The sequence below is a fragment of the Corallococcus sp. AB030 genome (assembly GCF_003668965.1).
Classification (GTDB): Bacteria; Myxococcota; Myxococcia; order Myxococcales; family Myxococcaceae; genus Corallococcus; species Corallococcus exiguus.
This window is the reverse complement of the sequence record NZ_RAWQ01000036.1, coordinates 1-56467: the sequence shown is the minus strand read 5'-3', so window position 1 is coordinate 56467 and position 56467 is coordinate 1. Positions and strand designations below refer to the sequence as shown.

Genomic DNA, 56467 nt, shown 5'->3' with positions numbered 1-56467 from the left:
CTCCCGCCCCGGCCGGTGAACAGGACCCCATTCCGTCGTTGCCGGAGCCTTTCAGCGTGGCGACACTGCCCAGGTTCCGTTCCCTCGCCTGGAGAGTCCGCATGCTCGACGCCCCATCCCGCCCCTCCGCCCGGGAGCTGCTGTCCCTGTCCAGCCTCGCCCCGCTGGTCCCCATGCTGTACGTCGCCTGGACGGACGGCGAGCTGACGGGCGACGAACTCCGCGCCCTGGGCTCCGCCGCCCGCGCCCAGCCCTGGTTGGACCTCAAGTCCAGCTCCGTCCTGGCCCTGTGGGTGGATCCGCTGCGTCCGCCCCCGCCCCGCGAGCTGGCCCTCGTGCGCGAACACATCCGCGCCACCGCGGAGAAGCTGGCCACCAGCCAGCAGCAGAACCTGGCGGAGCTGGGCGTGCAGCTGGCCCAGGCGCTCGCGGGTGAAGCGCCCCTGAGCATCCCGCCCGCGGAGCTGGCCAAGGCCCTGGCCTCCATCGAGGCCACCCTGGGCGTGGACGGCAAGGAGGCGGTGCGCTCGCTGGTGCCCAGGGCGTCGCGCGTCCCGCACGCGGAGCCCCGCTCGCACACGTCGTCCTTCGACCCGGCGGCGATGACGGCCGTGCTGGACCGCACCTACGCGAACGTGCGCCAGCAGGTGCGCGGTTGGCTGGAGGACGCGGACTTCCGCTACAAGGAAGGGCTCGGCACCACCGCCTACCGCGACCAGGTCTTCGACTGGCTCAAGCACCTGGCCAATGACGGCCTGGGACAGCTCGCCTTCCCCAAGGGCCGCGAGGGCGGCGGCGACCTGGGCGCGTTCATCGCCGCGTTCGAGACGATGGCCTTCTTCGACCTGAGCCTCGTCATCAAGGCGGGTGTGCACTTCGGCCTGTTCGGCTCCAGCATCCTGTTCCTGGGCACCAAGCGGCACCATCAGCAGTACCTGCCCCGGGTCGCCTCGCTGGAGCTGCCCGGCTGCTTCGCGATGAGCGAACTGGGCCACGGCTCCAACGTGCGCGACTGCGAGACGGTGGCCCGCTACGACGCGGCCACGAGCGAGTTCGTCATCCACACGCCGTCGGAGACCGCGCGCAAGGAATGGATTGGCAACGCCGCCCGCCACGCGCGCATCGCCACCGTGTTCGCGCAGCTGGAGGTGGATGGCGAGCGGCTGGGCGTGCACGCGCTGCTCGTCCCGCTGCGCGATGAGCACGGCAAGGTGCTGCCGAACATCCGCATCGAGGACTGCGGCGAGAAGATGGGCCTCAACGGCGTGGACAACGGCCGGCTGTGGTTCGACCACGTGCGCGTGCCGCGAGACAACCTGCTCGACCGCTACGGACAGGTGACCGAGGCCGGCGAGTACACCTCCTCCATCACCGGCGACTCCAAGCGCTTCTTCACCATGCTGGGCGCGCTGGTGGCGGGCCGCGTGAGCGTGGCGTGCGCGTCCCTGTCCGCGGCCAAGAGCGCGCTGACCATCGCCGTGCGCTACGGCGACCTGCGCCGCCAGTTCGGCCCCCAGGGCGCTCCTGAAGTCCGCCTGCTGGACCACCAGGTGCACCAGCTGCGGCTGCTGCCGCTCGTCGCCAAGGCGTACGCGGTGGACTTCGCGCTGGAGTACCTGGTGGACCGCTACGTCCACCGCACGGAGGACGACGCGCGCGAAATCGAGGCGCTCGCCGCGGGCCTCAAGGCCTACGCGTCGTGGAACGCCACCGCCACCATCCAGGAGTGCCGCGAGGCATGCGGTGGCCAGGGCTACCTCACCGCGAACCGGTTCGCGTCACTCAAGGCGGACACGGACGTGTTCACGACCTTCGAGGGCGACAACACCGTGCTCATGCAGCTGGTCGCCAAGGGCCTGCTCACGGGCTACCGCCAGCGCTTCGAGGACGACCGCGTCTTCGCGGTGCTGCGCCTCATCGTGGACCAGGCCGCCACGGTGTTCACGGACCGCAACCCCATCGCCGGCCGGCGCACGGACACGGACCACCTGCGCGACAGCGACTTCCAGCTGCGCGCCCTGCGCTTCCGCGAGGAGGCCCTGCTCGCGTCGGTGTCCAAGCGCATCCGCAAGCGCCTCACCGCGGGCGTGGAGGCCTTCGAGGCCTTCAACCAGGTGCAGGCGCACCTGCTGGCCCTGGCGCACGCGAGCGTGGAGCGCATCGTGCTGGAGCAGTTCCTGCGCGGCGTGGCGGACGTGAAGGACGAAGCGCTCAAGCCGGTGCTGGGGCGCATGGCGGACCTCTTCGGCCTGTCCTGCCTGGAGTCCGCCAGCGGCTGGTTCCTGGAGCACGGCTGGCTCACGGCCCCCAAGGCCCAGGCCATCCGCAAGGAGCGCGTGAAGCTGTGCGAGGAGCTGCGGCCGGATGCCGTGGGGCTGGTGGACGCATTCGGGATTCCGGACACCTGCCTGGCGGCGCCCATCGGCCTGGGGCGGCTGGCGCCCGGCGGTGAACGGTTCGACGACACGGCGGCTGACAGCGCCCGTGCGGGCCCGGCAGATTCCCGCGCGTCATGAGGACCTGTGCGTCGTGGGTGGTGTTGGGGCTCGTGGGGCTCACCGGTTGCGCGACGGTGTCCCCGGCGGAACGGGCCCGTCAGATGGGCGAATCCAACAAGGACCGCGCCCGCCTGTTCACCGAGGAGATCTACAACCAGAAGCGCCTGGAGCGCCTCCCGGAGTACATCGCGGCCGACTACGTGGACCGCTCCGAGGGCGCCCCCCAGGACCTCCGCGGCCCGGAGGTGGTGCGCACCCAGGCGGAAGCCGGGTTCACCCTCTTCCCGGACCTGAGGTTCGAACTGCTCCACGTGATGGCGGAGGACGACTGGGTGATGGTGCGCTGGCGCGCGACGGGCACGGACACCCAGGGCCCGCCCACCGCGGACGGCAAGTCCCGCCCGCTCACGTTCCACGGGGACTCGCTGTACCGGCTGCGTGAGGGCCGGCTGGTGGAGTCGTGGGACCTCACGGACCGGCTGGATCCGCTGCTCCAGCGCGGGTTCAAGGTCGTGCCGCCCGAATCCTGAAGCGTCCCGACCCGGGACACGCCAAACGGCCACGGGTCGGGCTCGACGCCGCTGGAGTCAGGAAAAACCGGGGCGTAGCGGGATGTCTCCCCATTGACACCTACGCACCGGACCCATCAGGGTCCGGGGATGAGGATGAACGCGGGACCCATGCGGGCCGCGGACAAGGCCCGACAGAAGGCCTTCCGCACGGCCTTTCCCTCCCACGGCCAGCGGCCGTCCTGGGGCGGCAGGTTGTTGCGCCTGTTCGGATGGGGCCTGCTCCTGCTGGGTGCGTTCCTGCTGGTCGTCGTCATCGACGGCTGGCGTTCGTTCGGCGAGGTGCCGGAAGGAGCGCGGCTGGAGCGGATGAAGCGCTCGCCGCAGTGGCTGGACGGAAGCTTCGAGAACCCGCAGCCCATCCTGAACAACTGGGAGCGGACGCTGTCGGACCTGTTCCACTCGAGCCCGGATAGCTCGCCCCGGATGCCGGTGGTGGTGGACCGCATCGACCCGAAGCGCTTCGCCACGCCGCCCGAGGACGGACTGCGCGTCACCTGGCTGGGGCACTCGTCCACGCTGGTGGAGGTGGACGGGCACCGCGTGCTCACCGACCCCGTGTGGGGCGAGCGCACGTCACCGCTGGGGTGGATTGGCCCGAAGCGCTGGTTCCCCGCGCCCATCGCGCTGAACGAACTGCCGCCCATCGACGCGGTGGTCATCTCCCACGACCACTATGATCACCTGGACTTCGCCACCATCGACGCGATGAAGGACTGGGACACCACGTTCGTGGTGCCGCTGGGCGTGGGCGCGCACCTGGAATACTGGGGCGTGCCGGCCAACCGCATCGTGGAGCTGGACTGGTGGGAGCGCACGAAGGTGAAGGGGCTGGACATCGTGTGCACGCCCGCGCGGCATGCGTCGGGCCGGTTCCTCCAGCAGAACAAGACGCTGTGGGCGGGCTGGGCGCTGGTGGGCTCCAAGCACCGCGTCTACTACTCCGGCGACACGGGCCTGTTCCCCGCCATGGAGGAGATTGGCGCGAAGCTGGGGCCGTTCGATTTGACGATGATTGAAACGGGCCAGTACGGCGCGGGCTGGCCGGACTGGCACCTGGGGCCGGAGCAGGCGGTGCTGGCCCACCGGCTGGTGCAGGGCCGGTTGATGCTGCCGGTGCACTGGGGGCTGGTGACGCTGGCGTACCACGGCTGGACGGAGCCGGTGGAGCGCTCGCTCGCGGCCGCGAAGCACGACGGCGTGGGCATCACCACGCCCCGGCCCGGGCAGGACTTCCTCGCGCTGACGCCGCCGCCCGTGGAGCGCTGGTGGCCCGACCGTCCGTGGAAGACGGCGGAGGAGGCCCCCATCGTGGCCAGCCAGATTCCGCCCAAGCTGCGGGAAGGACACCCGGCGCTGCCGTTGCTCCCGGTGCCCGCGGCCGTGAGTCCGCAAGCCGCGAAGCAGGCGACCCCGAAGACACCAGCAGCGCCGAGCGTGAATCCTCCCGCGCCGCCCGCGGCTCCGCAGGGCGCGAGTCCGACCGCCGCGACTCCGCCAGCCGCTCCGCCGAGCGCGGCTCCACCGTCGCCGGCTCCGCAAGGCGCGGGGACGCAGCCCGCAGTCCCAGCGACGGTGGTCACTCCTGTCCCCAGTCCACAGGGCACGGGAGCCGCGGTCGCGATTCCGCATGAGTGATGTACGGCGGGCCGCGCTGCACGGGGCCTTCAAGGCCACGGGCTACGTCGTGCGCCCGCATCCGCTCGTCGGAGACCGCAAGCACGTGCTGCGCGTGGATGCCTTGCATCCGGAGCTCGACGCCGCGCTCACCGCGCACCGCTTCACCACCTGGGCCTTCCTCACCGCGTGGAACCCGCGCGCGCACGCGCGTCCGCTCCGCACCAACGCGCGCCTCCAGCAACGGCTGCTCGCACTGCTCGAAGCCCGGGGCCACCCGAGCGTGTCCGCCGTGGGCGTGGCGGAGGACCGCCGCTGGTTCGAGGAGAGCCTCTTCGTCCCCGGCCTGTCCCGCGACGAAGCCCTGCGCTTCGGCCGCCTGTTCGACCAGGAGGCCGTGCTCTGGGGCGCGGTGGGCGGCGCCGCGGAGTTGGTGATGTGCCGGGAGCCCGCGCACTCCTGAGCCCGCGACAGGTGTCGGGCAGGTCACATCCGACGGGACGACACGCATTCGGGACCCGTCCCTCACCTCCACGCCACGAGACGATGCCAGGGTCCCCGCGCCTCGCCGGGCCCACCGCCTCCCTGTCCCAGGAGCCGTCTCGATATGCAGCCTTCTGTCCCCCGCACGCGTGATGTCGCGCGTCCCAGCGTCTTCCTCCTCGCCGGCGCTTTCGTCACCGGCCTGCTGCTCGCCTTCCACGGCGGCTGCGGCAACAACGAGTGCACCAACGCCTTCGACTGCCAGGAGCAGAACCCCGCGCCGGAAGGCCAGGGCTGGACCTGCGTGGACCACGTCTGCCAGGCCGTCACCTTCCCGCCCCCGGCCAACAACACCGACGCGGGCACCGGCGACACCGACGCGGGCACCGACGACGGCGGCACCACCGTCGCCGTGAAGATCATCGCCTTCAACGACTTCCACGGGCAGCTGGAGCCCGCGGCCGGCACCGGCGGACAGATTCACCAGGCCCTGCTGGCGGATGGCGGCGTGGACACCACCACCCGAGTGAACGCGGGCGGCGCCGTGTACCTCGGCCGCTACATCGCGGACCTGCGCACGAAGAACCCGAACTCCATCGTGGTGTCCGCGGGTGACCTCATCGGCGCCACGCCGCTGCTCTCCGCGCTCTTCCACGACGAGCCCACCATCGAGGCCATGAACGACATCGGCCTGGACATCAGCGCTGTGGGCAACCACGAGTTCGACGAGGGCGGCACGGAGCTCTTGCGCATGCAGTCCGGCGGCTGCCACCCGGTGGACGGCTGCCAGGACGGCACCGGCTTCACCGGCGCGAAGTTCAAGATCCTCGCGGCCAACGTCGCCACCGGCCCCACCAGCACGCTCCTCCCGCGCTACGACGTGCGCACCTTCGAGGGCGTGAAGGTGGCCTTCATCGGCATGACCCTGGAGGGCACGCCGAACATCGTCACCCCCACGGGCATCCGCGGCCTGGAGTTCAAGGACGAGGTGGAGACGGTCAACGCGCTCGTCCCGGAGCTCAAGGCGCAGGGCGTGAACGCCATGGTCGTCATCGTGCACGAGGGCGGCACGCCCGGCGTCGACTCGCTCTACAACGAGTGCAAGGGCATCACCGGCCCCATCGTGGAGATCGCGTCGAAGCTGGACCCGGCCGTGAGCGTCATCGTCAGCGGCCACACCCACCAGGCCTACAACTGCACGCTGAGCGGCAAGCTCGTCACCAGCGCCGCGTCGGTGGGCCGGCTCGTCACGGACATCGACCTGACGCTGGACGCGGCCACGGGCCAGGTCGTGAAGGCCCAGGCCCAGAACGTCATCGTCACCCGCACGGTGACGCCCGACCCGGAGGTCGCGGAGCTCATCACCCGCTACAAGGGCCTCACCACGCCGCTGGAGAACCGCGTCATCGGCTACATCGACCAGACGCTCATTCGCGGCAACATCCAGCTGGACCCCACCGGTCAGTCCACCATGGGCTTCGTCATCGCGGACGCGCAGCTGGAGGCCACCCAGGGCGCGACCGTGGGCGGCGCCCAGATTGCCTTCATGAACCCGGGTGGCGTGCGCGCGGACCTGCTGCGCGACCCGGCCGACCCCAACGACAAGGGCGCCGTCACCTACGGCGAGGCCTTCACCGTGCAGCCCTTCGGCAACAGCCTGGTCACCCTGACGCTGACCGGCGCGCAGATTGAGCGCCTGATGGAGCAGCAGTTCCAGCTCGCCAGCCCCCGCATCCTCCACCCCTCCGCGGGCTTCACGTATGCGTTCAGCGCGTCCGCGCCCGCGGGCGCCAAAATCGACCCCGCCAGCATCCAGCTCAACGGCGTGGCCATCGACCCGGCCGCCAGCTACCGCGTCACCGTGAACAGCTTCCTCGCCCCCGGCGGCGACGGCTTCACCGTCCTCACGGAGGGCACGAACCCGCTGGGCGGCGCGGTGGACTCGGACGCGCTGGAGGCCTACCTCACCGCGAAGAGCTCGGAGGCCGCGCCGCTCCCGGCCCCGGCGCTCGACCGCGTCACGCGGCTGCCGTAGCCATCACTGGGGGCCCGAGCCGCCCGTCGCGGGGCTCGATTCGCTGGGCAGGGAGGTCCTGGGGAGGGGCAGCAAGGAGGGGTTGATGTCGATGAGCCTCGACCCCGTCACGCGCTGCGCCAGCTCGTCGAAGTCCACCTCCAGGAACTTCCCGGAGCCCTCCTCCGGGAGCGCGAAGCGGACCCGCCAGTAGTTGGGGCGGATCCGCACCGCCTCGCCCGCTTCCGCCAGCACCATGCCGCTCTGCCGGGCGTACTCCGCGCCCGCGTCGACGACATTGCGCTCCCCCAACTCCTCCTGGACCGGCTGGGAGCTGGGGGGCACGGGAAGGCGGCCCGTGGGACCGGTGGCACAACCCACACCCGCCAGGAAGGCAGGCAGCAGAGCAGCGGCAAGGAGGCGGGGCAGCATGCCCCAACATTGGGCACCCCCCCGTCAAGCTGCACCGAGGGACGGCTTGCGAAGCCGCCACCCATCGAATGCCTGCCCGGAGCAGCGGCACGGGGCCTGCTCCTCCGGTCCCGCTGGAATGGAAGCTACTTGGGCGCCGGCACGCCCGAGGCGCGCTCCACGACCTCGTCGATGAGGCCGTACTGCCGGGCCTCCTCGGCGCTCATGAAGTAGTCGCGCTCGGTGTCCTTCTCGATGCGCTCGATGGTGTGGCCCGTGTGCTTCACGAACAGGCCATTGAGGTACGTGCGCAGACGGAGGATCTCCTTCGCCTGGATGTCGATGTCCGTCGCCTGACCCTGCGCGCCACCCAGCGGCTGGTGGATCATGATGCGGCTGTTGGGCAGGGCGTAGCGCTTGCCCTTGGAGCCCGCCAGCAGGAGCAGCGCGCCCGCGGAGGCCGCCTGGCCCACGCAGATGGTGGACACGGGGCACTTGACGTACTGCATCGTGTCATACATCGCGAGCGCCGCCGTGACGGAGCCACCGGGCGAGTTGATGTAGAGGTTGATGCCCTTGTCCGGGTCCTCGGACTCCAGGAACAGCAGCTGGGCGACGATGAGGTTGGCCACATCGTCGTTGATGGGCGTGCCCAGGAGGATGATGCGGTCCTTGAGCAGACGGCTGTAGAGGTCGTACGCCCGCTCGCCGCGGTGCGTGGTCTCAATGACGAAGGGGACGTTCATGGCCCCCGTACCCTAATCGTCCCCCTTCCCGCGCGCTCCCCCCTTCTTGCGGGAGCGTGCGCTGTCCCACGCTTTGACCCGAAGTGAAGCGGCCGCCCTTGTTGCCGGCGGGCAGCGCCCCAACACATCCCTCGCCGACACGCACCCACCGTCCGTGCGTCCGGCGTCTCTGTTGGGGGATGTCATGCGTTGGAAGCAGTCGTTGAGCACGTTGGCCGTCTTTCTCTTCTCACTGGGCACGAGCACGGGTTGCGGGTCTCCGGCTCCCGCGTCCGGAGCCGAGCCGCTCCCCGCCGAGGAGGGCCCGAACGAGCCCCTCCCGCAGCCCGGCGATCCGCCGGTGAAGGAGGAGCCCGGCCCGGTGGTGCAGCAGCCGCCGCCGGTGAAGGAGGAGCCCGGCCCCGTCGAAGAGGAGCCCGGCCCCGTCGAAGAGGAGCCCGAGCCCGTCGAGGAGGTCATCGCCTCGCCGTTCCTGGTGAAGGACGTCACGCCCGGGCTCCTGGCCGCGCTCCCCGCCGCGCGGACGGAAGGGTACGTCCCGCTGGGGAACCGCTGGTTCTTCAGCGTGGACGACGGCGTCCACGGCAAGGAGCTCTGGAGCACGGACGGGACGCGGGAGGGCACGGCGATGGTGACCGACCTGCTGCCCGGCGCCGAAGGCTCCAACCCCGAGTCCCTCGTGCGCATGGGAGACCGGCTCTACTTCACCGCCCGGATGCTGCCGGGCCTGTACGCGCTGTGGAGCTCGGACGGCACCGCCGCGGGCACCCGGCGGGTGACCCTGCTGGGCAGCCACGCACAGAACGTCGCCGTGGGCGATGGCGTCTTCATCTTCAAGGCGAAGGCCGAGGCCGGCTCCTCGTGGTGGAGCAACTCGTACAGCCTGTGGCGCTCGGACGGCACGCCCCGGGGGACCTGGCAGCTGGGGGAGTACGGCTTCTCGGACCGGGTCACCGCGATTGCCCCGGTCTGGGAGGGCGGCACGCTCGACTTCATCGTCCGGCTGTTCGACGGGGGCGCCCAGCTGTGGCGGACGGATGGCACGGCCCAGGGCACGCACCAGGTGATGGGCATGAGCGCCCCCTGGGAGCCCACGCTCATGACGCGGGTGGGCAGCCGCTACGTCTTCTGGGCACGCGGCAGTGAGACGGGCCCCTTCACCCTGTGGAGCACGGACGGGACGCAGGAGGGGACGGTCTCCCTGAAGTCCGTGCGCTGGAGCAGCTCCACGGAGGAGCAGCCGATGGAGCCCCTCACCGTCATCGGGGACACGGTCTACTTCCGGGGCTGGGACGCCGAAGCGGGCCAGGAGCCGTGGAAGACGGACGGCACCCCCGAGGGCACCGTCCGCATCGCGGACCTGCGGCCCGGCGCCGCCGACAGCCACCCCGTCTTCACCGCCACGTTCGCGGGCAGCGCCTGGTTCACCGCGCTCGAGGGGACGGACACCGTGCTCTTCAAGACGGACGGCACTCCGGAGGGCACCGTGCGCGTGACGCCCCCGGGCGCGCGGCTGGACGCCGAGGCGAAGCCCCAGGCCACGCCCTCGGGTGTCTTCTTCTCCGCCTTCAGCACCGCCGGGGGAAACCAGGTGTGGCGCACGGATGGCACCGCCGGTGGCACGCTCCCAGTGAGCGCCGCGGATCCGCGGGGCCTGCCCTGGCTGGCCGGCTGGGGCGGGGACCGGATGTTCTTCACGTCCGCGGAGGGCGTGCTCCACGCGACGCGGGGGACGCCCGGCACGACGGACACCCTGGCGCAGCTGACCGCCAGCCAGGCGGGCTCCTTCGACGCGAGCTCCGAGGTCGTGGACGTGGACGGCACGCTCTTCTTCACCGTGCCCGTCCCCCAGGGCGCCGGTCCGTCCGGACGGGCGCTGTGGCGCTCGGACGGGACGGCCGGGGGAACGCAGCGGGTGGAGCACACCTCCGAGCACGAGCCCACGCACCTGACGCCGCTCAACGGCGGCCTGCTGTTCCTCGACGGGCGCGACCACACCTCGCTCTGGTGGTTGGACCGCGCGGGCAGTGAGTCGCGGCGGGTGGGAGACCTGGGGGGCAACGGCCCCCGGCTCGTCTCCACGGGGAAGCACGTCTGGTTCGTGCGTGGGCAGCACCCGGACCTGCAGGAGCTGTGGCGCACGGACGGCACGGTGGAAGGCACCCTGCGCGTGGTGGACCGCATCGGACGGGGCATCTACAGCGACATCCCGCCCGTGCTCCGGGCGGTGGGGGACACGCTCTACTTCACGACGGTCCAGGACGTCTGGACGCCGATGAACGACACGCTGTGGAAGTCGGACGGGACGCGCGAGGGCACGGTGCGCGTCCACTCCTTCGTGAACACCATCGGCTGGGATTCCATCCGGAACATCTGGCCCGCGGGCTCGCGCGTCTACTTCCACCTGATGGGGGACCCCTGGACCCACCAGGTGTGGGTCACGGAGGGAACGCCGGAGACGACGCGCTTCGTGGCGGAGCTGCCCTTCAGCAGCGTCCCCGGCTCCGAATCCGCGGTGCTGGGCGACACGCTGTTCCTGTCGCTTGGCGCGAATGTCCCGAAGCTCTGGAAGACGGACGGGCAGAGCTCCGGGGTCGTGCGCGAGTTCAGCAAGGGTCCCACCACCGGGGGGCCCGCGTCCCTCATCGCCCAGAACGGCCAGCTGCTGTTCTGGGCGTCGGATGGCTCGAACGGCTATGCGCTGTGGAAGAGTGACGGCACGACGGCGGGCACGACGCCGGTGGAGAGCGCCCCACCGCCCGACGCCGCCGTTCGCGTCACGTCCCCCAGTCCCCTGGTGTCGCTGCGCCCGGGCGGACCGCTCCTCTTCACCGCGTCGGACAGCGACGCCGGCCTGGAGCTGTGGAGGACGGACGGCACGGCCCGGGGCACGAAGCGGCTGGTGGACAGGGGCCCCGGGACCCGGTCCTCGGCGCCCGCGCACCTGACGGTCGCGGGTGACCACCTCTTCTTCTCCGCGTGGACGCCCGAGTCCGGGCGCGAGCTGTGGGCCCTGCCGCGCCAGGCCCCCGAGGCTCCGGCTTCGCGATAGGCCCCGACCCCGGACGTGGAAGTGAAGCGAGGCCCCCGGCCCGGCGTGCCATCCGCGCCAGGCCGGGGGCCTCCTGCGTCGCGCACGAAGCCGCCACCGTGCGCTGCCTCACGTTTGCGCGAGCCCGGAGGAGTCGGAGAAAGCCTACCGATTCGCCGGAGTGTGTCTGTCAAACGCTCCGGCGGATTTGATAGGGATTGCCCCCGCCACGCTGGACCGGACACTCCAGGCCCAGCACAGAGGGGGATGCATGACGTTGAAGTCCGTGAAGCTGTTGCTGGCGGGAGTACTGGCCCTGGGGATGGCCTGCGGCGGGAAGAGCACGCCGGAAGGCCCGCGGGACGCGTACCCCGTCTGGGATGGACAGACGGGCGACCGTCCTGGAAAGAGGACGAGCGCGCCCCGCGACCTGATGGACCTGGGCACCACCCTCCTGTTCACCCAGGACGACGGCGTCCACGGCCGCGAGCTCTGGACGACGGACGGCTCCGCGCAGGGGACCGCGATGATGGTGGACCTGCTGCCCGGGCTCCCGGGCTCCGAGCCGGACACCTTCACGCGTGCGGACGACGGCAGCATCTACTTCGTGGCCCGGACGACCTACGCCTCCGACACCGTGATTCCCCGAGGCGCGGACACCTTCGCGCTGTTCCGCACCCGGGGAACCTCTGAGAGCACCACCCTGTTGCTGGCGCTGCCCCACCGCCCGGGCTTCCTCGTCACCGCGAGCGGCGGCGTCTACCTGTCCGCGCCGGACTTCACGGACTCCGGCGAGGACGCGGCGTCGCTCTGGTTCAGCGACGGCACGCCCGGGGGCAGCCGGAAGGTGGCGCTACCACCCGACGCCCGCCTCTCCCTGAAGGACTCGAGCGCCGCGACGTTGGGCAACGCGGTGCTGGTCACCGCCCGGACCTCCGTTGGGGGCTGGCAGCTGGTGAGGGCGGACGGAACGATGGAGGGGACGCGGCGGCTGGCGCTCCTGCCCCCCTATGGGAACGTAGAGACTCCCCGGCGGCTCACGACGCTGGGCGGCCAGGTGATCTTCTGGGCGCAGGCCCTGGGAGGCCTTGGCAGGAGGGTCCTCTGGCACTCGGACGGAACGGAGGAGGGCACCGTCCCGTTCGCGGACATCGCCCCGGACCGCGACCAGGACAGCTTCTTCGTGCGGGACGGCATGGCGTTCTTCAGCGGAGAGGATCCGCTGACCGGCAGCGAGCCCTGGCGGACGGATGGCACGACGCAGGGCACCGCCCTCATCGCCGACCTGATCCCCGGCACCGCGGGCTCCCACCCCACCACGTTCACGCGCCAGGGCTTCTACGTCTACTTCACCGCGCGCACGGAGGTCGGGACGCGCCTGTTCCGCACCCTCGGGGCCGAGGAGAACACGACGCGCGTGAACGTCTGGGACGACGGCGCACAGCAGACGCCGCAGCCCACCGGGGGACGGATGGTCGCCACCGTGGACGCCCTGTTCTTCCTCGCCACCACTCAGGCGGACACGTCGCTCCGGCTGTGGCGCGTGGGAGCGACCACCGCCGGGGCGACGGCCGTGTCGGGGCCGCTCTCCGTGCCCATGAGCCTGGAGATACCGGCGCGAGGCGTCCTCTATCTCAGCAGCCTGGAGGACGGGCTCTGGACGCACAATGGCATGACAGGCCCCGCGACCCAGGTCGTGCCGCCATCTCCCCTGCCCGCGGATTCCTGGGAGGGAGCCACGGAAGCGGTGGACCTGGGAGGCACGCTGTACTTCACCCAGCGCGACCCCACCCGGATGGACACCTGGCGGCTGTGGAAGAGCGATGGCACGGCGGCGGGAACGGTCCAGGCGAAGACTCCCGTCGCGGGCGAGTTCAACCACGTGCCGCTGTCACCGGAGATGCTCACCGTCGTGAACGGGCAACTCCTGTTCGCCGCCATGTCCCCGGAGCTCCAGGTGCCCTACTCCCTCTGGAGCTACGACCCGGCGTCCGGGAACGCCACGCGGCTCGTGACCTCGCTGGGCCGATGGGTCACGGCGACGGATCCGCTGCTGTTCACCTCCCACCCCGTCAAGGTGGGACGCCAGGCGTACTTCATGGTCGCCGGGAAGGACGGTGGCAGCCCGGACGAGCTGTGGAAGACGGACGGCACCGAGGCGGGCACCGTGCGGCTGAAGGCCGGCCTCGCGCCCTACTTCGCGACGAACTTCATGCCCGTGGGCTCGCGGCTCTTCTTCTCGGTGAGCACGAGCATGAGTCGCGCGGAACTGTGGACCAGCGACGGCACCGAAGCGGGCACCGTGCGGCTCACGGCCCCGGAGTTCACTTCGCTCATCTTCGGAGGTGCCGCCATGGGTGACCGCCTCTTCTTCTGGACCGGGCAGGGCAGCGAGACGCTAGTGCTCTGGAAGAGCGACGGCACGCCCGAGGGCACGGTGCCCGTGGGCGCCATGCCCGGCGCCCAGCCGACCCCGGCGGATCCCGGCGTGGCCCTGGGGGACGCGTTCTATTTCCCCTGCGGCTTCGGCCAGGGCGTGCCCCAGCTGTGCCGGACGGACGGACAGGTCATGAACGCGATGACGGGCACGTTCGGGCCGGAAGGCACGCCCCTGTGGCCCAACCACCTGACGGTGCAGGACGGCCACCTGCTCTTCTGGGCCGCGACCCCCACGAACGGCTACGCCCTGTGGCGCGCGGAGCCGGGAGGCGCCCCCACGCTGCTGATGCAGGCGCGGGCGGGGATGAGCGCGGTGGCCACGCCGGGCCCGCTCGTGCGGAGCAGGCCCGGAGGCCCCTTCCTCTTCGCCGCGTCGGACGGCACCTCCGGCCTGGAGCTTTGGAGGACGGACGGCACGCCCGGGGGCACGGTGCGCGCCGCGGACATCGCGCCGGGGCTCCAGTCCTCCGCACCCGGTTGGCCCATGGTGCCCTCCGGTGACCGCGTCTACTTCCCGGCCTGGACGCCCACCGAAGGCCGGGAGCTGTGGGCCCTGCCCATGCCGTAAGGCGAAGGGACTAGAGGTTCCCGGTCATCTTCTCCGGCCGGACCCACTGGTCGAACTGCTCGGCGGTGACGAGCCCCAGCTCCACCGCCACCTCCTTCAGCGTCTTGCCCTGCTTGTGGGCCGTCTTGGCGATCTTCGCCGCGTTGTCGTAGCCGATGTGCGGGTTGAGCGCGGTGACGAGCATCAGGCTGCGCTGGAGGTTCTCCTGGAGGCGCGGGAGGTTGGGCTCGATGCCCACCGCGCAGTTCAGACGGAAGCTGCGCATGCCGTCCGCGAGCAGGCGGCAGCTCTGCAGGAAGTTCTGGATGATGAGCGGCTTGAAGACGTTGAGCTCGAAGTTGCCGGACGCGCCGCCCAGGGAGATGGCCACGTCGTTGCCCATCACCTGGGCGGACAGCATGGTGAGCGCCTCGCTCTGCGTGGGGTTCACCTTGCCCGGCATGATGGAGCTGCCCGGCTCGTTCTCCGGGATGTTGATTTCACCAATGCCCGAGCGTGGCCCCGAAGACAGCCAGCGGATGTCATTGGCCACCTTGAACAGCACCGCCGCCAGGCCCTTGAGCGCGCCGTGTCCCTGCACCAGCGCGTCGTTGGCGGCCAGCGCCTCGAACTTGTTGGGCGCGGTGACGAAGGCGTGGCCGGTGAGCTTCGCGATTTCCGCCGCCACGCGCTCGGCGTAGCCCGGGGGCGCGTTGAGGCCGGTGCCCACGGCGGTGCCGCCCAGCGCCAGCTCCAGCATGTGCGGCAGCGCGGACTCGATGTGGCCCTTCGCGCGGTCCAGCTGCGCCACGTAGCCGCTGAACTCCTGGCCCAGGGTGAGCGGGGTCGCGTCCTGCAGGTGCGTGCGGCCAATCTTCACGATGGACTGGAACGCCTGGGACTTCTGGGCGAGCACGTCGCGCAGGGCGACCAACTCCGGCAGCACGTGCTTCACCACGGCCTCCACGGCGGCCACGTTCATCGCGGTGGGGAACACGTCGTTGGAGCTCTGGCCCTTGTTGACGTCGTCGTTGGCGTGGACCTTGCGGCCTTCGCCGCGCTCGCCGCCCAAGAGCTCCGAGGCGCGGTTGGCCAGCACCTCGTTGCAGTTCATGTTCGTCTGGGTGCCGCTGCCCGTCTGCCACACCAACAGGGGGAACTCCTCGTCGTGCTGGCCGGCGAGCACTTCATCCGCGGCCTTCACGATGGACTGGGCCTTCTCCTTGGAGAGGGAGCCGTTCTCCTGGTTCACGAGCGCGGCGGCCTTCTTCACCAGCACCAGCGCGTGCACGAGCGCCGTCGGCATGCGCTCGGAAGAGATGGCGAAGTTCTGGCGGCTGCGCTGGGTCTGCGCGCCCCAGAGCCGGTCGGCAGGGACTTCGATGGGACCAAAGGTGTCCTTCTCGATGCGAACATTCTTCGTGCTCACGGTGCGGCCTCCGCGCAAAAGGAACGATGTCCCGCGCGATTAACACCGCCGGACCGTCACGGCAGGGCAGAGTGACGACCCTGGCATGAGTGTCACTTCGTGAGCACCGCGGGCACCATCCGAGCCCTCTTCCTGGCCCAGGAGCGAGGCACGCCCATGCGCCGCGTCCCGGAGGCGCGGGCCGTGGAGCAGCACGGCTTCGAGGGCGACCGCCACCAGCGCAGGGCGGTGGGCCACAAGCGTCAGCTCCTGCTCCTGGACGAAGCGCAGCGCGCGGCGCTGGACGTGCCCGAAGGCGCGCTCAAGGAGAACGTGCTGGTGGAAGGGCTGCCCCTGGACGCGCTGCCCCCGGGACAGCGCCTGGCGCTGGGAGCAGATGTCGTGGTGGAGCTGACTGAACCCTGCGTGCCCTGCTGGAAGCTGGACGCCCTGCGCCCCGGATTGCTGAAGGACAGCTGGGGCCGCAGGGGTCAGCTCGCTCGAGTGCAGAAGGCAGGCACCGTGCATGAAGGCGACACCGTGCGCTTGCTGGACGTGAACCCGGACGCCCCGCGCATCATCCGGCCCAAGCTGCCCTGAGCCGTCACCGGCTCCAGAGTCGGCCCAGACTCAAGGGCACCGCGTCGAAGGGAACGGCATTCACGGTTCCACTGCCCAGATGCACCCCGTGCAGGCGCCACTGCCCGTCCTGGAGGCGGTGGATCTCCAACCCCATCGCCAGCGGGTCGATGAACCACAGCCACTCCACGCCCGCGCGTGCATAGACGCGCATCTTCGGACCCCGGTCCCACCGGTAGGTGGACGGTGACAACACCTCGCCAATCCAATCAGGAGCCAGGGAGAAGACAGGCGTGTTTGGAATGCGAGGCATCCGCTCGCGGCGCCATCCCGCGAGGTCTGGCACCAGCGCATCCCCCGTTCCCGCGAAGCGCAGCTCCGGTTCATACAGGATGACCCATCCACCGGGCCCATTGCTGCCCTCGTCGAACGGCCCATCCAGCCACCCTCCGAGCTTCGTCGCCGCCCTCGCGTGGGGAGACGCCGGCCTGGGACTGACGACCAGCTCGCCTTCGATGATCTCCCCCACCTTCGTCGGCGGCACGTCCTCCAGGACGGCGTACGACACCGACTTCCCCTTCCCACTCCCGTTTCCATCGCCCATGCGCGCAAGGATGCCCCCTACCCCTGACATCCTCAAGCCAGGGCCGACCCACACCCGAACGGGGAGGCAGGAAGACAGGCCCGTGCAGTGCTGCCTGCCCTGAACCCGATGAAAACAAGCTTAGTTTGAATTAAAAAATTCACACATACCCGGGGTGACGGCGCCATTGAGTCCGTGACACACTTTTCTCAATCGTTCTCACGGCTCCTGGGGATGCCTGCATGTCCATTCATTGGCTGGGTTTGGCGCTGGCGGCCTGGGGGCACCTGCCTCCGGACGGCGTCGCGCAGCTCCAGAAGGTGGATGGCGTGATGCCCCACCTGCGGCGTCTGGCGGAGGACCCGGAAGTGGTGCGCGCCCTCCGCGCCCAGAACGCTCACCGCACGCCGCTTGCCACCATCCAGCAGCTGGACTCGGAATGGATGGCGACCCCGGGCCTCACGCCCCACAAGCAGCGCGTGCTGGACGGCCCCTGCACGGGCGCGCTCCGCCGCCTGCGGGAGCGCCTGGGCCCGGCGATGGCGGAGGCCTTCGCCATGGATGATCAAGGCGCGCTCGTCTGCGCCAGCCGGCGCACGTCCGACTACTGGCAGGGCGACGAGGACAAGTGGCGCCTCACCTACGCCCAGGGCCGCGGCGGCCCCGCGCTGAGGGAAGCCCCCTTCTTCGACGAGTCCACCCAGGCCTACGTCATCCAGGTGTCCCTCCCCGTCCGCGATGGCGCCCAGGTCATCGGCGCGCTCACCGTGGGCCTGTCCCTGCTCGACCTGTGACACCGACCGGTCCCGTTCCCAACCTGGATTCTCCTGCATGCGACTGCTGTCCGGATTGAAGTTGCGGGGCCGCCTCACGCTGTGGATCTGCCTGCTGCTCGTCGCGGCTCTCGTCCCCGCCGTCGGTGCTGGCGTCCACACCATCCGGCGCAACCTGGAGCAGCAGGTGCACGGCGTCCTCCAGGTGGAAGCGGACGGCCTGCAGGACCTCATCGAAGCCTCGCTGCACGAGCGCGAAGCGAACGCCCGCGCGTGGACCGAGGACGCCATCGTGCGCGGCGCGCTCCTCTTCGACACCTACGCCAAGAGCGACGCGGTGCTCGCCTCGCTGAACAGCCGGCACACCAGCTTCGCCGGACTGGTGCTGTTCACCCCCGACGGGCGCGCCGTCTCCGTGAGCCGGCCGGAGCTGCTCCAGGCCTTCGCCGGCCGCGAACAGGAGGTGCGCGCCGCGCCCTGGTTCCAGACCGCGCTGGAGGACCGGCTGGACCCCGCCGTCCTCACGGGCGCCCTCACGAAGAAGGACCCCTTCCTCGACCGCACCGTGATGCCCCTGGCCATGCCCGTGCTCAGCCCCATCTCCGGAGCCAGGGTGGGTGTGCTGCTGGCCGCGTATGACTGGGGCCAGGTGGAGAAGGTGGTCGAGGGTGCGCTCCAGCGGGCCCAGGACCGGGGCCAGAAGAGCTTCACCCTAGAGGTCCTCGCCCCGGACGGCGCCAGCCTCTTCAGCGCCCGCGCGGAAGGCACGCCGAACCTCATGAACCCCGTGCGGGCCGAGGTCCACAACGGCACCACCCACCGCTTCGCCGCCGGCCAGGACTGGCGCTTCATGGCGGCGATGGAGTCGGACGAGGCCTTCCTGCCTCTGCGGCGCTTCCTGCAGCTCAGCCTGCTCGCGGGGAGCGCGCTCCTGGGGGTGGCCGTCCTGGCCGCCTGGGCCCTGGCGCGCGGGGTGACGCGGCCCATCGCCACGCTGAGCGCGCTGGTGTCCCGCGTGGTGCGCGAGGGCGACCTCACCCAGAAGGTGGAAGCCCACGGCCACCAGGACGAAGTGGGCGAGCTGGCCTCCGCCTTCTCCCGGATGATGGACCACCTGCGCGAGTCCACCACCAGCCTCCAGCAGGCCACCCGCGTCCTGGGGCAGACGGTGAGCGAGCTCACTGAAGCCACCGAGCAGCAGGAGCGCAACCTCACCCGGCAGGGCACCGCCATCCACGAGACGCAGGTCACCGCGAAGGAGATTCAACAGACCTCGCAGCTGGCCGCGGAGCGCTCGCAGGCCGTGCTCGCGTTGGTGGCGCGGGCGCGTGAAGCCGGCGGCGCCGGACAGACGGCGCTCGGCGCCAGCCTGGACGGCTTCGAACAGCTGCGCGACCACGGCGCGCGCCTGGCGGAAGGCATCTCCTCCCTCAACGAGCGCACGCGCCAGATTGGCGGCATCACCCAGACGGTGAAGGACCTGGCGGACCAGTCCAACATGCTCGCCCTCAACGCGGCCATCGAAGCGTCGCGCTCCGGCGAGCACGGCAAGGGCTTTGGCGTGGTGGCGCGCGAAATCCGCAGCCTCGCGGACCAGTCCATCCAGGCCACCGGCCGGGTGCGCGACATCCTGGACGCCATCCGCGGCGGCATCCACGACACCGTGGCGCTGTCAGAAGAGGGCCAGCGCCGCTCCGAGGCGGGCCTGGCCCAGGTGCGCGAGAGCGGTCAGAGCCTGCGTGCGCTGACGGACATCATCCAGGACAACGCGTCCGCGGCCCAGCAGATCGCCGCCGCCGTCATCCAGCAGAACGCCGGCATCGCGCAGATTTTCGCCGCCGTCACGGACCTGTCCCGGATGATGGACGACACCCTCCAGGCCATGCACGGCACCCAGCGCATGACGCACGCCCTGCGCGGCGTGGCCGAGCGCATGGAGTCCGTGGCCGGCGTCTGGCGCGTCTAGCAGCGAAACGCGCCAGGGCACGGCAGCCACGTCAGACGCGCTTCTCCCAGCGGGGCGTGTCGTCGTCCACCGGCGTGTTCGCGACCTTGGACACCCAGTCCAGCGTCCCCTGCAGCGGGGCCCGGCCAAACGCCTTCGCCGGGATGAACGCCCAGAGCAGCAGGTAGAGCGCGGCGCTCATCCCCGCGGACGCGAACAGCATCAGCACGAACGCCACCCGCACCAGCGAAACGTCCACGCCCAGCTCGCGCGCCAGCGACGCGCAGACGCCCAGCAGCGCCCGCCCCTCGCCCCGGTGCATGGGCACCGTGCGCGCACGGCAGTGCGGGCAGCGCTGCGCCTCGCCGGACAGCTCCTTCGAACAGGCCCTGCAGCGTGTCGTGACGTCCATGAGGTGACCTCCCAGTCAGGCCCCCGCTTGGCACGATGGGGGTCCCATACCTACCTACGGAACCCACCGCCCGTGATTGCACCCGCCCCTCCGATGTCGTGATTCCGGGGGTTTCTGGCCGGCTGCGTCAGTGGATTTACAAATTTAATACAGGCGATGTTGACAGCCTTACAGGCAAGCAGCTTCTAATTCACCAAGGCTTCCCTTCCCTAGATGGCGGGGACATCTTTCAGCCCGTTGGACCGCTTTTACAACGCATCTCGTCAGGAGCCAACATGGACGCGCGCACCTCCCAGAATCCCCCGGCCTTCGGCCCCGGCGTGACCGTGGAGGGCGACTGGCACCCGGATTACGCGGAGGTGCTGACGCAGGAGGCCATGGCCTTCGTGGCGAAGCTGGTCCGCACTTTCGGTGAACGGCGGGAAGCACTGCTGGAGCGGCGCAAGAAGGTGGCGCAGGACTGGCGCAAGGGCGAGCGCCCACACTTCCTCCCGGAGACGGCGGACATCCGCAAGGGCGACTGGACCGTGTCCCCGGTGCCCGCGGACCTGCAGGACCGGCGCGTGGAAATCACCGGTCCGGTGGACCGCAAGATGATCATCAACGCGCTCAACTCCGGCGCCAGCGTCTTCATGGCGGACTTCGAGGACGCCAACAGCCCCACCTGGGACAACGTGGTGCGCGGCCAGCTGAACCTGCGCGACGCCGTGCGCAAGTCCATCTCCTTCTCCGCGGAGAACGGGAAGCACTACGCGCTGAATGAGAAGCACGCCGTGCTGTTCGTGCGCCCGCGCGGCTGGCACCTGCCGGAGCGCCACGTGCGCATCGACGGCAAGCCCATCTCCGGCTCGCTCTTCGACTTCGGCCTGTTCTTCTTCCACAACGCGCGCGAGCAGCTGAAGCGCGGCACGGGCCCCTACTTCTACCTGCCCAAGATGCAGAGCCACCTGGAGGCCCGGCTGTGGAACGACGTGTTCCACCTGGCCCAGAGCGAGCTGGACATCCCGCGCGGCACCATCAAGGCCACGGTCCTCATCGAGACGCTGCCCGCCGCGTTCGAGATGGACGAAATCCTCTACGAGCTGCGCGAGCACTCGGCCGGCCTCAACTGCGGCCGCTGGGACTACATCTTCAGCTTCATCAAGACGCTCCAGTCGGACGCGTCCGTGGTGCTGCCCGACCGCGGGCAGGTGACCATGGACAAGGGCTTCCTCAACGCCTACTCGCAGCTGCTCATCCAGACCTGTCACCGCCGGGGTGCGCACGCCATGGGCGGCATGGCCGCCTTCATCCCCATCAAGGGAGACGCCGCCGCCAACGACGCGGTGATGGCCAAGGTCCGCGCGGACAAGCTGCGTGAGGCGAAGAACGGCCACGACGGCACCTGGGTCGCGCACCCCGGTCTCGTCCCGTTGGCGAAGGAGATCTTCGACGCGCAGATGCAGGGCCCCAACCAGGTGGCCAACAAGCGCGAGGACGTGCGCATCACCGAAGCGGACCTGCTCAAGCTGCCCTCCGGCACGCGTACCGAAGAGGGCCTGCGCCACAACATCCGCGTGGGCATCCAGTACACCGCCGCGTGGCTGGGCGGCCTGGGCTGCGTGCCGCTCTACAACCTGATGGAGGACGCGGCCACGGCGGAAATCTCCCGCGCCCAGGTGTGGCAGTGGATCCACCACGAGGCCACGCTGGAGGACGGCCGCCAGGTGACGCCGGAGCTGTTCGGCAAGCTGCTCGCGGAGGAGATGGCGCGCATGGACCGCGAGGGCGCCACCGAGCGCTACGGCCAGGCGCACATGGAGAAGTCCCGCGCCCTCTTCGAGCAGCTGTCCACCGCGCCCGCCTTCGAGGACTTCCTCACGCTGCCGGCCTACGAGGCCCTCGACCCGCGGTCCTGACGCTTTTCCAGACGCAGCACCGAAGTCTTTTCAACCCTTCACTGTAGCCCGAGGAGTCCTGGCATGTACGACGCGACGCAGACCACTTCCGATGCCTCCCCTCACGCGAAGCTCCACGCGCAGCGCTTCGAGGGAATCAAGCGCACCTACACGGACAAGGACGTGGAGAAGCTGCGCGGCTCCATCCGCGTGAGCCACACGCTGGCGGAGATGGGCGCCCGCCGCCTCTGGGAGCTGCTCCACACGGACGAGTACATCAACGCGCTCGGCGCCCTCACCGGCAACCAGGCGGTGCAGATGGTGCGCGCGGGCCTCAAGGCCATCTACCTGTCCGGCTGGCAGGTCGCCGCGGACGCGAACTCTGCGGGCCAGATGTACCCGGACCAGAGCCTCTACCCGGTGGACTCCGTCCCCTCCGTGGTGAAGAAGATCAACAACGCCCTGCGCCGCGCGGACCAGATCGACCACGCGGAAGGCCGCAAGGACCGCAACTGGTTCGCGCCCATCATCGCGGACGCGGAGGCCGGCTTCGGCGGTCCGCTCAACGCCTATGAGCTGATGAAGGGGATGATCGAAGCGGGCGCCGCGGGCGTGCACTTCGAGGACCAGCTGGCCAGCGAGAAGAAGTGCGGCCACATGGGCGGCAAGGTGCTGGTGCCCACCAGCCACTTCGTGCGCACGCTGACCGCGGCGCGCCTGGCGGCGGACGTGATGGGCGTGTCCACGCTGCTCGTCGCCCGCACGGACGCGGACAGCGCCAAGCTCCTGATGAGCGACGCGGACGAGTACGACCACGCCTTCATCGACAAGGCGGCGGGCCGCACGGCCGAGGGCTTCTACCGCATCAAGGGCGGCCTGGAGTGCGCCATCGCGCGCGGCCTGGCCTACGCGCCGTACGCGGACCTGGTGTGGTGCGAGACCAGCACCCCGGACCTGGCGCAGGCCAAGGCCTTCGCCGAGGGCATCCACAAGAAGTTCCCCAACAAGATGCTCGCGTACAACTGCTCGCCGTCCTTCAACTGGAAGAAGAACCTGGACGACAGCACCATCGCGAAGTTCCAGCGGGAGCTGGGCGCCATGGGCTACAAGTTCCAGTTCGTCACCCTGGCGGGCTTCCACGCGCTGAACTTCTCCATGTACGAGCTGGCCCGTCAGTACAAGGACCGCGGCATGGCGGCCTACAGCGAGATGCAGCAGTCGGAGTTCGGCGCGGAGAAGAACGGCTACACCGCCACGCGCCACCAGCGCGAGGTGGGCACCGGCTACTTCGACCAGGTCGCCGAGGTGATTTCCGGCGGCAGCGCCAGCACCCTGGCCCTGCACGAGTCCACCGAGGCCCACCAGTTCTAGGCCTGGCGGATCAGGCTCGGACGCCCTGAAAAGGCACTGAAGGCCGTGGCGTTCCAGGGAAAATTCCCTGGGATTCCGCGGCCTTCGGCGTTCGCGAGGCGAAAGAGGCAACTTCCCCGGGGCTGGGGCGATAATGCAGGGAACGAACTTGAAGCCCCACAGGCACGCCTTCGGGTGCGCCGCGCAGACCGGGGCCTTTTGACGGGAGCCGCCATGAACCGCATCACGTCTCTCTCCGGTCCTCGGGTGCAGCCGACCGCGACGAACACCGCCTCCTCCGTGTCGGGCAGCCGCTTCGGCTCGCTGATGTCGGGTGCGGCCGCGCAGCCGAAGATGGGCGCGCAGCTGACGGGCGGTTCGGTGGTGTCGACGGCGCTGGCGCAGATGGGGGCCACGCCGCACGGCGGGCTGATGAACGCCTACACCGCGGGCGCCACCTCCACGCCGGTGAACGTCACGGGCAATCAGACCCAGCAGCAGCAGCAGGCCGCGGCCTCGCAGACGGGTGCGGAGCCCAAGAGCGAGGAGATGCAGGCCATCGAGGACCTGGCCGTCATGTCCGCGGTGTCCATGTCCCAGTCCATCCTGCACATGGGCGGAATGAAGCTGACCCTGGACCGCGAGTAGTCCCCGCGTTCCAAGGCCGTCCTTCACAGCATCTGCTTCACGTGAGCCCTGGGGGAGACCTCAGGGCTTTTTCTTGTCGCTGTCGTCGCTGTACTGGTCGCGGATGCCGTCGTGCCGGTTCTTCGTGTCGTTCCAGGGCTGATCCACGTCGGAGCGCTGCCCGCCGTTCTGCCCGGTGACGTCGTTGAGCTCCTCGGCGCGGCCTTCGGCGGGCACCCGGTCGCCGTGCTCCTCCGGGTCCTTCTGCTTGCTGGGGTCCAGCGGGATGCCGGCGCTCTTCTTGAGGTATTCGTCCTTGGGGTCCATGCCGTCATTCCTCCCTTGAGTCCTCAAGGTGGTGACGGAAGCGCCGTACCGGGAGCGGCCGGGCGGACAGGCCTCCCCTTCCTCAGTTGAGGTACTTCGGCTTCGCGGGCGCGGAGGGCGGCTGGGCCTTCATCATCTCCAGGCCCTGGCGGGTGAGGACGAAGCGGACGACGCCGGAGCCGCGCTCGGTCTCGATTTCGGCCTCGAAGGCGGGCCCGGCGATGCCGCCCAGGGACACGTCCTTGCGCAGGTTGTTCACGCGGCCGGAGAGCAGATCGCCGGCCACCTCTCGCGAACCCTCGCCGCGCGTGTACAGCTCGAAGGCGGCCTCGTGCAGCGTCATGGCCAGCGCCGGGGTGAGGGGCTGGGAGCTGAAGAGCACGGAGATGAGGAGCCAATAGGGCGTCTGTTCAGCCATCGCGGAGAGCAGTGTAGCGCCCGCGGCTAGCGGGCGCGCGGCTGTCTGCGAGCGGCGATGCCTTCCGCGAGCACACCCTGCGCCCTCCAGTGGCCATACAGGCGGCCCTGGGACGCGAGGAAGTCCAGCCGCTGCCGGGTGCGCTCGTCCATGCGGCCGGGGGCTGCGTCGCGGTACGGCGTGCCGGGCAGCGGCATGAAGGTGTGGCCGTGCACACGGGCGCCCAGGTCGGACAACCGCTGCATGAGGTCCAGCGTGGCGTCCACGTCCGCGGGCTCCTCGCCGGGCAGGCCCAGGATGAAGTCCACGTTGGGCACGAAGCCGCCCTCCACCGCGAGCCGCGCGGCGCGCACCACGGTCTCCACGTCGTGGCCGCGCCGGGTGGCCTGGAGGATGCGCTCGGAGCCGGACTGACCGCCGATGATGAGGTTGTCGTTGGCCACGTAGCGCTTGAGCAGCGCCAGGGACTCCGGCGTGACGTGCTCCGGGCGCACTTCCGAGGGGAAGGTGCCGTAGTAGATGCGCCCGTCAGGGGCCATGGCCTCCGTCACGGCGGCGAGCAGCTCCTCCACGGCGGCCAGGTTCACGGTCTCGTTGGGGGTGCCGTAGGACAGGGACGTGGGGGTGATGAAGCGCAGGTCGCGCCGTCCCGCGCGGCGCAGCTCGCGGGCCCAGTGGGCGATGTTGGCCACGGTGCGGTGCCGGAAGCGCGCCTTGGACATGAAGGGCGTCTGGCAGAAGCGGCAGGCGTAGATGCAGCCGCGGGTGATTTCGATGGCGCCGAACTTCACGTTCTTCGCGGCGAACGGAGGGAAGTCATCCAGGCGCACGCCCTCGCCGTGGCCGTGCTGCACGAGCTTGCCGTCCTTGAGGTGCGCGGTGCCGTGCGTGGTGCGTGGGTCCTCGCCCTTGAGGACGCGGGACAGAAGGGCGCGCAGGGTGTGTTCGCCCTCGCCCACGGCGATGAGGTCGAAGCCGGCCTGGAGTGTCTGGAGCGTTTCGGCGGTGGCGTGCACCCCGCCCGCGATGCAGAGGACGTCGCGGCCCTCCAGCCGTTCGCGCACCCAGTTCAGCTCCTCCACGGAGGGGCCGAAGCTGGCGGAGTAGAAGGACCACGCGGCGACGACGGTGTCGCCCGCGTCCGCGCGTTCGCGCACGGTGGTCAGCAGGTCCTCGCGGTTGCGAGGGAAGTGCATCGACACGTCCGCGAGCGCGGGGTCCGCCTCCACGGCGCCGGCGAGCACGGTGAAGGCGTACTTGCCGGGGTACTGGTAGCTCAGGACGAGCGAGACCTTGCGAGGCGTCTGCGACATGACGACCGCGGATGATGCCACAGCGCGGTCAGAGGAAGCGGCGCTCCCACTGCCGGACCTCGGCTTCGGGGAAGAGGCCCCATTCGCCCTGGTGCACGTAGAGCCAGGGTTCCAGCACGCGGGCCAGCTCGCGGTACGCGGGCAGTGTGTCACCGGCCTCCAGGTCCCCAGCTTCGGGGACGGGGCCCAGGGACACCACGGCGCGGTCCGGGGACAGGGATTCGACCTTGGTTGAAGGTGAGTGCAACCGGGACCGAAGTGCTTCCGCTCCGCCCAGCTCGTTGAGCACGGGCGGGCCCAGGAAGTTGAGCCACGCGGGGGGGCGGAGCTTCGTGCCCAGGTACAGGGACAGGCTGCCCAACCGGTTCAGGTCGAAGCCGGGGTGACGCCGGGTCACTTCACGCAGGCGCGGCGTAAGGGTCCGGGGCCAGGCGCCCACTTCAAGCGAGAGCCCAGCGTGCCCTGAGCTCCATGGCAGCTCACTCCCCAGGTCGATGGCGAATGAGCGGATCCACTCCGGCCCGCGTTCGTCCAGGAACTCGATGGGCAGCCTGAACTCCAGAGCGCAGGTACTCTCCCGCTCCTCATTCTCGAAGCCAGCCACCGCTTTGCTCCGCCCCTGGTATTTGAAAGCGACGCCGGTCACGGAGTCGGGGCGCTCGATCAGCTCGACCAGTGCAGAGGTTGCCAGCAGCCGCTGCCGGACGACAGCCTCGCCTGCGGCGTCCACCGGCTGCCAGTCCCCCGAGGAGTCCACGTACCAGCCAGGCTGGCGCGGGCTGATGGCCTGACGGTAACGCTCCAGTGCTCGCAACACGGCCGGGGCCATCAACTCGTGGGGCTGCCGCATGTAGAACGCGATGCTGAGCCCCTCCCGCACAAGGGCCACCCACTGGCCGTCGATGTCGATGTCTTCACGAATCCTTGGGACTCGCCCGCTCATGGCGTAACTCCAAAGTTGGGAGACACCAGCTGGGGTGCCCCCTCACTCTTGAGTATCTGCTGATAGATCTCGCCCTGATCCTTTGAAGCGAAGGGGTGCCCGTCAGGATAGGGATCCCATCTAGGAAAGTTGCCTACCGGGCACGGGAACTTGAAGTCGTAGACGGCTTGGACATTCAGCGGGTTCCCCAAGGCGTGCAGCACCACATCCGGCGCGATGGTCCCCGTCAGCAGGAAGAACTGTCCTGCGGCCAGCCAGCGCGCCACCTCCTCCGGATCCAACCAACGCGTCCGGCCCGTCTTCGTATCGCGCAGGTAGCGCGGCTCCAGGCTGAACCGTCCCGCGTCCGTGCCGCCCAGTTCCTGCTGCACGCACGCCAGAGCCGCCTCGTGCTTCGCATTCCCCAATTGCACGGCGCGCGTCATCTCACGGCCGTTCGCGTCCACCACCCTCTCCTCACAGATCGCGCGAGTCGTCCGCCCTCCGGGCCCCAACATCCGTTCGTTCACGTCGAAGTTCGCCCGCTTCGCGCACTCCACCAGCACGCGCTCCACGCGGGCCACCTCCGCCGCTTCCCACAGGCGCATCACCGCCGCGGCCTGACCTGCCCGGGCCGCCGCGCGGGTCAGCCACGGCAGGATGGCGTCCTGTCCCACCTGGGCGGCGCACGCCGAATTGCGCAGACCCCCCGCCGTCGCGGAGTCCACCGCTATCTGGGAGTAGCTCCGGTGCCTGCGCATCTCCGGGCCCGCGCACGCGGTCCACAGCAAGAGGCAGCACAGCCACCACATCCAACGGGGAGGAGTCATGCCGAGCCTCCTCGCATGGATGCGCGGGCTCCTTCAACCCGACTCCCGCCCCGGACACACCGGAGCGGGAGGGTCCTTCACCTACGGATTCAGCTCCGGCGACGGCGAGCCCACATCAGGCCCAGCAGGCCCAGCAGCGAGAACGCGGCCAACGAACCACCGCTCGCGGAGCAGCCGCCGTGGAAGTTGGCGTCGCCCTCGCTCTCGTCCAGCGGAGACGGCTTCACGCCCGTGTTCGTGCCCGCGTCCACGGAAGTGCCCGCGTCCACCACGGGGTCCGGATCCACGGGCGAGCCCGCATCCACCACCGGATCCGGATCCACCGGGCTGCCCGCGTCGAACACCGGGTCCGGGTCCTGCGGCGAGCCCGCGTCCACGGTCGTGCCCGCGTCCACCGGCGTGCCGGCATCGACCACGGGGTCCGGATCAGGCTGCACCACCGGGAACACGTCCGCGCGGGTCGTCGCCTGGATCATGCCGTCGTGGTAGACGACGCCCACCGGCTTGATGGTGTCGTCCCGGTACAGGCCCAGCTTCAGGTAGTTGTTCTGGCCAGAGAACATCGTCTTGGCCTGGGTCTTCTTCAGCACCTGGACGCCGTTGTGCCACAGCTCCACGTAGCCCACGGACGCGTCTGGGGACCACTTCACGTGGAAGATGAACTCCTGCCACGCGCCGCGCTTGAGCGCCGTGCTCCACACCGTGCCGCTGTCGTTCAGCGTCAGGCGGATGAGCTCGCCCTTCACGAAGAACTCCACCGGCGGCGACCCGCAGCACCCGTCGTGGTGCCACTGCGTGAAGAGCTGCCACGCGTCCACGCTGGGGAAGTCGTTCGCGAACATCACCTTCCAGCGGTACCAGTACTCCGAGCCCACCTTCTCGTTGCTCAGATAGACGAGCTCGTTGCGGTTGCCGCTGGAGTTGATGGGATCATCGCCCTGCTTCACCGTGGCCTTGAGCGCGTACTTGCCTTCCGACACCGGGCTCGTCACCACCTGGAGCCGGTCCGAACTCACCATCTGTTCCTTGCTGTATTGGGAACGGTTTCCCGTCTCGAAATCGCCCCGCCAGACGATTTCCGCCGCAGCGAGGCTCGGGAGCAGAACAACCACGAGCCAGAGGTGCAGTGCTTTCAATGCTGAATCCTTGGGGGAGGGGGAAGACTGGGTGCTTTGATGTCAAACTTCGACAAAGGTTGGCAGCAATCATTCCCTGTCTTCATTCCCTCGCCAAACCATTCCCAGACGCCTGACAACACAGCATGCAACCAGGCAGGCCCTCTCCTGGATTGAGACATGTTTCACGTCGGGGGCGGGCCGCCCGTACCCACCGAGCGGACGGCGGAGCGATGTCCTGAACGCAACGCGTCATTGACAGGGGAGCATCCAGGGGGCTGACGGGACGGGGGCGTGGTGTAAGGTCACGGGCCCTTCCGGCGCTCCCTTCCCGGGGCGCTCATCCGTGTGCCCCATGCTCGTACTGCGAGACGTCCAGAAAACCGATTTGCCCGGCCTGAAGCGTCTTGCCGCGGTGCTGAACACGGTCAACCTGCCGAACAACGAAGAGACGCTCGAGGCCATCATCGACAAGTCGGTGAAGAGCTTCGCCGGCAAGGTGAAGGACCCGTTCGAGCGCGAGTACCTCTTCGTGCTGGAGGACGTGCGCAACAGCCTCATCATCGGCACGTCGATGATCATCGCCCAGCACGGCACGTACGACGCGCCACACATCTACTATGAGGTGAGCGAGCGCGAGCACTACTCGGCCTCGCTGGAGCGGCACCTGCGGCACAAGGTGCTGTCCATCGCGTACAACTACGAGGGCCCCACGGAGATTGGCGGCCTGGTGGTGGACCCGCCCTACCGCGCGACGCCGGACAAGCCCGGCAAGCAGCTGTCCTTCGTGCGCTTCCTCTTCATCTCCATGCACCGGCGGCTGTTCCGGCCGCGCGTGCTGGCGGAGCTCCTGCCGCCGCTGCTCCCGGACGGGCGCAGCCTCCTGTGGGAGGCCTGCGGGAAGAAGTTCACCGGGCTCACCTACCTGGAGGCCGACCGGCTGAGCCGCCAGAACAAGGAGTTCATCAAGGAGCTGTTCCCCGCGTCGGACATCTACGCGTCGCTCTTCCCGGACCGCGTGCAGAAGGTGCTGGGCGAAGTGGGCCCGGCCACGCGCGGCGTGCAGCGGATGCTGGAGCGGGTGGGCTTCCGGTACGTGGAGCGCATCGACCCGTTCGACGGCGGACCGCACTTCGAAGCGAATACGGAGGACATCTCCCTGGTGCGCCGCTACCGCACGATGAAGCTGGCGGAAGAGGACTTCGAATTGGTGGGAGACGACGTGCTGGTCGCCGTCGAGCGCGAATCCGGCCGCAACCGCTTCCGCTCCGTGCGCTGCCAGGCCCGGCTGGACAACACCGTCATCCACCTGCCCGCTCGCGCCAAGGAGATCCTGGAAGTGAAGCCCGGCGCGAAGCTGTCCGTCATTCCGTTCGAGTAGCGCGCACCACGCGGAAGTCTCCGCGCAGAAGCGACAGCCAGCGCTCCCCGGCCTCCAGGGCGGGGCCCTCTGGCGGCACCAGCGCCAGCGCCAGGTGCGTGTCCGGGCGCACGGGGTCCAGGGACGTGGGGTCCAAATCCAGCGTCCCGCCGCCCCGCAGCGCCACCCGCACCCAGGCGTGCGGCCGGGCGGGGCCGCCGTCCACCACCAACAGCCCGTGCACCAGCCCCACCCGCTGGCCCTTCTCGCGCGCCAGGGACGCGTAGCGCAGGGCGTGGGCCAGGCAGCCTCCGGCCTCGCCCTCCCCGCCCCGGTTCCAGTCCGCCTCCGAGGGCCCCTTGTCCGGGAAGGCGGCGTGCACCTTCGCGGACAGGGCCCGCGCCGCCGCGGACGTCCACTCCGTCATGCCCTCAAGGCGCCGGGGGACGGCCGGCGCGCGTGGCCCGTCCCTCCGAGCCGGGACGAGCGCCAGGGGCCCCGGGGCGTCTCCCTCCACCGGCAGGCCGTCCGAGAAGAGCTCCGGTGGCGGCTTCAGCCGTTCCCCGGGGGTGGCCCGGGTGAAGCGCGAGTCCCCCAACTCCAGCACCTGGAGCCAGCCCTCCCGGTCATAGGTGGCCCGGAAGGCAACCCCCAGCATCGTGCCCTCGGCGCGCGTTGGGCCGCGGGACGTGACGCAGTGAGGACCGATGCGCGTGGGGGAGGACAGCTCCTCACGGGCCTCCACGCACCCTTCGGGCGGAGGGCCCCGCCATACCCAGAGCGCCTGGGGCATCACGCTGCGCTCCCGGTCGGTATCCGTGATGTGCCCCCTGCCGTCCACGTGGATGACGGCCGAGCGCCCCAGCACGCCCGCACGGCCCGAGCGCAGGTGCAGGTGCTCGCTGTCGTACGTGAAGCTCCCCGGCACCAGCGTCAGGGTGACCGTACCCACCGGCACGCCGCGCCACGCGAAGATGAACCGGGCCCGCGACACCTCCGTGCGGACCGGCGCCGGGTTTCCGGCCTCGGGGCCCGCGCTGGCGGGGTTTACGGGGAGCGCCAGCATGGCGATGGCGATGAGGGCCTTCATGTCTCATGAAGCATGCGTCGAAATTGGGACCGGCGCGAGAAGGCGGGTTAGCGTCCACCCCGTCCATGGGCGCCAAACGATACCTCTTCTCGTTCGGGCTGGTGGCAGCCCTGGTCTCCGCACTCATCCTGGGCTTCGTGTTGTTCTGGGTGACGGGCAAGCCGGATGACACGGCTGGGTGGGCGGTGCTGCTGCTCGGCGTGCCGTTCCTCTGGCTCATCGGCAGCTACCTGTCGTGGTTCCGCTTCGCGGCCATGCGGCGGCGCGAGCGGCGCGACCTGATGTCCCGGCTGGCGGAAGGCGACCTCACCACGCCCATCCACACCGGCTTCGAGGGCCAGGAGGACCTGCGCCGCCTCATCCTGTCCCTGCGCCGGGCCATGTCCCAGGTGCAGCGCGTGACGAGCAACCTGCACCGCACCGGCAACGGCGTGAGCGAGCAGGCCCGCATGCTGCTGGAGGCCGCGCGCCGTCAGGGCGGCGCCGTGGAGCGCACCCTCACCGCCGTGGGCGGCAACGGCACCAGCCTCCAGGTGGCCATCAAGCGCGTGCAGCACATTGAAACCTTCGCGCACGAGACGACGGGCGCCCTGCTGGAGATGACCGAGCGGCTGCACCAGGTGGTGGATGGACTGGAGACCGTCAACGACTTCAGCCAGCGCACCAGCGGCCTCACCCAGGCGATGACGGAGCGGCTGACCCACATCGCCGCGTCGGGCGACGAGCTGGGCCGCTTCGCCTCCGAGGCAGAGGACTTCGTCGCGCTGGTGGAGGGCGGCATCGACGCCGTGCGCCGCCGCGCCACGGAGACCAACAGCATGGCCATCGCCGTCACCGCCACCGCCCAGCGCGGCGAGGCGCTGGTGGGCGACAGCGTGCAGGGCATGTACCGGGTGGAGGAGACGGTGCGCAAGGCGGCCGAGCTGATGGAGATGCTCGGCACGCGGTCGCTGGAGATTGGCCGCATCGTGGACGTCATCCAGGAGATCGCCGACCAGACGAACCTCCTGGCCCTCAACGCCGCCATCATCGCCGCGCAGGCGGGCGAGCACGGCCGTCCCTTCGGCGTGGTGGCCAACGAAATCCGCAGCCTCGCCGAGCGCACCACTCGCTCCACGCGCGAGATTGGCACCATGGTCACCGGCATCCGCGACGCGGTGGAGACCGCCGTGGCGCTGGTGCAGGAGGGCCGCGAGCAGGCCACCGCGGGCGTGGCCCTGGGCGACCGCGCCTCCGAAGCCCTGAGCGAGATCCGCTCCATCACCCAGCGCACCTTCGCCGCCGTGGAGGCCACGGTGATGGAGACGCAGCGGCTGGAGGCGCAGGGCGCCACCGTCGTGGAGGCCAGCAAGCGCGTGGCCCGGCGCGTGGAGGACATCACGCGCATGGCCATTGAGCAGTCCGGCAACGCGCGGGACCTGGTGCGCCAGATTCAGGAGATGTCGCGCGTGGGCCAGAGCGCCGGCCAGAAGGCCGAGGCCCAGGCGCGCACCGGCCGCGACCTGTCCGAAGCGGTGATGCGCCTGAGCGCGGCCATCGAGGAACTGCGCGCCGCGCACCAGGTGCTCACCCGGGGTGACGCGTCCATTCGTGAAGAAGTCGCGCAGGTGCGCGAGGACGCGCGCCGGGTCATCCGCATTGGCGACGGGTTGGACCGCACGGTGGACCAGCTGGGCCACGAGACGGCGAGCCTGGAGGCGGAGGTGTTCCGCTTCCAGCTGCCCCGGGCCCGCGTGGGCGGCACGCTGAGGGTGGGCCTGCATCAGTCGGGCTCGCTGCGCGCGCGGCAGACGGTGGATCCGCTGTTCGCCGTGGAGAACCAGATGGCGGAGCTGACGGCGTGCCTCTTCTCCTGCCTGGTGCGGCTGGAGGACGGCATGCTGGTGCCCGACCTGGCCGAGCGCTGGGACGCGGATCCTTCCGCTCGCCGCTACCGCTTCTACCTGCGCCGGGGCGTCACCTTCCACGACGGCGCCCTGCTCACCGCGCAGGACGTGAAGCGCCACCTGGAGCGGCTGATGGACCCGGCGCTGCGCTCGCCAGACCGCAGCCTGCTGGAGGACGTGGAGGGCGCGCGCGAGTACGCCAGCGGAATGGCTCGCGAGGTGACGGGCATCGAGGTCCTGGACGAAGGCACGCTGGAGATTCGCCTGCGCGAGCCCAAGGCGTTCTTCCTCCAGCTCATGGCGCTGACCGCCACGGCGGTGGCGAAGCTGGACCCGACGGGGAAGCTGGTGGGCACGGGGCCGTTCCGCGTTGTCGGCATGCAGGCGGACCGGATGGTACTGGAGCGCAACGCCACCTACTGGCGCGGCGGGCTTCCGCTGCTGGACCGGTTGGAGTTCGTCCTCACGGAGACGCGTCCGCAGGCGGTGCGGCAGTTGTTGGACGGGCAGGTGGACCTCGTGTCGTTCCTGCACGTGGAGCACACGGAGGCGCATGGGCTGGACGCGCATCAGGTGGTGACCAGCACCACGCCCTCCACGGCGTTCCTGGGCCTCAACCTGAACGAGGCGCCGTACAACGACGTGCGCGTGCGGCGGGCGCTGCGCGCGGGCATGGACATCCCGAGCGTGGTGGAGCAGTTCCACCCGGGCGCGCGCGCGGCACGCACCTTCACGCCGCCGGAGCTGCTGGACGGGGCACAGGAGCTGGGGCCCACGCCGGTGCCGGACCTGACGCTGGTGGAGCGGCTCCTGCGCGAGGCGGGTGTGCGACGGTTGCAGCTCACCCTGCACCACGCGGTGGGCCGCGACACGTCCGCCGAGGACGCGGTGCTCTTCCGTCCGTTGATCCAGGCGGGGCTGCTGGAGCTGCGGCATGAGCAGATGCCGCCGGAGGAATACCTGGCTCGCCTGCGCGAGGGGAAGGTCCCGGCGTTCCGCACGTTGTGGCTGGCGGACTTCCCGGACCCCGACGCGTTCCTGCACTTCCTGCTCAACTCCAGCGCGCAGACGGTGTACCCGCTGGGCTACCGCAATCCGGAGCTGGACCGGCTCACCGCCGAGGCGCGCGTGTCCATCGACCCGGAGCTGCGCTCGCAGCTCTACAAGCGCGCGGAGATGCTGGCGCGCGAGGACTGCCCGCTCATCCCGCTGTACCACGACCGCACGCACGCGGTGGCGGTGGCGTCCGTGCAGAACCTGCGGCTGCACCAGACGCCGCCGCAGGTGCGCTACGAGGACCTCTGGGTGGACCCGGCCGCGGGCGGTTAGGGCGCGGCGCGGCGTGTGCCCGCGGGACTGGCGTTGCGCTGGGGCCAGCCTCGGGATTCGGTACGTCCACCGAGGGGATAGGACTCCAGCATCCAGATGCCGTCACGGCGCAGGGCCACGTGCAGCAGGTCTCCGGCGAACACCGCGCCTGCCACCTCCACGCGGCCTGGCAGGGAGCACTGGTTGAGCTTGTCGCCGAAGGCGATCCATTCGAGCCACGCCTGACGCTGACCGTTCGGCAGCTCCGCGTCCGCGAGCACGCCCACGGTGTTCTGCTCCAGCAGCGCGGCTTCGTGGAAGGCGCCGGGCAGCACCGGCGAGGGCAACACGTCCACCTCCGAGAGGAACTGGCCGTCGTCCGAGCTGAAGGAGCGCAGCACCGTGCGCAGCTCCGCGCCGGCGCAGGGAGTTCCGTCCGAGTGGTCGCACGCGAACGCGAACGCATGACCGGTCGCGCCTCCGGGGGACATGAGCACGGGCTCGGCCAGGGGCGACAGCGTGCGCGTGCCCGCGTCCCAATCCAGCGCGGTAAGCACACCTCCATCCGTGTCCACGAAGGCCTGCGTGCCCACGAGCAACCGGCCCGATGCGAGCGCCAGTGACAACGCTCCGCCTGGGACACCCGCATCAAGCGGTTCGATGCTCAGCGCTGCGATGCCTCCGTCCTCGAGCGCATCACCGAACGTCATGAGTGTCCCGCCGTCCGTGACCGGAGCAGCCGGTGCCTGGTCCGTGAAGGCCAGCCGTCCATCCCACGGCGTGTAGAGGTACGCGCCGCGCGCGTCGTCCACGGCGAGCCTCGCAGCTCCGCCTCCGTCCTCCTCCGGCCCCATCGCCAGCGGCACGCCAGCGTCCGCGCTCAGCAACACCAGCCGGGAGCGCAGCGGCTCCGTGCCCGCGTCGTCGCTCCACGTGACGTACGTCAGCACGTCCCCTTCCTTCGTGAGCGCCACCCTGCCCGCTCCCGTTGTGCCGGGCACGACCTCCGGTGTTCCTCCATCCAGCGCCGTATCGGCGAACGCCAGCGACGTGCGCCAGCGCAGCTCGCCCACGCCTCGCGGCGCGTATGCCTCCAGCGCTTCCGGCGCGAGCACCACCACGCCCGCGTCCGACGCCGCGAGCAGCGTCCTCGCGCCCCCGTCCTCATAGGGCGACTCGTAGCGCAGCAGTCCGCTCTCCGTGTACGCGGCGAGCCAGCAGCCTGCGTCCTCACCGCACACCGACGCGTAGACCGTCCCATCGTCCACCAGCAGCACCGGCCCGCCGTCCTCCGCGACGGGCATCCCGCCCAGCTCCGCGCTGAAGACGGACTCCAGGTCTCCCGCGTCCGGGCGCATGCACTCGCCCGCGCTGCATTTGCCTTCATCCTGGCATGGCGTGGCCGGCGCGCAGACGAAGCCGTCCGGCGGCGTCACCGACCGGCATGTGCCGCCAAGGCAGACCCGCGCCGCCTTGCAGCTCACCGCGCCGCAGGGGCTGAAGTCCGCCACGTCCACCTCCTGGCAGCCCGAGTTGCGGTCGCATACGCCCACCTTGCAGGGGTTGCTCGGCACCGGGCACGCGACGCTCGCCGTCACGCAGCCCTGCGTTGGCGAACAGCTGTCCACCGTGCACGGGTTGTCGTCATTGCACGTGCGCGGCTGCCCCACGCAGACGCCCGCCTGGCAGCGGCCGTTCTCCTGACAGCGGCTGTTGGGGATGCATGACGCTCCGTCCGCCTGCGGGGACTCGATGCACAGGCCGGAGTCCAGGTCGAAGCGCGAGTCATGGCACTCGCTCCGCGGGATGCACGCCAGCGGACGCACGCCCACGCCGGTGAGCTTCACGTTCGCCGTGGTGCGCCCCGCGGTGAGCACCAACTCCCCCTCCACCGGCGTGCTGCCCGCGGAGAACAGGATGTCCACGGTGCCCGTGCCGCTGCCCGCCACGACAATCTGGGACACGACGACGAAGAAGGGCGCGTCCGTCACCGCGTCCACCGTGACGCCCGCGCGGCCGGTGGCCACCAGCGTCAGTGAACGGCGCACCTGCGTGCCCTCCAGCACCCGGCCAAAGTCCACGACCTCGACCTGCGGCCGGAAGCTGGCGCTCGCACCGCCCACGTTGGGGTCGTCGCCACAGCGGCAGCCTCCCACCAGGACGAGCAACAGGAGCAGCCACCAGCGAGCACGGATGCGGGACATGCCCCCGACTCAACCGCGCCACCCCGGGCCCGCGCAACGTGCGCCCCACCCTGGCGGGTCGTCCCCGCACATTTTCCTGCCCGACCGGGCTCGCTACGGTTCCACGGCCGACTCACGCCGCCGCGTCAGCGCCCGCACACCAAACCCCAGCGCCGCCACCACGAGCAGCCCGATGACCGCGTACTGGTAGCGCGACACCAGCACCGTCAACCGCTCCAGGTTGCCGCCCACCGCCATGCCCAGCGCCAGGATGAGTCCGCTGTGCGCCAGCGCGGAGATGGAGCCCAGCACCAGCGCGTTGAAGCGCGGCATGCGCGCCGCTCCCGCCGCGATGAAGATGACGCCCCGGATGCCCGGCAGGAACCGGTTCACCAGCAGCAGCCACGGCCCCGCGTGCCGCATCCGCGCCTGCACCTGCTCCAGCCGCGCGTGCGTGAGCCCGAAGAAGGAGCGCCCCGGCTGCTCCTCGAAGCGCTTCGCCAGCCACTGGCCCACCGCGTAGTTGATGAACGCGCCCACCACGCTGCCCGCCGTCACCACCGCGAGCACCAGCCACCAGGGCTTCACCCCGCGCACGGCGTAGACGCCGCCCATGAGCACGATGGTGTCCCCGGGGAACGGCGGCACCACGTACTCCAGCATCGCCGCCACGCCGAGCACCAGGAACCCGAACGGCCCCAGCGCCCCAATCAGCTTGTCGACGTGCTCGATCCACATCCGTGCGGTGCCCTCCAGACCCGGAAGCCCTCCGCGCGAGACTTAAGTCGTCTCCCCTCCCGGCGGAACCCGTGTTCTCCACCAGCCGCGCGGCGGTGAACACGCGCGGGCGTGGACCTCAGGCCTGCCGGGGCGAAGCAGCAGGCGTCGGAAGCACCGTGCCGCCGTACTGGCTCGCCGCCAGCGTGCCGCACGCCGCGCCAATCTCCTTGCCGCCCGAATAGCGCCGCGCGATGGGCGCCTTCAGAATCTGCAGGTGGTCCCGGAACGCGCTCAACTCCTCCGCCGTGGGCGGCAGGTACTTGCCCGTCGGATCCGTCACGTCGATGAGGTCCACCTTGATGGGGATGCCCTCGAACGCCGCCTTCAGCGCCTCCGCGTCCTCGCGCTCCAGGTTGAAGCCCTGGATGGCCACGTAGGCAATCATCGCCCGCTCGCGCCGCGCCTCGCTGTACTCACGGATGGCCTGGATCAGCTCCGGCAGCGGGTGCGTCTTCTCGATGGGGAGCACCTTCGCGCGCTTCTCCGGGATGGCGCTCGTCACGCTGAACGCCAGGCGGAACGGGTGCCCTTCCTTCGTATAGCGGCGAATCGCGGGCACGTGCCCCGCCGTGGAGAACGTAATGGCCGTGCCGGAGATGGAGAACCCCGCCGGGTGCGACAGGATCTGCGCCGCGCGGATGGTCTCCTTGTAGTTCAGCAGCGGCTCGCCCATCCCCATGAACACCACGCCGCCCACGCGCCGGTCCGCCTCCGCGCGCACCTGCATCACCTGATCCAGGATCTCCCAGGTCTGGAGATTCCGCTGGAAGCCCAGCTTGCCCGTCATGCAGAAGTCGCACGCCAGCGCACAGCCCACCTGGCTGGACACACAGACGACGTACTTCTCCTCGAAGATGGGGATGCGCACCGCCTCGATGCGGCCGCCCAGCGGCGACTCGAAGAGGTACTTCACGAAGCCGTCTTCCGCCTGCCGCCGCTCGACAACCTTGAGGGACGGCATCTCCGCCTGGGCGCGGAGCAGGTCCGCGACCCTGCGCGGCACCTGGGGCGCCAGCGCGACGGCATCCACCGTGGGACGGGCGTGGGCGAAGACGCCCGCGAACACCTTGCGCACCGCGGTCGCGGACGGCTGGGCCGGCGCGAGCGCTGCTTCCAGCTCCGGCAGCGACAGTTGTTTCAGGTTCACGAGCAGGACTTGATCTTCGAGCGCAGGAACTCGGTCAGCTTCGCTGACACTTCCCGAGGCATCTTCAGCGCCATGGCGCGCTTGCACAGGCCGGGAGTCGCCCGATAGGTGCTGAGGAATTCCTCGCAGGGCTTACAGCCCGACAGGTGCTCCTGCAGGTGCCGCGCCTCCTCCTCGGGCATTTCGCCCTCAAGGAACTCAAGCAGGAGGTTGATGGAATCTTTGCAGGTATACATCCGAACCTCGGCTGGCTGCGGCTCCCCTCGTTCCTGTTCGAAGATGCCGAGGCGCCCTGGGGGTTTCACACCCCGCGATTGTCCCGGTTGTAGAACAGGTCGATGGCTTCTCGCAGCGCGAGCCGTGCCCGGTGCAGGCGGCTCTTGATGGCGGGGATGGAATCCCCCGTCACCTCTGCGATCTGTTCGTAGCTGAGGCCATCCACGTCTTTCAAGAGGAAGACTTCCCGGTAGCCCTCCGGCAACCGGTCGGCCGCCTGCTGGATGGCCTGCCCCAGCTCCGCGTCCAGCGCCTTCTCCTCGGCGTCCCGGCTCCAGTCCGAGACGGGGTAGTCCGCCAGGGTGCCCCGCTCCGTGAACTCAGGGGTCTGGAGCTCGGACTCGGCCGCCTGGGCCACCCGCCGGTGACGCAGGCGCATGAGGGCGTGGTTGGCCGCGATGCGGTGCACCCAGGACCCGAAGGCCGCCTCGCCCCGGAAGTCCTTCAGGTGTTGGTAGGCGGACAGGAAGGTGTCCTGGGTGATTTCCGCCGCGTCCGCTTCCGAGCGCGTCATCCGCAGCGCCAGGCCGTACACCCGGTCCTGGTGCAGGCCCACCAGGGCCTCGAAGGCGGACACGTCACCGTCCTGGGCCCGCATCAGGAGCCGCCGGTCTTCTTCCTGCCGGTCTTCTTCCTGGGGAGCCTCGTGGGACATGACGTTTCCCACCCAACCAGTCGAAAGGTTCCGCGTCAAGGCCGACGGCGAGGCCGCCGGGAGACGAAGCGGCTGACGTGTCCACTGTCCCGGTCCCACAGCCGGAAGGGTTCAGCGGCCCACGCCCCGGCGTACTCCACGCCAATACGAGGCCCCCGCTCCACCCGCACGTCCGGCACCGGCGTCCCCAGCGACAGGTACAGCCCCTCCGAGTCCAGCGTGAGGCCGTTGTGGTTCAAGTTCAGCCCCATCACCCGGCACAGCTTTCCCGGCCCGTCCGTCCGCTCGCCGGGCGGGATGCCCTCCACCGGCTCCACGCCCCGCACGAGCACCGCCGCGGCCACCCCGGGCGCGTCCGTCACCACGTTGAAGCAGTGGTGCATTCCATAGATGAGGTAGACGTACGAGCGCCCCGCCGGCCCGAACATCACCTCCGTGCGCGGCGTGCGGCCCTTGGACGAATGACACGCCAGGTCGTGCTCGCCCAGGTAGGCCTCCACCTCCACGATGCGGCCCACGCGCCGGCCCCGGACGCCGTCCACCACCAGCAGGGTGCCCAGCAGGTCGCGCGCTACTTCCAGGGTGGGCCGCGCGTAGAAGGACAGAGGAAGGGGGCTCATGGGCGAGGGGCTTGTCCGGGCGCGGAGGATGATGGCGGAAGGCCTCATGCACAACCCTCCGAAGGGGCTGGTTTCCTTCCGCCGGCCCTGTGCGGATCCAGGCCCGACTGTTGCGTTTCAAACCATCCCTGAAGTACGAATCCACCGACACGCTCAGCGAACCGGGGAGCCATCCCCCTCGCGGGCATCGGGCCTTGGAGAGGGGCGAGCCAGTCCTGGAAGCGCGCCAAGCCACCCGACCCATCGGGCGTCCCCGGCCGCTTCCTGCTCCCTGGGGATACCGCCCCCCCACCGCAAAGGACTCCCCGCAACCATGAAACAGGCGAACCTCCTCCTCGCGACCCTCCTCTCGCTAGGCTTCGGCGACGCGCTCGCGGCGACGCCGGCCCCCAAGGTCGAACCCGCCGCTCCAGCGGAGGCCGTGCCCTCCGGCGCGCCGACCTGGTGCGACGGCGTGACGGAGAAGCTCTCCTCCACGCCCGACTCCCTCGAGCTGGCGTCGGGGTACTTCAACGGGATGACGCTGGGGGAGATGCGCGACCTGGTGCTCTACAGCTGCGAGAGCCCTGGCGACGAAGGGCGCCGCGCGTGGGTCCAGGCGGTGCGGCAGAGCCTGAGCAACCAGCATGGCCTCACGCTCGCCGACAACGAGCGGCTGATGAAGCTGGCCGCGAAGACGTATGGACAGGGCGGGCGCTACCAGGCGCCCAGCATGAATGACAACCCCGTCTGCCAGAAGCTGGCCCCCATCACGACCGGCCCCGAGAACCTGCGCCTGATTCGCTCGCTCGAGCGCATCGGCGTGGGCTGCGGCGACTGGAACACGCAGGAGAATCGCTCGGTGCTCGGCTCGCAGCATCGCCGCGAGGAGCCCGCGGTCTGGGTGGTTGACTACGAGGGTGGCTTCGACAGCGAGCTCGCGAAGGCCGTCTTCGTGAAGTCCCAGATGACCAACTTCCGCGCCCTGGGCGAGTCCACGCGAAAGGACCTGCGCTACTACCGCAACTGGGTCAACGCGTCCGGCGTCACCCTGGATGACGCGGCGTTCCGGCGGCAGCTCGCGGCCATGGACCTGCCCGAGGAGGCGGAGATGCGGGCGGTGCTGACCTTCCGCGGCGCCATGGCGGAGTTCGCGGAGCGCCAGCGCTTCATCGAGGACGCCGCGAAGAAGGACAAGGCGGTGGCCGCCATGTTCTTCAAGGGCCCCGAGGCCGCCCGCGCGCAGTGGGCCAGGGAGGCCGCCGCGAACAAGGCCGTCTTCGAGTCGGTGCTGGCCCTGGAGGCGAAGCGGACGGACACGCCCGGAGGGATGACCGGCTGCGCCAGTCAATTGTTCCCGGCCTTCCAGGGCTGGGCGCGAGACCACGCCAAGGCGAACCCCTCCACCTCCGTGCAGGAGATGACGATGGGGGGCTATCTCGGCTCCTCGCTCGCGTACGGCCTCACCCTGTGTGGCCTCAACGACAAGGAGGCGCCCGTGATGGAGCGGGTCTTCGAGTACTACCTGAGTCGGACCCTGGTGCAGCGCGGTCCCATCTCCGCCTCGGTCCAGGGCATGGTCAATGGCGCCAACGAGAGCCGCGGCACGAGCGGCCTCACGGACCTGGCGAGCCCCGCCGTGCAGCTCCCGAGCCTGGGGATGAGCGTGCACACCGAGGACTCGCCGATGGACCCGACCCGGCTGCCCAGCGGCGTCGTGGCGAAGGTGACGCCCAAGGGAAACCAGGTGCTCATCACGTTCAAGAAGGAGACGCGCAAGGAGCCGGTGTACGAGTGCTTCGACACGAAGGAGATCTGGTACGTCACGCCCGGAGGCAACGTGCGGTACCGGAGGGCCTGCAAGAAGGTGAGTGATCAGACGGTGACCGGGGCTCCCGCGCCGCTCACCGTGCCGCGCTTCGCTGCCGGGGGCATCAAGCCGGGCAACCTGATGCGGTTCTGGAAGTACACCAACGGCGAGAGCGCAGGCAGCGGCTGGCCGGTGGAGGTGTTCGCCGACGGCAGCCGCAAGCGCCGGGTGAACCTGCTCGGCGCACAGCTCTGAGGCGTTCGCGCCACCCCGTCCTGAGTCCCTGGCGGGGTGGTGCTTCGAGCAGTACCGCGAGGTGGACAGAGCCCCCCAGGAGACGAGCAGAGAAGCCCCCTCCATGACCGAAGAGACCGACTCCACGCCCAACGGTGTCCCTCCCGCCTGCACGCCGAAGGAGGCGCCGCTGTTCGTTGGCCCGGAGGGTGTGTTCGGGCTCTTCGCCGGGTACTTCCCGTTCCTGTACGGCCTCGTCCCCCTCATCGGCCTGCTCGAAGGGAACGTGAGCGCCGGGGAGCTCGCCCTGGGCTGCGTCGCGCTCGGGGTCGGCGGGTACGGCATCGTCTGGGATCGCAAACGGGTCCGTCGTTCGAAGCGATTGCGCGCCGCCATCGACGCCGCCATCCCGGACGAAGACCGCATCGCGGAGGACCAGGTTCTGCCCACGCTCGCCCGCGCCTTCTCGGGGGCTGTCGTGCCAGCGACGCCGCAAGGCCTGATGGACTCGCTCCGAAATCCGGAACAGGGGCGCGCGCCCGAGCGCCACGAGCGAGTGTGCGTCACCAGGGATGGCGTCGAGCTCACCATCTACTTCAAGAGCTTCCAGGCCTCATCCGGCGAGTTCGATGACCGGGGGCCTGGGATGATTCATCTCCTGGCCTACTGGCGGGTCCAGGCCCGGGTCGCGACGGAAGTGGAGTTCCGCCTGTCGCCGCGCGAGATGGCGGAACCGTTCTCCTTTCGCTGGGACCCGGTCTGGGAGCCCGGCCCGCGAACGTTCGAGGCGCTCTTCCAAGTCGAGGACCCCTCGGGATGGGTGCGGACGCAGCTCCCCGCGGAGGTCCGCGCGCTGCTGCTCCAACGAACGGCGTTCGTCGTGCGGTGCACCCACGGCCGCGTGGAGTGCATGTGGCCCCAGACCGTCGTCGGCGTGACGCGCTCCCGCTTCGAGGACGCCGCGCGCATCGTCTCCATGATTGCGCGCCAGTTGGGGGCCGACACGGCCAGCCAGCGCGACGTGGGGACATGACACACCCGGTCACGCCCCAGCGAGTCCGGGGCGGGGCTCACGGCAGGGGGACGCCGCCGAGGTCGGCCTGGACTTCGCCCCCCTTCCGAAAGGCGCCGCGCCCCGTCCAACTTTCACCAGACAACCTCCGCGAGCCAGACAAGCAGGCACGGGTGAACACCCGGGCGACGGCAGTTCACACCGGCCCGGGGCTGGGGCAGATTGTGCCGCACCATGTCCACTCCTGGCCGGCTCTCCGGTCTCCTGCTGCCCCTCTTCTCCCTGCGTTCGCGAACGGACTTCGGCATCGGTGACTTCGGTGCCATGGACGGCCTCTTCTCCTGGATGAAGGCCGCGCGTCAGCGCATGCTGATGGTGCTGCCGCTGCTCCCCACCGCGCCCGGCGACCCCAGCCCGTACGCCACGCGGTCCGCGTTCGGTCTCAACCCGCTGTTCATCGACCTGGACCAGGTGCCGGAGTTCCAGGCCACCGGCGGCGAGGGCTCGCTCAGCGACGCGCAGAAGCAGCAGCTGGCGGAGGCCCGCGCCGCGGCGCGCGTGCGCTACGACCTGGTGTTCCCGCTGAAGGACGCCGCGTTCGCGCGCGCCTTCGACCACTTCGAGAAGCACGAGTGGGCCCCGCGCACGCCGCGCGCCCAGGAGTTCCAGAAGTGGCGCGAGGCGCAGGGCGAGTGGCTGGAGAGCTACGCCCTCTTCACCGCCATCAGCGAGAAGGAAGACCGCCGTCCCTGGTGGCAGTGGCCCGAAGGGCTGCGCACGCGCCAGCCGGACGCGCTGCTCGCCATCCAGAAGGAAGGCATGGAGCGCCGCGTGCGCTACCACGCCTGGCTCCAGTGGCTGGCCGAAGCGCAGTGGAACCAGGTCCGCGCGCAGGCCAAGGCGAAGGACGTGCTGCTGTGCGGGGATGAGCCCTTCATCATCGGCCAGGACAGCTCCGACTGCTGGGCCCACCCGGACATCCTGCGCCGCGACGCGCGCCTGGGCGTGCCTCCGGACGACTTCTCCGCCACGGGCCAGGACTGGGGCCTGCCCTACTTCGACTTCGCCGCGATGGAGAAGGACGACTACGCGTGGCTGAAGAAGCGCGCGGCCAAGGCGGCCAGCTACTACGACCTGCGCCGCGTGGACCACGCGGTGGGCTACTTCCGCCAGTGGATCCGCGACGAGAAGAACCCCACCGGCTACTTCGTCCCCGGGGACGAGCCCACCTGGCGCCGCCAGGGTGAGAAGCACTTCCGGCTGCTGTCGGAGGGCGCGGGCATCGTCGCCGAGGACCTGGGCGTGATTCCCCCGTTCGTGCGTCAAATCCTCGCGGACCTGAAGCTGCCCGGCTACCGGGTGCTGCGCTGGGAGCGCGACGACAACACCTACCGCGACCCGCACCAGTTCCCCGTCGTGTCGCTGGTCACCACCGGCACGCACGACACGGAGCCGCAGGCGGAGTGGTGGGAGCAGGCGCGCGACGACGAGCGCCAGAACGCCGCGCGCGCGTGGCCTGAGTTCCAGGGCGTGGCGGTGACGCGCGAGTTCACCCCGGACATCCACCGCGCCACGCTGGCCGCCGCGCTCAACGCGGGCTCGGACCTGTGCGTGCTGCCGTGGCAGGACGTGCTGGGCACCCGCGACCGCATCAACCTGCCCGGCACCATGGGCGACGCCAACTGGGCCTACCGCATCGCGCAGGACACGGACGCGCTGCTCACGGAGCCGCAGACGAAGGACGCCGCGGAGCGCCTGGCGTGGCTCACCGCCTCGTCGCGCCGGTAGCCTGAAGCATCCGCCCCCGGGGACCGCTGCCCCGGGGTTCGAGGACGACGGCCGCCTACTGCTGGCCGTTGTCCTCGATGCACTTCACCTGGCCGGGGAAGCCGTCGAACACGGCGCAGCGGCGGCCCGCCTTCGCGCACTCCAACCGGTCGCAGATGTTGTCCACGACGCACAGGGGCGGCGAGCGGCCGAACTCCAGGAACAGCTCCGCGCAGAAGCGGAGCGGATCCGCGCATCCGACCGAGCCACAGTAGGGCGTGTCGGCGAGGTTCTCTCCCTCCTTGAGTTGGACCACTTCGTCTTCGCTCACGCCGCAGCCGGTGACCAGCACCAGCGTGGCCGACAGCAAGAGTGCGATTCGCCGGACCATAGGGACCCGAATCTGACGCACCCCGGGCCCGGTTGCACGCGCCACGGCGGGGCGCGGGGGCTGGCGGACACTGACCCCGTCCCCGAGGTCGCGGAATGCGACATTCGCCGCACAAAGAAACATTGCGAAACGCGTCAGGGGCTGGCCTTCCAGTAAGAAACGTGACGTGGCCGACGTCCGACTCCTCCGATTCCGCTCCGCCGTGCCCCTCGCGCTGACCGTGCTGCTGACGGCGTGCGCCACCACCTCCAATCAGCCCACCGGCCCGAAGGTGAAGTCCCTGGACATCGAGGGGACGAAGAAGGTGGACGACGGGGACATCAAGGACCGCATCCTCACGTCCTCCACGCCCTGGTACGCGTTCTGGCCCTTCGGCAAGGTGCACTACTTCGACACCAACGCGTGGCAGGCGGACCTGCGCCGCATCGAGCGCTTCTACCAGGCGGAGGGCTTCTACCAGGCGCAGGTGGAGTCCAACGAGGTCATCCCGGACGGCGACAAGGCCGTGCGCCTCAAGGTGGTGGTCAACGAGGGCGCGCCCACCCTCATCGACCGCATCGAAACGCACGGCCTGGAGCCCCTGCTCCAGGGGAAGGACCAGCCCTCGCTGCGCGAGCGGGAGCGCATCCTGGAGGAGCTGCCGGTGAAGACCGGCGACGTGTTCCGCGAGGAGACGTGGGCGGCCACCAAGGACCTGGTGCTGCAGCGGCTCAAGAACCTGGGGTACGCGGAGGCCGAGGTGGGCGGCGAGGTGCGCGTGGACGTGGCCACGCAGAAGGCCGTGGTGGACCTGCAGATCGCCCCGGGCCTGCGCTACCGCTTCGGCAACATCTTCATCGCCACGGACGCGAACCCGCAGGTACCGCCCCGCCGCATCATCGAGCAGGCGCAGGGCGCGGTCATCAAGGGCGCCTACTTCAGTGAAGCGGCGCTGGCGGAGGCGCAGGCTCGCGTCTTCCGCATGGGCGTCTTCGGCGCGGTGAAGGTGAACCGGGGCGCGCCGGACCGGCAGAACGCCACGGTGCCGGTGGTGGTGGACGTGCGCGAGTCGCCCTTCCACTCGCTGCGGCTGGGCGGCGGTATCGGCGTGGATGCCGCGCGGCAGGAAGGCCGCGTCCTGGGCGAGTGGACCAACCGCAACTTCCGCGGCGGCCTGCGAAGGCTCACCCTGCGCGGACGCCTGGGCTACGCGTTCATCCCCAACGTGCTGGCGAGCCTGCGCAACGACGAAGGCTCCGCTGAGGCCCCCATCTTCAGCTTCACCACGGAGTTCGAGCAGCCGCGCTTCCTCTTCCGCGACGTGGCCCTGCAGGCCTCCGTCACCGCGGAGAAGGGCCTCCAGCAGGCCTATTCGTTCTACGGCGGCTACCTCAAGACGGGCGTCATCTGGACGCCCCACCCGTCCTTCTCCGTCTTCCCCTCATACAACCTGCAGCTCTACCGGCTGACGGGGCAGGTGAGCCTGGACGAGAGCGTCCCGCCCATCATCCTGGGCTGCCCGAACACGGCGGGGCGGTGCGACCAGGCGCTGAGCTTCCTGGAGGTAGCGTTCGCCTGGGACCGGCGCGACGACCGCACCGAGCCGCGCGACGGCTACTACCTGGGCTTCTCCATCCAGAAGGGCGGCGGCCCCTTCTTCGGGCAGTACGACTACGTCCGGCTGTTGCCGGACCTGCGCTACTACCACTCCCTTGGAGACAAGAAGGACCTGACGCTCGCGGTGAAGCTGCGCGCGGGCACGCTGGACCCGGCGGGCGGCGGCCAGAGCTCCATCGTCACCCGCTTCTTCTCCGGCGGCGCCACCGCGATGCGCGGCTTCAACGGCCAGCGGCTGTCCCCCATGACGCCGCTGGCGCCCACCTACAAGAAGGACGACGACGGCAACGTCCTGTTGGACGCGAACGGCAACCCCATCCTGGATTCCTGGGACACGGTGCCCGTGGGCGGCAACAGCCTCTTCGAGAGCGCCGTGGAGCTGCGCTACATGCTCACGGACAGCCTGATGCTCGCCATCTTCTATGACTCCGGCCTCGTGGGCACGGAGGCGCTGTTCGGCAAGAACGCCCCCAAGCTGTTCGGTCCCGAGCACTACCACGCGCTGGGCGCCGGCCTGCGCTACCTGACAGTGGTGGGCCCCATCCGACTGGACATCGCCAGGCGCTTGAACATCGGGCGGGGATTGCCCGTCAGCGATCCCGGATACATCTATCCGTCCTCTGGTGGATGCCTGGGCTTCGGACGCAAGTTCGACAAGACCTCGACGTCCGCCGAGGCAGCGTACGCGGGTGCCCCGGAAGGGCTCTGCGCGGTCCATATCTCCATCGGAGAGGCGTTTTGAGCGAACCCACGACCCCCGCCTCCACCGCCCCGCCCCACCGGCGCAAGCGCTGGGGACGGCGGCTCCTGTGGGGCCTGCTCGGCTTCCTGGGACTCATCGTCCTGCTGGTGGCGGGCGTGCTCGTGTACGCCACCAGTCCCGGGGGTTCCGCCCGCATCGCCCGCTTTGGCGTGGACCTGGCGAACAAGCAGTTCGCCGGCCGGCTGGAGCTGGGCGGGTTCGACCTGGACCTCAACGGCGCGGTCCTCACCGGCATCAAGCTCTACACACCGGAAGGCGACCTGGCGGCGGAGATCGCCCGCGTGGAGGCGCGGCTGAACCTGTCTCCATTGCTGGGCCAGCACGTGGACCTGACGAAGGTCCGCATCAAGACGCCCCGCCTGTACCTGGTGCAGGACGAGCGCGGCCTCAACCTGATGCGCGCGCTGGAGCCCCGGGAGCCCAAGCCCGAGGAGCCGCCCACTGAGAGCAAGAGCGCCCTGCGCATCCACCTCAAGGACTTCGAGCTGAGCCACGGCTACGTGGACTTCCGGCAGGAGCTGCCCGACGGCGGCGAGCGACAGGTTCGCCTGGAGGAGCTCGGCGCGAAGGGTGAAGGCCACTACGCGCTGGCGGACATGGACTTCGCGGCGGACCTGCAGGCCACGGGCGGCCTCACGCGTCCGCTCACCGGTCCGGTGCGACTGGTGCTCAAGGGCCAGGGCAAGGACGTGGTGCGCCAGGTGGACGCGCAGCTGGGGCTCGCGGGCATCGAGGCGGACCTGGGCGCGAAGCAGACCGGTGAGACGGCCGCGGCCGTGGAGCTGCGCCGGCTGGCGGTGCCTCCCGAGCCGGTGAAGGCCTTCGTGCCCGCGTATCCGCTGGTGGTGCCCATTGAAGCGAAGGGCACCGCGTCCATGGACGGCGACCTCGCGAAGGCCCAGCTGGGCGCGTCCGCGGGCAAGGCCACGCTGGACCTCACGGGCGACGTGAACCTCAAGACGTTCCGCACCTCGGAGACCACCGTGAAGGCGCGCGGGGTCAACCTGGCGGAGCTGATGGAGAACGGCATCCCCACCAACATCGCCGCGGACCTCATCGCGCACGGCGGTGGCGACAGCGTGGAGACGCTGGACGGCGACGTGGCCCTCACGGTGACCCCGTCCGAGTTCCGGGGGCAGTCGGTGGGCCCCATCGAGATGAAGGCCAGCGCCAAGGACGGCCGCTACAACGTGGCCAACCTGCGCGTGATGATGCCGGGCGCGGCGTTCGTCGCGTCTGGCGAAGGCACCTCGAAGGCGCTGGAGGCTCGCGGCAGCCTGTCCGCGGGCAACCTGAAGCTCCTGTCTCAGGCGCTCGACAAGCTGCTGCCCGGCGGCACCGTTCCGCCCATGTCCGGCAGCGGTTCGCTGGAGCTCCAGGTGAAGGGGCCGCCGCGCTCGCCGGGGGTGAAGGCGGACGGCAACTTCGTGGCGCTGAACTACGGCGACATCGCCATCCAGGACCTGTCGCTGAAGGCGAGCGTGCCGGACGTCACCCGTCCGCTCACCACCGACGCCACCGTCCTGGTGAGCGAGCTGAAGACCGGGGGCAAGACGTTCCGCGACCTGTCGCTGGCGCTCACCACCGGCGAGAACCGCGAGCTGAAGGCCAGCGTGCGCGTGGACGGCGACGCGAAGCTCGCGCTGGGCGTGGAGGGCACGGTGGACGAGGACAACGAGGGGCTGGCCATGCGCGCCTTCTCGCTGTCCTGGCCGGAGGCCACCTGGACGCTCCAGCAGCCCACGCACCTGGCCTTCGGTGGCGGGCGCATCGCGCTGGCTCCGCCGCTGGCGCTCGCGTCGGGGCCGCAGACCTTGAAGATCGCCGCGGTGAAGGACGGCGAGCGCGTGGACGCGCGCATCGACCTGGGCGCCTTCGACTTGTCGAAGCTGCCGCGCATCGCGGTGCCGGAGGACCTGGGCCTGGGCGGCACGCTGTCCGGCCATGTCGCGGCGAAGGGCCGGATGGCGCGGCCGGACGCGGACGTGGACCTCACGCTGACGGACGGCAAGGCGCGCGGCTACGAGGGCCTGGGGCTCCAGGTGAAGGCGCGATACGTGAAGGACCGCGCCACCGGCACGCTGGGCGCGGAGCTGAACGCGGCGCGCGTGTCCTCGAAGTTCGACGTGCCCGTGCAGGGTGTGCTGCGCCGGCGCAACGAGCCGCTGTCCCTGACGGTGAACCTGGAGAAGCTGGACGTCGCGGAGGTGCTGAAGCTGGCGAACCAGCCACCCGGCCCTTCCGGTCAGGTCACCGGCACGCTGGTGGTGGACGGCTCCGCGAAGGACCCTCGCCTGGACCTGAAGGTGGTGGGCGCGGACCTGCGCTACCCCGGCCGGCCGGAGGCCCTCTTCGCGAAGGCGCTGGGCTTCGAACTGCACGCGAACTCCGACGCGAACGACGCCACGCTGAGCGCGCGGATGGACGTGAAGGGCGTGGCGCCGCGGGCCTACGTCCTGGTGAAGACGCCCTTCACGCTGGGCGGCGTCATCGCGAACCCGCCCACGCCCGCGCAGGCGCTGGAGGCGCCGCTGCACCTGGAGGCGCTGGTGGCGGAGCTGCCCTTGACGCTGCTCCAAGGCGCGGAGGGCGTGGACAAGCCGGGCGGCACGGTGACGCTGAAGGCGGACGTGAGTGGCTCCGCGCTCGCGCCGCAGGGCCGCGTGGAGATGCAGGCCAAGGGCGTCACCGCCAACGGCCTGCCGCCCCTCAACGGCACCGCGCTGGCGCTGGCGGGCACCGAAGACGTGAAGCTGACGCTGGACGTGCAGCGCCCCAATGGGCCGCTGGCCACGCTGGAGGCGCGCGTGATGGCGCCGCTGGCCGCGCTCCAGGACCGCGAGGTGGTCAGCCGCGTGCCCTTCCGCATGAAGGGGCGCGTGGGGCCCGTGCCCCTGAATGAGATTCCCGGCATGGCGGTGGAGCCAGCGCAGGGCAACCGCGGGCCGCAGGGCGTGCTGTCCATGGAGCTGGTGGCGCGTGGCACGCCGGAGGCCCCGGAGCTGGAGCTGAACGCGGGCATGCAGGGTCTGGGCGTCGCGCAGACGGCGCTGGGCCAGGCTCGGCTGCACTACTCCTACTCCCAGGCGAAGTCCCTCTTCGACGCGATGCTCACCGCGCCCGGCGGCGGGTCGCTGCTGCTGGGCGGCACCATGGACCTGGACCTGTCCCTGCCCGCGTTCCAGTCCGCGCAGGGGCCGGCGAAGAAGGCGGAGCGGGCGCCGGTGGAGGTGTCGCTGCGCGCGCGCCGCTTCGACCCGACGTTCCTCTCCGGCATCTCCCCGTATGTGCGCTCGCTGGGCGGCATCATGCAGGCGGACGCGAACCTGGGCGGCACCGTGGGCGCGCCGACCTTCAAGGGCGACCTGCAGTGGAAGGACGGCCGGCTGGGGCTGCAGGGCTTCGGCGAGTACCACGACATCCAGCTCGCGCTGAACGCGTCGCAGGAGCGCATCGACCTCAAGAAGCTCACCGCGAAGTCCGGCAACGGCACGCTGGAGCTGACGGCCACCGCGAACCGCCAGGGCAAGAGCGGCGAGTTCGTGCTGGAGGGCAAGGGCCACACCAAGAACCTGCCCATCGTGGTGGAGGACCAGCTCATGGCCCTCCTGACGCTGAACCTGTCCATGAAGGGCAGCCTCACCGAGCGGCTGGTGAACATCAGCGACCTGTCCATCCCGGAGGCGCACGTCGAACTGCCGGAGGCCAAGCGCAAGGACCTGCAACCCCTGGAGCGCCCCGTGGACGTGGTGATGGTCCGCAACGGCGTGCCGGTGGACAAGCGCAAGAAGAAGGAGAAGGCGCCCACGCAGGTGGCCACGTCGCCGAAGGCGGAGAACCCGCGCAACGCGCCGGACTCGCCCGGCATGCCCGGCAACCCGGAGTCGACGCTGGGCAGCGGCGGCGCGGGCGGCCCCACGTCGCAGGCGGAAGCGGAGGCCCTGGCGGAGGATGGCGAGGACGAGGGACCCCCACAGCGTCAGTTCTGGGTGAACATCAACGCGCCCCGCAACCTGTGGGTGCGCGGCACGGACCTCAACGTCCAGCTGGGCCTGTCCGAGGGCTTCCGCGTCGAGTACGCCAACGAGGCGCGCATGTTCGGCGAGGTGATGGTGCTGCTGGGCCGCGTGGACGTGCTGGGCCGCCGCTTCGACGTGCAGCGCGACAGCCAGGTGCGCTTCACCGGCCCCGTGATGATGCCGTACATCAACGTCACCGCCGAGCACCGCAACGACAACGCGAACGTCACCGTCTTCGTCACCGTGCGCGGCCAGGGCAAGGAAGTGACGCTGAAGACGACGAGCGACCCGGCCCTGCCGGAGTCTGAAATCTACACGCTGCTCGCCACCGGCCGGCGCACGCTGGAGCGCGGCTCCGGCGCGTCCATGAACGCGAGCGCGCAGGCCGCGTCGGTGGTGGGTTCGTTCGTCGCCAACGAGGCGCGCAAGGCCATCGCCGCGAAGCTGCCCCTGGACGTGCTCTCCATCGAAGCGGGTGACAGCGGCATCGCCGGCACCAAGCTGGAGGTGGGCACGTACGTGACGGACAAAATCTACGTGGGCTACACCGGCCGCGTGGGCGCCAACCTCCAGAAGGGCGAGAACGCCAACGCCGTGCGCTTCCAGTACCTCTTCAGCCCGCGCTGGAGCCTGGAAGGCATGTACGGCGACGCGCGCTCCGGCGGCCTGGACCTCATCTGGACCAAGGAATACTGACCGCCCGGACGTAGCGCGTCCGGGCGGCGGTGGACTGCCCTACAGCGAATACGCCGCGTAGCACGTGCCCATGGGCCCCACGCCCGTGGAGCCCGCGCCCGGCGCGTCCCGCCACGTCCCTTCCGCTCCGCACTGCTGCCAGAGGGTGCTGCTCACCTGCACGCAGGTGCGCAGGGGCACGCTCCTGCCCAGGCGCGTGGAGGCGCAGAACGGGAAGGACACGTTGCAGTTGGACGGCTTCGCGGTGGTGCCTCCAATGAAGACGCCCTGCGAGCACTGGCGCCACAGCGCGTCCGACGAGCTCTGCACGCATGAGCCTTCCGGCACCGTGGCGTCCACCGTGCCGGAGAAGCAGCCCTCCGTGGAGTTGAGCGTCCACGCGTACGCCGTCTTGTAGCGGTTGTAGATGGACGCCATCAGCGACGAGCCGCCCACCGTGGTGCGGCCGCACTGGATGGCGTACGCGCCCACCCAGGGCGTGTACGTGTAGAGCGCCGCGGTGGCGTGGTTCACCGGCTTCACCGAGCACGGGTCCGACGTGGACTTCGTCACGCCCGTCTTCCAGCCGGAGATGGTGGCCCGGCCCGCCTCCAGGTCGGTGAGGTAGCCGCGCATCTTCTTCGCACCGCACTCCACCTGCTTGCCGAAGCCCACGTATTGCGCGTCACAGCCGCTGCCGTCCGGACAGCCACAGCCCGTGGCCTTGCTCAGGTTGGTGGACGTGCCGCTCTGGATGAGGCTGGACTCGCCCTGAATGCGCGCCAGCATGTAGAGCGGGCTGATGTTGCTCGCGCGTGAGCGCTCCACGATGAGCGTCGCCGCCGTCTTGCCGTAGGCCGGGTCCGTGTAGCCCGCCAGGTACGAGCCCTGCTGCTGGAGGAACGCCTGCACCTGCGCCGGCGTGATGCCCGCCCCACCCGTGACGTCCGAGTCCTCCAACAGGCGGTGCATGTCGTACTTCGTCGTCGCCTCCTGGAGCACCTGCCCGGTCAGCTCGTCGATGACCGGCTCGGGGGTTTCTTCCAGGGGACCGCAGCCGGCCGCCAGCAGCGCGGGTACCAGCAACACGCACAAACGGAGCTTCATCACGCACACCTCGGGGGGAAGGCCGGCCGTGGGCCGGTGGGGCGAGCGTGACTCAAGACTTTCCGGCAAGGCTAGGAAAAGCTCCCAGCGGCGAGGGGCATGGGAGGACGGGGGCGGAGTAGAGTTCTGGACATCATGCGGACCCCTGCCCTGTTTCGTCGGAAGTGTTGGCCGTTCCTCGCCGCGGGCCTGCTGGCCGTGGCGGGCTGTTCGGATTCGAGTGAGCCGGGGGGTGAGCCCGGACCGGGCACGGATGGGCCCGGGGTGACGCCGGGCGAAGGCTCGGACTGCCTGGGCGCGAAGTTCCTCACCACGCTGGGCAAGAGCACGGTGCTGGTGGGCGCGCAGATGGAGGACGACACCGCGAAGGCCGCGCCCTTCGACGTGCGCTACCTCTACATCGCGGCGGGCCTGTTCGATTCGAAGGACGCGTGCAACTCGTGCGCGTCCGGGTGCACGTCCGACGGCGCGTCATGCTCCAACAGCGGTGGCGGCTGCGGGTGGTGGGGCTGCTGGCAGTACGACCAGGAGCCGCCCGGTGCCTACGTGCGCGACTTCATCAAGGCCGCGCAGACGAACGGGCAGATTCCCTTCATCACCTACTACGAGGCCTTCCAGGCCAGCGGCTACACGGAGGGCGAGCAGCAGCTGAAGGCGCTCAACGACTCGGCGTTCCTGGGGCGCTACCTCGCGGACTGGCGCTTCCTGCTGAAGCAGGTGGGCCAGGAGAAGGCGCTGCTGCAAATCGAGCCGGACATGTGGGCCTATCTCCAGTTCTTCCCCAAGGACGGCAAGGCGCAGTCCACGCCGGTCGCGGTGAAGGCGGCGAACCCCACGGACTGCGGCAGCCAGGAGAACAACGGGGCGGGCCTGGGCAAGTGCATGATCGCCATGGTGCGCAAGTACGCGCCCAACGCGAAGGTGGGCCTGCACGCGAGCGCGTGGGCGACGAAGACGGACGTGTCCCAGAACACGGATGCGTCGTTCGACGTGGCAGGCGAGGCGAACAAGGTCGCGGACTTCCTCCTGTCCGTGGGCGCGGGCGACACGGACTTCGTCACGGTGGAGGCGTCCGACCGCGACGCGGGCTGGTACGAGAAGACGACGGGCAGCGCGGCCTGGTGGGATCCGGAGAACCGCAAGCTGCCGCACTTCCACCAGGCCTTCACCTGGGCGAAGGCCGTCTCCACGCGGCTGGGCAAGCCGCACATCTGGTGGCAGCTGCCGGTGGGCAACATGTCCCTGCCCAACAGCAACCAGAAGTGGCGCGACAACCGCGTGGACTACTTCCTCACGCACCCGGGCGAAGTGGCCGCGGCGGGCGGCGTGGGCATGCTCTTCGGCGCGGGCAACTACGAGCAGACCACGCCGGAGTCGGACGGCGGCAACCTGGTGAAGCGCGTGAAGGCGTACAAGGACGCGGGTGGCCAGGCCGCGTGCGTGAAGAACTGAGCCGGTGAGTGGTGCCGTGCGCCCGGCCTCCATGCCGGGCGCACGCGCCAGGTCAGGCCCGGGCCCGCGTGCGCCTGGAGGCCGGGGCCTTCTTGGAGGCCGGGGCCTTCTTGGCCGGAGCCTTCTTGGCCGGAGCCTTCTTGGCAGCGGGCTTCTTGGCCGGGGCCTTGGCCTTCGCGTCCTTCCGGGCCTGCATCTTCAGGATGTACTCGGTGGCATCCGGCGTCTCGCAGGCCGTGTCGCCCTGATCCACCTCCACCTTGCCCAGCCGCTTCGCCGTCGCGAGCGCCGCGGCCTGGACCGCGCCTCCGGAGGAGCCGCCCACCGCGATGAGCGCGCCGTTCATCGCCTCGCGGACGCGGTTCTTCGCGCCCGGCAGCTCCTGTTCAATCCGCTTCAGCCAAGGCAGCAGGTCCTCCCCGGCGAGCAGCGCGGTCTTCGTGAGCAGCGCGGACAGGCTCTGCCACCCTGCCTGCCCCACCCATTCGGACTTCGACTGTGTCCACGTCAGCGCCTTCACCGCATGCGGTGAACGCAGCACCACGTTCGCCACGAAGACGGGCGTGAGCCCGTACCAGTCCAGCCCCTTCGCCCAGGCGTCCAGTTCCTTCCAGGGCATCTCGGGCGCGTCCACCACCATCGTCGCCAGGAACCGCGCCTCCGTGTGGCCGGACGCCCAGAGCGCCCGGGCGAGTACTCCGTCCGTGCCGATGCGCTTCTTCAACACCCCCAACGGACCGAAGTTCACACCGGACACAGGCTCTGGAGCTCCGTGCCGCAGGTAGGTCTTCCGCGTCTGCGCCGTGCCCAGCCGCTCCAGCTCCCGCATCGTCTCTTCGAAGGTCATGTCGCGCGGGATTCTGCCAGCACTAGCTCAAACGAGTGACTGTCACTCTCCGTGGCCCTTCTCCAACTTGCGGCCCGTGAAGGGTGGAGGTCTCACCTGCGAGGGGGAAGCGATGACCAGCGCTGAGTACATGTCCGATGTGGAGTCCCTCGACGCCATGGACGCCTGGGAGGGCCCGGATGCCCTCCAGGAGTTGGAGGACCTGGCGGACGAGTTCAGCGACCTGGAGGGCTTCGAGGCGGAGGGCTTCGAGACGGACCCCTTCGAGCCCTCGGGCTTCGAGCCGTCGGGCTTCGAGGATGACGGCTTCGAGGAGCTGTTCGCCGCGGCCGAAGCGGAGGACGCCTTCCTGGAGGAGGACGGCTTCGACGGGTTCGAGGCGAGCCCGGCCAGCGGTCTGTTCATGCCGGCCACCAGCAACCGCCTCGTGTCGGGCGCCGCCGCGGTGACGCTCGCGCGGACGCTCAACCCCTTCGTGCTGGAGTCCATGGACGCGGATGACGCCGAGGCCTTCCTCGGCCGCATCACCCGGCGCATCCGCAGCGCCGCGCGCGGCATCGCCCGGGGAGTGCGACGGGCGGGCCAGCTGGGGGCCGCGGCGCTGCGCCGCGCGGGTCCGCTGCTCGCCCGCGCGCTGCCGGTGGTCCAGCGCGTGGCGGGGCTCGCGGGGCCGTGG

At 70.1% G+C, this 56467-nt stretch carries 42 protein-coding genes and 1 pseudogene; 22 read left to right on the top strand and 21 right to left on the bottom strand.

The window, feature by feature from the left end; genetic code table 11:
- Positions 1 to 101: 101 nt before the first annotated feature.
- From D7Y15_RS12140 to D7Y15_RS12120, 5 genes are all read left to right on the top strand, one after another.
- Positions 102 to 2516 carry an acyl-CoA dehydrogenase gene (locus tag D7Y15_RS12140; protein ID WP_121752651.1) on the top strand — a complete coding sequence of 805 codons (2415 nt, stop codon included), beginning with the start codon at positions 102 to 104 and terminating at the stop codon, positions 2514 to 2516.
- Complete coding sequence (locus tag D7Y15_RS12135; RefSeq protein ID WP_121752650.1) at positions 2513 to 3028, top strand: ester cyclase; 516 nt, start codon at positions 2513 to 2515, stop codon at positions 3026 to 3028. The genes D7Y15_RS12140 and D7Y15_RS12135 overlap by 4 nt, the downstream gene beginning before the upstream one ends.
- 135 nt (positions 3029 to 3163) lie before the next feature.
- Positions 3164 to 4705, top strand: coding sequence for an MBL fold metallo-hydrolase (locus D7Y15_RS12130; protein WP_283243194.1), 1542 nt, complete (start codon positions 3164 to 3166; stop codon positions 4703 to 4705).
- Positions 4698 to 5147, top strand: a complete 450-nt coding sequence (locus tag D7Y15_RS12125; RefSeq protein ID WP_121752649.1) for a DUF3293 domain-containing protein — start codon at positions 4698 to 4700, stop codon at positions 5145 to 5147. The genes D7Y15_RS12130 and D7Y15_RS12125 overlap by 8 nt, the downstream gene beginning before the upstream one ends.
- A 144-nt stretch (positions 5148 to 5291) precedes the next feature.
- Positions 5292 to 7202: a bifunctional UDP-sugar hydrolase/5'-nucleotidase gene (locus tag D7Y15_RS12120; RefSeq protein ID WP_121752648.1), complete on the top strand. Its 1911-nt coding sequence runs from the start codon at positions 5292 to 5294 to the stop codon at positions 7200 to 7202.
- Between the two features lie 3 nt (positions 7203 to 7205).
- Here D7Y15_RS12120 and D7Y15_RS12115 read toward each other — a convergent pair whose 3' ends face one another.
- Both D7Y15_RS12115 and clpP read right to left on the bottom strand, forming a co-directional pair.
- Positions 7206 to 7526: a hypothetical protein gene (locus D7Y15_RS12115; RefSeq protein ID WP_233596712.1), complete on the bottom strand. Its 321-nt coding sequence runs from the start codon at positions 7524 to 7526 to the stop codon at positions 7206 to 7208.
- Between the two features lie 212 nt (positions 7527 to 7738).
- Positions 7739 to 8338: an ATP-dependent Clp endopeptidase proteolytic subunit ClpP gene (gene clpP / locus D7Y15_RS12110; protein ID WP_014399808.1), complete on the bottom strand. Its 600-nt coding sequence runs from the start codon at positions 8336 to 8338 to the stop codon at positions 7739 to 7741.
- A 184-nt stretch (positions 8339 to 8522) separates the two neighbouring features.
- On the opposite strand from clpP, the gene D7Y15_RS12105 reads away from it, so the two are divergent.
- Positions 8523 to 11390 carry an ELWxxDGT repeat protein gene (locus tag D7Y15_RS12105; protein ID WP_158629041.1) on the top strand — a complete coding sequence of 956 codons (2868 nt, stop codon included), beginning with the start codon at positions 8523 to 8525 and terminating at the stop codon, positions 11388 to 11390.
- 250 nt (positions 11391 to 11640) lie between these two features.
- Entirely contained in the window at positions 11641 to 14376 is a 2736-nt protein-coding gene (locus D7Y15_RS12100) for a hypothetical protein (RefSeq protein ID WP_121752646.1), read from the top strand.
- 10 nt (positions 14377 to 14386) lie between these two features.
- Here D7Y15_RS12100 and fumC read toward each other — a convergent pair whose 3' ends face one another.
- Positions 14387 to 15784: a class II fumarate hydratase gene (gene fumC, locus D7Y15_RS12095; protein ID WP_120575290.1), complete on the bottom strand. Its 1398-nt coding sequence runs from the start codon at positions 15782 to 15784 to the stop codon at positions 14387 to 14389.
- A gap of 99 nt (positions 15785 to 15883) precedes the next feature.
- Between fumC and D7Y15_RS12090 the strand changes: the two genes are divergently transcribed.
- Entirely contained in the window at positions 15884 to 16363 is a 480-nt protein-coding gene (locus D7Y15_RS12090) for an MOSC domain-containing protein (protein ID WP_233604908.1), read from the top strand.
- 4 nt (positions 16364 to 16367) lie between these two features.
- Here D7Y15_RS12090 and D7Y15_RS12085 read toward each other — a convergent pair whose 3' ends face one another.
- On the bottom strand, positions 16368 to 16910 hold the full coding sequence (locus D7Y15_RS12085; RefSeq protein ID WP_233604907.1) for a Uma2 family endonuclease: 543 nt from the start codon (positions 16908 to 16910) through the stop codon (positions 16368 to 16370).
- A 257-nt stretch (positions 16911 to 17167) separates the two neighbouring features.
- Here D7Y15_RS12085 and D7Y15_RS12080 point away from each other — a divergent pair, with 257 nt between their 5' ends.
- Both D7Y15_RS12080 and D7Y15_RS12075 read left to right on the top strand, forming a co-directional pair.
- On the top strand, positions 17168 to 17719 hold the full coding sequence (locus D7Y15_RS12080; RefSeq protein WP_121752644.1) for a PDC sensor domain-containing protein: 552 nt from the start codon (positions 17168 to 17170) through the stop codon (positions 17717 to 17719).
- A gap of 37 nt (positions 17720 to 17756) precedes the next feature.
- Entirely contained in the window at positions 17757 to 19664 is a 1908-nt protein-coding gene (locus D7Y15_RS12075) for a methyl-accepting chemotaxis protein (RefSeq protein ID WP_121752643.1), read from the top strand.
- A 31-nt stretch (positions 19665 to 19695) separates the two neighbouring features.
- Here D7Y15_RS12075 and D7Y15_RS12070 read toward each other — a convergent pair whose 3' ends face one another.
- Positions 19696 to 20055 (bottom strand): PspC domain-containing protein, encoded by a 360-nt coding sequence (locus tag D7Y15_RS12070; protein WP_120575294.1) that lies wholly within the window; start codon positions 20053 to 20055, stop codon positions 19696 to 19698.
- Between the two features lie 275 nt (positions 20056 to 20330).
- Between D7Y15_RS12070 and aceB the strand changes: the two genes are divergently transcribed.
- The 3 genes from aceB (at position 20331) to D7Y15_RS12055 (ending at position 23930) form a co-directional block, all read left to right on the top strand.
- Positions 20331 to 21953 (top strand): malate synthase A, encoded by a 1623-nt coding sequence (aceB, locus tag D7Y15_RS12065; RefSeq protein ID WP_121752642.1) that lies wholly within the window; start codon positions 20331 to 20333, stop codon positions 21951 to 21953.
- 63 nt (positions 21954 to 22016) lie between these two features.
- Positions 22017 to 23303: an isocitrate lyase gene (gene aceA, locus D7Y15_RS12060; RefSeq protein ID WP_120575296.1), complete on the top strand. Its 1287-nt coding sequence runs from the start codon at positions 22017 to 22019 to the stop codon at positions 23301 to 23303.
- A 213-nt stretch (positions 23304 to 23516) separates the two neighbouring features.
- The gene (locus tag D7Y15_RS12055) at positions 23517 to 23930 is read left to right on the top strand and encodes a hypothetical protein (protein WP_120575297.1); all 414 of its coding nucleotides are present in this window, start codon (positions 23517 to 23519) and stop codon (positions 23928 to 23930) included.
- A gap of 60 nt (positions 23931 to 23990) precedes the next feature.
- Here the strand turns inward: D7Y15_RS12055 and D7Y15_RS12050 are convergent, their stop codons facing one another.
- From D7Y15_RS12050 to D7Y15_RS12025, 6 genes are all read right to left on the bottom strand, one after another.
- Positions 23991 to 24236 carry a hypothetical protein gene (locus D7Y15_RS12050; RefSeq protein ID WP_120575298.1) on the bottom strand — a complete coding sequence of 82 codons (246 nt, stop codon included), beginning with the start codon at positions 24234 to 24236 and terminating at the stop codon, positions 23991 to 23993.
- A gap of 82 nt (positions 24237 to 24318) precedes the next feature.
- Positions 24319 to 24654 (bottom strand): hypothetical protein, encoded by a 336-nt coding sequence (locus tag D7Y15_RS12045; RefSeq protein WP_120575299.1) that lies wholly within the window; start codon positions 24652 to 24654, stop codon positions 24319 to 24321.
- Between the two features lie 26 nt (positions 24655 to 24680).
- A complete protein-coding gene (locus D7Y15_RS12040) occupies positions 24681 to 25967 on the bottom strand; it encodes a TIGR04013 family B12-binding domain/radical SAM domain-containing protein (RefSeq protein WP_121752641.1) in 1287 nt (428 codons plus the stop codon).
- Between the two features lie 28 nt (positions 25968 to 25995).
- Positions 25996 to 26910: a type VI immunity family protein gene (locus tag D7Y15_RS12035; protein WP_169847522.1), complete on the bottom strand. Its 915-nt coding sequence runs from the start codon at positions 26908 to 26910 to the stop codon at positions 25996 to 25998.
- Positions 26907 to 27719, bottom strand: a complete 813-nt coding sequence (locus D7Y15_RS12030; protein WP_121752640.1) for a hypothetical protein — start codon at positions 27717 to 27719, stop codon at positions 26907 to 26909. The genes D7Y15_RS12035 and D7Y15_RS12030 overlap by 4 nt, the downstream gene beginning before the upstream one ends.
- 89 nt (positions 27720 to 27808) lie before the next feature.
- Positions 27809 to 28738 (bottom strand): heparin lyase I family protein, encoded by a 930-nt coding sequence (locus tag D7Y15_RS12025; protein ID WP_306414329.1) that lies wholly within the window; start codon positions 28736 to 28738, stop codon positions 27809 to 27811.
- Between the two features lie 451 nt (positions 28739 to 29189).
- Here D7Y15_RS12025 and D7Y15_RS12020 point away from each other — a divergent pair, with 451 nt between their 5' ends.
- Positions 29190 to 30215, top strand: a complete 1026-nt coding sequence (locus D7Y15_RS12020; RefSeq protein WP_120575303.1) for an arginine N-succinyltransferase — start codon at positions 29190 to 29192, stop codon at positions 30213 to 30215.
- Here the strand turns inward: D7Y15_RS12020 and D7Y15_RS12015 are convergent.
- Positions 30199 to 31284, bottom strand: coding sequence for a lasso peptide biosynthesis protein (locus tag D7Y15_RS12015; RefSeq protein ID WP_121752638.1), 1086 nt, complete (start codon positions 31282 to 31284; stop codon positions 30199 to 30201). The genes D7Y15_RS12020 and D7Y15_RS12015 overlap by 17 nt on opposite strands.
- A 65-nt stretch (positions 31285 to 31349) precedes the next feature.
- On the opposite strand from D7Y15_RS12015, the gene D7Y15_RS12010 reads away from it, so the two are divergent.
- Positions 31350 to 34499 (top strand): ABC transporter substrate-binding protein, encoded by a 3150-nt coding sequence (locus D7Y15_RS12010; protein WP_121752637.1) that lies wholly within the window; start codon positions 31350 to 31352, stop codon positions 34497 to 34499.
- Here D7Y15_RS12010 and D7Y15_RS12005 read toward each other — a convergent pair.
- The 6 genes from D7Y15_RS12005 to D7Y15_RS11980 all read right to left on the bottom strand — a co-directional run bounded on the left by D7Y15_RS12005 (position 34496) and on the right by D7Y15_RS11980 (position 40139).
- Complete coding sequence (locus D7Y15_RS12005; protein WP_121752636.1) at positions 34496 to 36682, bottom strand: hypothetical protein; 2187 nt, start codon at positions 36680 to 36682, stop codon at positions 34496 to 34498. The two genes, D7Y15_RS12010 and D7Y15_RS12005, sit on opposite strands and share 4 nt — an antisense overlap.
- Positions 36683 to 36775: 93 nt before the next feature.
- Positions 36776 to 37399, bottom strand: a complete 624-nt coding sequence (locus D7Y15_RS12000) for a DedA family protein (RefSeq protein ID WP_120593628.1) — start codon at positions 37397 to 37399, stop codon at positions 36776 to 36778.
- A 118-nt stretch (positions 37400 to 37517) separates the two neighbouring features.
- Positions 37518 to 38588 carry a radical SAM protein gene (locus D7Y15_RS11995; protein ID WP_120575308.1) on the bottom strand — a complete coding sequence of 357 codons (1071 nt, stop codon included), beginning with the start codon at positions 38586 to 38588 and terminating at the stop codon, positions 37518 to 37520.
- Positions 38585 to 38824, bottom strand: coding sequence for an anti-sigma factor (locus tag D7Y15_RS11990; protein WP_014399836.1), 240 nt, complete (start codon positions 38822 to 38824; stop codon positions 38585 to 38587). The genes D7Y15_RS11995 and D7Y15_RS11990 overlap by 4 nt, the downstream gene beginning before the upstream one ends.
- A 65-nt stretch (positions 38825 to 38889) precedes the next feature.
- On the bottom strand, positions 38890 to 39519 hold the full coding sequence (locus D7Y15_RS11985; RefSeq protein WP_120575309.1) for an RNA polymerase sigma factor: 630 nt from the start codon (positions 39517 to 39519) through the stop codon (positions 38890 to 38892).
- A gap of 35 nt (positions 39520 to 39554) precedes the next feature.
- Positions 39555 to 40139, bottom strand: coding sequence for a DNA-3-methyladenine glycosylase (locus D7Y15_RS11980; RefSeq protein ID WP_121752652.1), 585 nt, complete (start codon positions 40137 to 40139; stop codon positions 39555 to 39557).
- Positions 40140 to 40452: 313 nt separating this feature from the next.
- On the opposite strand from D7Y15_RS11980, the gene D7Y15_RS11975 reads away from it, so the two are divergent.
- From D7Y15_RS11975 to D7Y15_RS11965, 3 genes are all read left to right on the top strand, one after another.
- Positions 40453 to 42183 (top strand): hypothetical protein, encoded by a 1731-nt coding sequence (locus D7Y15_RS11975; RefSeq protein WP_121752635.1) that lies wholly within the window; start codon positions 40453 to 40455, stop codon positions 42181 to 42183.
- Between the two features lie 103 nt (positions 42184 to 42286).
- Complete coding sequence (locus D7Y15_RS11970) at positions 42287 to 43195, top strand: hypothetical protein (RefSeq protein WP_120575311.1); 909 nt, start codon at positions 42287 to 42289, stop codon at positions 43193 to 43195.
- A 213-nt stretch (positions 43196 to 43408) separates the two neighbouring features.
- Positions 43409 to 44962 carry a 4-alpha-glucanotransferase gene (locus D7Y15_RS11965; RefSeq protein ID WP_121752634.1) on the top strand — a complete coding sequence of 518 codons (1554 nt, stop codon included), beginning with the start codon at positions 43409 to 43411 and terminating at the stop codon, positions 44960 to 44962.
- Between the two features lie 55 nt (positions 44963 to 45017).
- On the opposite strand, the gene D7Y15_RS11960 is transcribed toward D7Y15_RS11965, so the two are convergent.
- Positions 45018 to 45332 carry a hypothetical protein gene (locus tag D7Y15_RS11960; RefSeq protein WP_120575313.1) on the bottom strand — a complete coding sequence of 105 codons (315 nt, stop codon included), beginning with the start codon at positions 45330 to 45332 and terminating at the stop codon, positions 45018 to 45020.
- A gap of 166 nt (positions 45333 to 45498) precedes the next feature.
- Between D7Y15_RS11960 and D7Y15_RS11955 the strand changes: the two genes are divergently transcribed.
- A complete protein-coding gene (locus D7Y15_RS11955) occupies positions 45499 to 47670 on the top strand; it encodes an outer membrane protein assembly factor (protein WP_233596717.1) in 2172 nt (723 codons plus the stop codon).
- Positions 47667 to 52406: a translocation/assembly module TamB gene (locus D7Y15_RS11950; protein ID WP_121752633.1), complete on the top strand. Its 4740-nt coding sequence runs from the start codon at positions 47667 to 47669 to the stop codon at positions 52404 to 52406. The genes D7Y15_RS11955 and D7Y15_RS11950 overlap by 4 nt, the downstream gene beginning before the upstream one ends.
- A 39-nt stretch (positions 52407 to 52445) precedes the next feature.
- Here the strand turns inward: D7Y15_RS11950 and D7Y15_RS11945 are convergent, their stop codons facing one another.
- Positions 52446 to 53492 carry a hypothetical protein gene (locus D7Y15_RS11945; protein ID WP_121752632.1) on the bottom strand — a complete coding sequence of 349 codons (1047 nt, stop codon included), beginning with the start codon at positions 53490 to 53492 and terminating at the stop codon, positions 52446 to 52448.
- Positions 53493 to 53627: 135 nt separating this feature from the next.
- On the opposite strand from D7Y15_RS11945, the gene D7Y15_RS11940 reads away from it, so the two are divergent.
- The gene (locus tag D7Y15_RS11940) at positions 53628 to 54944 is read left to right on the top strand and encodes a hypothetical protein (protein WP_233604906.1); all 1317 of its coding nucleotides are present in this window, start codon (positions 53628 to 53630) and stop codon (positions 54942 to 54944) included.
- Between the two features lie 52 nt (positions 54945 to 54996).
- On the opposite strand, the gene D7Y15_RS11935 is transcribed toward D7Y15_RS11940, so the two are convergent.
- A complete protein-coding gene (locus tag D7Y15_RS11935; RefSeq protein ID WP_121752630.1) occupies positions 54997 to 55791 on the bottom strand; it encodes a DNA alkylation repair protein in 795 nt (264 codons plus the stop codon).
- A 112-nt stretch (positions 55792 to 55903) separates the two neighbouring features.
- Here D7Y15_RS11935 and D7Y15_RS11930 point away from each other — a divergent pair.
- Positions 55904 to 56467: pseudogene (locus tag D7Y15_RS11930) on the top strand (hypothetical protein); the annotation flags it as partial.

What these genes read in the sequence shown, in the direction of transcription:
- D7Y15_RS11975 (WP_121752635.1), top strand. Translation starts at nt 40,453, where the DNA reads ATGAAACAGGCGAACCTCCTCCTCGCGACCCTCCTCTCGCTAGGCTTC.
- D7Y15_RS12080 (WP_121752644.1), top strand. Translation starts at nt 17,168, where the DNA reads ATGTCCATTCATTGGCTGGGTTTGGCGCTGGCGGCCTGGGGGCACCTG.
- D7Y15_RS11970 (WP_120575311.1), top strand. Translation starts at nt 42,287, where the DNA reads ATGACCGAAGAGACCGACTCCACGCCCAACGGTGTCCCTCCCGCCTGC.
- D7Y15_RS12025 (WP_306414329.1), bottom strand. Translation starts at nt 28,738, where the DNA reads ATGGTGAGTTCGGACCGGCTCCAGGTGGTGACGAGCCCGGTGTCGGAA.
- D7Y15_RS12050 (WP_120575298.1), bottom strand. Translation starts at nt 24,236, where the DNA reads ATGGACCCCAAGGACGAATACCTCAAGAAGAGCGCCGGCATCCCGCTG.
- clpP (WP_014399808.1), bottom strand. Translation starts at nt 8,338, where the DNA reads ATGAACGTCCCCTTCGTCATTGAGACCACGCACCGCGGCGAGCGGGCG.
- D7Y15_RS12055 (WP_120575297.1), top strand. Translation starts at nt 23,517, where the DNA reads ATGAACCGCATCACGTCTCTCTCCGGTCCTCGGGTGCAGCCGACCGCG.
- D7Y15_RS12135 (WP_121752650.1), top strand. Translation starts at nt 2,513, where the DNA reads ATGAGGACCTGTGCGTCGTGGGTGGTGTTGGGGCTCGTGGGGCTCACC.
- D7Y15_RS12020 (WP_120575303.1), top strand. Translation starts at nt 29,190, where the DNA reads ATGCTCGTACTGCGAGACGTCCAGAAAACCGATTTGCCCGGCCTGAAG.
- D7Y15_RS11965 (WP_121752634.1), top strand. Translation starts at nt 43,409, where the DNA reads ATGTCCACTCCTGGCCGGCTCTCCGGTCTCCTGCTGCCCCTCTTCTCC.
- D7Y15_RS12035 (WP_169847522.1), bottom strand. Translation starts at nt 26,910, where the DNA reads ATGAGCGGGCGAGTCCCAAGGATTCGTGAAGACATCGACATCGACGGC.
- D7Y15_RS11935 (WP_121752630.1), bottom strand. Translation starts at nt 55,791, where the DNA reads ATGACCTTCGAAGAGACGATGCGGGAGCTGGAGCGGCTGGGCACGGCG.
- aceA (WP_120575296.1), top strand. Translation starts at nt 22,017, where the DNA reads ATGTACGACGCGACGCAGACCACTTCCGATGCCTCCCCTCACGCGAAG.
- D7Y15_RS11985 (WP_120575309.1), bottom strand. Translation starts at nt 39,519, where the DNA reads ATGTCCCACGAGGCTCCCCAGGAAGAAGACCGGCAGGAAGAAGACCGG.
- D7Y15_RS12070 (WP_120575294.1), bottom strand. Translation starts at nt 20,055, where the DNA reads ATGGACGTCACGACACGCTGCAGGGCCTGTTCGAAGGAGCTGTCCGGC.
- D7Y15_RS12015 (WP_121752638.1), bottom strand. Translation starts at nt 31,284, where the DNA reads ATGAAGGCCCTCATCGCCATCGCCATGCTGGCGCTCCCCGTAAACCCC.
- D7Y15_RS12005 (WP_121752636.1), bottom strand. Translation starts at nt 36,682, where the DNA reads ATGTCCCGCATCCGTGCTCGCTGGTGGCTGCTCCTGTTGCTCGTCCTG.
- D7Y15_RS11940 (WP_233604906.1), top strand. Translation starts at nt 53,628, where the DNA reads ATGCGGACCCCTGCCCTGTTTCGTCGGAAGTGTTGGCCGTTCCTCGCC.
- D7Y15_RS12105 (WP_158629041.1), top strand. Translation starts at nt 8,523, where the DNA reads ATGCGTTGGAAGCAGTCGTTGAGCACGTTGGCCGTCTTTCTCTTCTCA.
- D7Y15_RS11980 (WP_121752652.1), bottom strand. Translation starts at nt 40,139, where the DNA reads ATGAGCCCCCTTCCTCTGTCCTTCTACGCGCGGCCCACCCTGGAAGTA.
- D7Y15_RS12120 (WP_121752648.1), top strand. Translation starts at nt 5,292, where the DNA reads ATGCAGCCTTCTGTCCCCCGCACGCGTGATGTCGCGCGTCCCAGCGTC.
- D7Y15_RS12000 (WP_120593628.1), bottom strand. Translation starts at nt 37,399, where the DNA reads ATGTGGATCGAGCACGTCGACAAGCTGATTGGGGCGCTGGGGCCGTTC.
- aceB (WP_121752642.1), top strand. Translation starts at nt 20,331, where the DNA reads ATGGACGCGCGCACCTCCCAGAATCCCCCGGCCTTCGGCCCCGGCGTG.
- D7Y15_RS12045 (WP_120575299.1), bottom strand. Translation starts at nt 24,654, where the DNA reads ATGGCTGAACAGACGCCCTATTGGCTCCTCATCTCCGTGCTCTTCAGC.
- D7Y15_RS12075 (WP_121752643.1), top strand. Translation starts at nt 17,757, where the DNA reads ATGCGACTGCTGTCCGGATTGAAGTTGCGGGGCCGCCTCACGCTGTGG.
- D7Y15_RS12100 (WP_121752646.1), top strand. Translation starts at nt 11,641, where the DNA reads ATGACGTTGAAGTCCGTGAAGCTGTTGCTGGCGGGAGTACTGGCCCTG.
- D7Y15_RS12130 (WP_283243194.1), top strand. Translation starts at nt 3,164, where the DNA reads ATGAACGCGGGACCCATGCGGGCCGCGGACAAGGCCCGACAGAAGGCC.
- D7Y15_RS12125 (WP_121752649.1), top strand. Translation starts at nt 4,698, where the DNA reads ATGAGTGATGTACGGCGGGCCGCGCTGCACGGGGCCTTCAAGGCCACG.
- D7Y15_RS11945 (WP_121752632.1), bottom strand. Translation starts at nt 53,492, where the DNA reads ATGAAGCTCCGTTTGTGCGTGTTGCTGGTACCCGCGCTGCTGGCGGCC.
- D7Y15_RS11990 (WP_014399836.1), bottom strand. Translation starts at nt 38,824, where the DNA reads ATGTATACCTGCAAAGATTCCATCAACCTCCTGCTTGAGTTCCTTGAG.
- D7Y15_RS12140 (WP_121752651.1), top strand. Translation starts at nt 102, where the DNA reads ATGCTCGACGCCCCATCCCGCCCCTCCGCCCGGGAGCTGCTGTCCCTG.
- D7Y15_RS12010 (WP_121752637.1), top strand. Translation starts at nt 31,350, where the DNA reads ATGGGCGCCAAACGATACCTCTTCTCGTTCGGGCTGGTGGCAGCCCTG.
- D7Y15_RS11960 (WP_120575313.1), bottom strand. Translation starts at nt 45,332, where the DNA reads ATGGTCCGGCGAATCGCACTCTTGCTGTCGGCCACGCTGGTGCTGGTC.
- D7Y15_RS12040 (WP_121752641.1), bottom strand. Translation starts at nt 25,967, where the DNA reads ATGTCGCAGACGCCTCGCAAGGTCTCGCTCGTCCTGAGCTACCAGTAC.
- D7Y15_RS12030 (WP_121752640.1), bottom strand. Translation starts at nt 27,719, where the DNA reads ATGACTCCTCCCCGTTGGATGTGGTGGCTGTGCTGCCTCTTGCTGTGG.